Source organism: Pseudomonas sp. P4_C1, assembly GCF_056402155.1.
In genome coordinates this window covers 115343-169170 of the sequence record NZ_JBFUHY010000007.1, presented here as the reverse complement: position 1 = coordinate 169170, position 53828 = coordinate 115343, and the positions used below count along the sequence as shown (strand labels likewise).

Genomic DNA, 53828 nt, shown 5'->3' with positions numbered 1-53828 from the left:
CACTGTAGGAGCGAGCCTGCTCGCGATAGCGGTAGTTCAGACGATGGAGGACAAGGGCAGATTACTTACCCCCGCTGCGCCTCAGCCTCTTCATGGGCATGACGCAACCGCTCACGGCTGTTGGTCAGGTGCAAACGCATGGCGGCCCGCGCCGCATCGGAATCCTGACGGGCAATGGCGTCGTAGATTTCCTCGTGCTCACGGCTCAGGCGACTCATGTAGTGCTGCTGGTCGTCATGGGCCAGGCGCGCGGAGTTCAACCGTGTACGTGGAATGATGCTGGTGCCCAGGTGGGTCATGATGTCGGTGAAGTAGCGGTTGCCGGTGGACAGCGCGATTTCGAGGTGGAAGGCGAAGTCCGACGCCACGGCATCACTGGCATGAGCGGCGCTTTCGTTCAACGCATCGAGGGCGGCGCGCATGTTGGCCAGTTGTTCCGGATTGCGACGTTGCGCTGCCAGCCCGGCGGACTCCACTTCCAGGCTGATGCGCAGTTCCAGGATCGCCAGCACATCGCGCAAGGTCACCACGGTCGCCGGATCGATACGGAAACCGCTCGGGCTCGGCGTGTCGAGCACGAAGGTGCCGATACCGTGGCGGGTTTCCACCTGCCCTGCCGCCTGCAAACGGGAAATCGCTTCGCGCACCACGGTGCGGCTGACGCCATGGGCATCCATGATGGCCGACTCGGTAGGCAACTTGTCGCCACGCTTGAGATGACCGTCGCGGATCTGCTCGGACAGCACCGTCACCAGTTCCTGAGCGAGGCTGCGGCGCTTGCGTGGGAGGCGTGGTGCGTCGTTCAGGTTTTCCATGGTGAACATCTGTCTCGAAAAGTTCGGCTGCTGAAAGCACATCATAGCGCAACGCAGTTGTACGATCACCGTCAAGATGAGCACTGCCCCCTGTGGGAGCGAGCTTGCTCGCGATGACAATCTGTCAGGCAACATCGTCGTTGAATGTCAGTCAGCCATCGCGAGCAAGCTCGCTCCCACAGGGTAAGTGGTGTTTATGCGGTCACGGCCTGGTCCACCAAATGGCCATTCTCGATACGAACGTGCCGTGGGTGGAAGCGCTTCAAGCTGCTGCGATGGCCGACGCTGACAATGCTCAGCCCCGGCAACTCGTCGATCAGCGCCTGATACAGCGTGGCCTCGTCCTCTTCGTCCATCGCCGAGGTCGCTTCGTCCATGTACAGCCATTGCGGTGCATAAAGCAGCGCACGGGCAAAGGCCAGGCGCTGCTGCTCACCCGGCGACAACATGCGCTGCCAGTGGTTGGCTTCGTCGAGACGGGCAATCAGGTGCGGCAAGCGACAGGTTTCCAGGACCTGCACGTAGCGTTCGTTCGGATAGATATCGCCAGCCTGTGGATAACTGAGAACATCGCGCAGGGTGCCAATCGGCAAATACGGTTTTTGCGGCAGGAACAGGTAACGCGCCGCTGGCAGGCGAATACTGCCGTGGCCGGCCGGCCACAGATGGCCCATCGCCCGCAGCAGGGTCGACTTGCCGCTGCCGGAACGACCGCTGAGCATCACACGGTCGCCCTCCTCCACGGTCATGTCGGCGTTGGTCAGCAGGTGACGACCTTCAGCCAGGTCGAGGCCGAGGTTGTGCACCTTCAGCACCGAGCCCGAATTCTGTACGTCGATGGCCGGCGCACGCTCTTCGTTGTCACGCATGGCCTGGTGGAAGCTCAGCAGACGATCGCAGGTGGCGCGCCAGGAAGCGAGGCTCTGGTACGCACTGATGAACCAGCTGAAACTCTCCTGCACATTGCCGAATGCCGAGCTGATTTGCATCAGCTCGCCCAGTTCGATCTTTCCGGAGAGGTAACGCGGCGCGGCAACCATGAAGGGGAAGATGATGGCGGCCTGGCTGTAACCGGCGGTGAAGAACGTCAGGCGCTTGGACACCTTCATGATGTCCCAGAAGTTATGCCAGACCATCCCGAAGCGGCCGCTCAACCGACGATTTTCGTTCGGCTCGCCGTTGTACAACGCGATGCTTTCGGCATTCTCGCGAATCCGCACCATGGAGAAACGCAGATCGGCTTCGAAGCGTTGTTGTTGGTTGTTCAGGCCGATCAGGCGACGACCGATCAAATGCGTCAGCCAACTGCCCACCACGGCGTAAACCAGGACGCACCAGAACATGTAGCCGGGAATGGTGATGCCGAATACTTCAATGCTGCCCGACACGCCCCATAGAATGATCGAGAACGACACCAGGCTGACGATATTGCGCAGCAACCCGATCCCCAACTCAAGGGTGTTGGAGGTGAAGTTGTTGAGGTCTTCGGAAATCCGCTGGTCCGGGTTATCGGTGTAACCGCCCTGCTCCAGCTGGTAGTAATTCTTGTCGGCGAGCCAGCGCGCAAAGTGCTTTTCCGTAAGCCATGCCCGCCAGCGAATCGTCAGCATCTGGGTCAGGTAGAGCCGGTATACCGCGCCGACGATCGCCACCGCCGCAATCGCGCAGAAGTACAGGATCAGTTGCCAGAACGCCGCCTCGTCCTTCTTTTGCAGGGCGTTATAGAAATCCTTGTACCAGGTGTTGAACCACACCGAGATCCCCACGCTGATCAGCGACAACGCAATCACCGCGATCAGCAGTGTCCAGGCCTTGACCTTCTCTTCACTGCGCCAGTAAGGCGTGATCATCGCCCACACTTTGCGAAAAAACTGCCCGCGCACGGCGTCGTTGACCGCGGAATACTCAGCGTTCTGATTCATGGATAAGGCTCGCTAGAGAAAAGAACACAAACGAACCGATCATAGATGATCGGTTCGTTTTATCGTGAGATACGGCCTGCATTCGTTCAGCGCAGGTTCAGCGACGAACGGGACGCTTCTGCAGTTTGCGCTGCAGAGTGCGGCGGTGCATGCCCAAGGCACGGGCGGTGGCCGAGATGTTGCCTTCGTGCTCGGTCAGCACGCGCTGGATGTGCTCCCACTGCAGGCGGTCCACGGACATCGGGTTTTCCGGCACCAGGCTGTCGAGGTCGGCGTGTTCGGACAGCAGCGCCGCCAGCACGTCGTCGGCGTCCGCCGGTTTGCACAGGTAATTGCAGGCACCGCGCTTGATCGCCTCGACAGCGGTGGCAATGCTCGAATAACCAGTGAGAATCACCACGCGCATTTCCGGGTCCATTTCCAGCAACTTGGGCAGCAGCACCAGGCCGGAATCGCCGTCCATTTTCAAGTCCAGGGCGGCGTAATCCGGCAGATCGGCCTTGGCCAGTTCCAGGCCTTCTTCGGCGGAACTGGCAGTGCTGACGCGAAAACCGCGGCGGGCCATGGCGCGGGCCATGACACGGGTGAATGTGGCGTCGTCATCGACCAACAACAAATGCGGCAGTTCTTCGCCTTCGACTTGGATCTCTTCACTCATGTTCGTCTCCTCGGGCGACACGGGGCAGGCGCAGCTCGGTGAGCGTACCGCCTTCCTCATGACTGTAGAGTTTCACTGAGCCGCCGGCGCGTGTCACGCTGGCCTTGCTCAAAAACAGGCCCAGGCCGAAGCCTTTGCCCTTGGTGGTAAAAAACGGTTTGCCGATTTGCTCGGCGATGGCCAGCGGCACACCGGCGCCATGATCACGAATGCTGATGGTGAGATTTTCCCAATCCCAGTCCAGCGTCACTTGCAGCCCTTCGGGGCAGGCATCGGCGGCGTTGTTCAACAGATTCAGCAAGGCCTGGGTCAAGTCCGGCGGCGGCGCCATGCGCGGTACCGGGCCCTGGCCGAGGCGCTGGAAGCGATAACTGGCTTCCGGGCGCATCAGGTGCCAGCGATTGAGGGCTTCATCAAGCCAATCGGTGACGTCCTGGATCTCCACCGCCAACCGGCGATTGGCCTCCGCGGCGCGCACCAGATGCTGCAAGGTCTCTTTACACAACTTGACCTGATCCTGCAGCACGCTCAGGTCATCCTGCAACATCGGGTCATGGTGGTCCTGACGCATTTCCTTGAGTAGCACACTCATGGTCGCCAGCGGCGTGCCCAGTTCATGGGCCGCGCCGGCGGCCTGGGTGGCGACGGCCAGCAGTTGCTGATCGCGCAGGCCTTCTTCGCGACGAATGGCGCGCAGCTCTTCCTGACGGCGCAGCTCTTCGGCCATGCGCGCGGCGAAGAACGTGATCACCGCGGCGGCGAGGGCGAAGCTCAACCACATCCCGTACACCTGCAGGTTTTCCCGAGCGATCGGGAAGGTTTGCAGTGGGTAGAACTGTGCCAGCAACAGCGTGTACATCGTCAGCGCGATACCCGACAGGATCACCGAGTAACGCCATGGCAACGTCACCGCGGCAATGGTCAACGGCACCAGGTAATAGGAGACGAAGGGGTTGGTCGAGCCACCGGAGAAATACAGCAAGGCGCTGTGGATAAACAGGTCACAGGCCAGTTGCACGGCGTATTCGAGCTCGGTCACCGGCCACGAGGTACGCAGGCGAATCGCCGTGAACACGCACAACAGCATCGAACAACCGAGGGTCGCGGCCAATTGAAACCAGGGCAGTGGCAGCAATTCGAGCCAGTAGGCCAGGCCCACGGAACCGGCCTGTGCGGCCAGCACCAAGGTGCGGATGAACGTCAGCCGCCAGAGATTCTGGCGAGTGGCGGAAGTGATTTGAACGGGGGCGAGCATGAGCTCTCCTGATGAGCGCTCCAGGCGGATCGCAGGGAGTATAACCAAGCACGGGGGCTGACAGGCAAAAGTGCGGCAAACGGCCACAGGACCGGAAGATCCGCTGCGCCTGTAAGGCCGCCATCGTCGGAACGCCGCCCGGACCAAGCTCGCTCCCACATTTGGAATGCGCACTCCTGTGGGAGCGAGCTTGCTCGCGATTGGCCGCGAAGCGGCCCCTAACGACCCATCTGTATAGAAGTTGTAACTGTGCGAACCGGAGCATAAAAGCTAGAGTCTGATGGTTTCACGCAGGCCCGGACCATACCCCTGCGCACCTTCCAAGGAGCCTTCATGCACACATTCCGCCGCAGCGCCGCCCTCCTCGCCCTGAGTGTTGGCACCGTCGCCAGCCTCCCGGCCCTGGCCGCCGACGAGCTGCATTACAACCAGATTTCCCTGCGCGCCGAAGTCAGTCAGGAAGTGGCCCGCGACTTGATGATCGTGACCCTCTACACCGAAGAACAGAACAGCGACCCGGCCAAACTCGCCGCCGACGTCAGCACTGTAATGAACAAGGCGCTGGCCCAGGCCAAGAAAGTCAAGGACATCACCCTGCGTCAGGGCAGTCGCAACAGCTACCCGATCTACGATACCAAGGGCCAGAAAATCACCGGCTGGCGCGAGCGCGCCGAATTGCGCCTGGAAAGCTCGGACTTCGCCGCGCTGTCGAAGCTGACCGGCGAGCTGCTCACCGACCTCAAAATGGGCGGCATGGACTTCGCCATCGCCACCCCGACCCGCAAAGCCAGCGAAGACGCCCTGCTCAAGGACGCCGTGACCGCCTTCAAGGCCCGCGCCCAGCTTGCGACTGATGCTCTGGGCGGCAAGAGCTACAAAATCGTCAACCTGAACCTCAACAGCAACGGTTATCCACAGCCTTACCTGCGCGCGCCGATGATGATGAAAGCCGCCGCCATGGACGCCGCACCGGTGACGCCAGATGTTGAAGCCGGCACCAGCCAGGTCAGCATGACCGCCGATGGATCGATTGAAGTGCTGATGCCTTGAATCGATAGCCTTTTAAAAAAAAAACGGCGATCACTCACATGATCGCCGTTTTTTTATTTTTTTGGAGGGGACTGTTTTCAGGCATGAGCTATAACTGGAGAGTCCACCGGGAAAAGCCGGCAGTTGCACCGGGTGCAACTGAGATTGACTGGCCACTATCGGTGCAACAATAACCACTCTTATTCACGCCATACCCACCCCACAAAACGGGGTATGAATAAGTAACACCCCGCCCTGATCGGGAGCACCCTGCGCTCAGGACGCACCGTGAAAGTGCGTCGTTTGCACCGTAAAAATGCCGCGCAAACGGTTAAATGCGGCAGGATTTATACAAATGCGACATTAAGGTACGTTCGTACCACCGTTTCAGGCTTGTAGTCACTCTGGATCTTGCATTGGGTATGGCCCCTGCATAAGTATCCGCAGGCACGACTCACGAGGTCGTCCTCAAATTCCAAAAATGACAACAAATCATGAGGCCACCATGCTTAAACACGCGGTCATTCCGTTCTTAGTTGGCGCAAGCTTGCTAGCCAGCGCACCGTTCGCCCAAGCAGCGACTAACCTGGTGTTCTGCTCCGAAGGGAGCCCGGCCGGTTTCGATCCAGGTCAATACACCACCGGAACCGACTTCGACGCCTCTGCAGAAACCATGTTCAACCGCCTCACCCAGTTCGAGCGCGGCGGCACCGCCGTTACTCCTGGTCTGGCAACCAGTTGGGACGTCTCCGATGACGGCCTGACCTACACCTTCCACCTGCGTGAAGGCGTCAAGTTCCACACTACCCCGTATTTCAAGCCGACTCGTGAGTTCAACGCCGACGACGTGCTGTTCACCTTTAATCGCATGATTAACAAGGATGACCCGTTCCGCAAAGCGTACCCGACCGAATTCCCGTACTTCACCGACATGGGGATGGATACCAACATCACCAAGATCGATAAAGTCGATGACCACACGGTCAAGTTCACTCTGAAAGAAGTTGATGCCGCGTTCATCCAGAACATGGCCATGAGCTTCGCTTCCGTGCAGTCCGCCGAGTACGCCGCCCAGCTGCTCAAGGAAGGCAAGGCCGCCGACATCAACCAGAAGCCGGTCGGCACCGGCCCGTTCGTGTTCAAGAGCTACCAGAAAGACTCCAACATCCGCTACACCGGGAACAAGGACTACTGGAAGCCTGACGACGTGAAGATCGACAACCTGATCTTCGCCATCACTACCGACCCGTCGGTGCGTATTCAGAAGCTGAAGAAGAACGAGTGCCAGGTCACCCTGTTCCCTCGTCCGGCCGACCTGAAAGCGCTGAAGGAAGACAAGACCCTGAAGGTGCCTGACCAGGCTGGCTTCAACCTCGGTTACATCGCCTACAACGTGATGCCCAAGGTCAAGGGACAAACCGATGCGAACCCGCTGGCCGAGCTGAAGGTGCGCCAGGCGCTGGACATGGCGGTCAACAAGCAACAGATCATCGACTCCGTGTACCAGGGCGCCGGCCAACTGGCGGTCAACGCCATGCCGCCGACCCAATGGTCCTACGACACCACCATCAAGGATGCGCCGTACAACCCTGAGAAAGCCAAGGAGCTGCTCAAGGAAGCCGGCGTGAAAGATGGCACCGAAATCGTTCTCTGGGCGATGCCGGTACAGCGTCCGTACAACCCGAACGCCAAACTGATGGCAGAAATGCTGCAGTCCGACTGGTCCAAGATCGGCCTCAAGGTCAAGATCCAGAGCTACGAGTGGGGCGAGTACATCAAGCGCTCCAAAGGTGGCGAGAACCAGGCGATGCTGATTGGCTGGAGCGGTGACAATGGTGATCCGGACAACTGGCTGAACGTGCTGTTCGGCTGCGACTCGCTGGAAGGCAACAACTTCTCCAAATGGTGCGACAAGAAGTTCGACGGCATCGTCAAGGAAGCCAAGCGTACGACCGATCAGGCCAAACGCACCGAACTGTACAAGCAGGCGCAACACGTGCTCAAAGATGCTGTGCCTATGACACCTATCGCTCACTCGACGGTGTTCCAACCCATGCGCGACAACGTGCAGGATTTCAAGATCAGCCCATTTGGCTTGAACTCCTTCTACGGCGTCAGCGTCAGCAAGTAAGACATTGCAACGGCGACGTTTCTGACGTCGCCGTTGCTTTATCTACCGAGCAAGCAGGAATTTGCCTACATCCAAATCCGCAGCTGACTACAGCATCGGGGGAGGACGCGTCGCCATTTCCTACGAGCCTTTAGGACTTTACGCATTTACTGCCGGACCCGTGGCTCATACCGTCGGGATCCGACCAGCGCATGCGTGGGTCATCGGTTACTGCTGCGTGCATGGCTTGAAATCAATGATGCCTCTACGTCCGCAGACGGGACGGCGGCTCATTGACAACACTTTGAGAGAAAAGGAGCGTTATGCGCCATACCTTGGTTTTATCCGCATTGCTGGGCACCGGCCTGTTGGCCGCCACTTCCATCAGCCAGGCCGCCAACAACAGCCTGGTGTTCTGCTCCGAAGGCAGCCCCGCCGGTTTCGACACGGCGCAGTACACCACTGCGACCGACAACGACGCCGCCGAACCGCTGTACAACCGGTTGGCAGAGTTTGAAAAAGGCGCAACCAACGTCGTACCGGGCCTGGCCACGAGCTGGGATATTTCCGAGGACGGCCTCAAATATACCTTTCACCTGCGCGAAGGGGTGAAGTTTCATACCACCAAATACTTCACGCCGACCCGCGATCTCAATGCCGATGACGTGCTGTTCACGTTCAATCGCATGCTCGATCCGCAACAGCCTTTCCGTAAGGCATATCCGACAGAGTTTCCGTACTTCAACGGCATGAGCCTGAACAAGAACATCGCCAAGGTCGAAAAAAACGGGCCGCTGACCGTGGTCATGACGCTCAACAGCGTGGACGCCGCGTTCATCCAGAACATCGCCATGAGCTTCGCCGCGATCCTTTCGGCCGAATACGCCGACAAGCTGCTCGCCGAAGGCAAGCCGAGCGACATCAACCAGAAGCCGATCGGCACCGGACCGTTCGTGTTCAAGAGCTACCAGAAAGACTCGAACATCCGTTACACCGGCAACCAGTACTACTGGGACCCGAGCCGGGTCAAGCTCGACAACCTGATTTTCGCCATCAACACCGACGCCTCGGTGCGCGTGCAGAAACTCAAGGCCGGCGAGTGCCAGATCACCCTGCACCCGCGCCCTGCCGATGTGACCGCGCTGAAGAACGACCCGGCCCTGCAACTGATCGAGAAGCCTGGCTTCAACCTCGGCTACATCGCCTACAACGTGCGCCACAAACCGTTCGACCAGCTCGAAGTACGCCAGGCGCTGGACATGGCGGTGAACAAGCAAGGCATTCTCAATGCCGTTTATCAGGGTGCGGGGCAACTGGCGGTCAACGCCATGCCGCCGACCCAATGGTCCTACGACGACACGATCAAGGACGCCGCCTACAACCCGGAAAAAGCCAAGGAGCTGCTCAAGGCTGCCGGCGTCAAGGAGGGCACTGAAATCACCCTCTGGGCCATGCCGGTCCAGCGTCCGTACAACCCCAACGCCAAGTTGATGGCCGAAATGCTCCAGGCTGACTGGGCGAAGATCGGCCTCAAGGTCAAGATCGTCAGCTATGAGTGGGGCGAGTACATCAAGCGCACCAAGAACGGCGAACACGACATCAGCCTGATCGGCTGGACCGGTGACAATGGTGATCCGGACAACTGGCTGGGCACGCTCTACAGTTGCGACGCCATTGGCGGTAACAACTACTCGATGTGGTGTGATCCGGCCTACGACAAGCTGATCAAGCAGGCCAAGGTCGTCACCGATCGCGACCAGCGCACCCTGCTCTACAAACAGGCGCAGCAGTTGCTCAAGCAGCAAGTGCCGATCACGCCAGTCGCCCACTCAACGGTCAACCAGCCGCTGAGCGCCAAAATCGAAGGGTTCAAAGTGAGCCCGTTCGGTCGCAACGTTTTCTCGGGTGTCAGCATAGAAAAATAACCGATTAGCCAGAAATGCCGGGGGGCAGATTTTCCGCCCTCACGCAGACGCTTTGCCGTCTTTTGCCAATTTGGCCGACAGCAAACGTTTGCGATGCCGTGAATGAGTTCTAAACCAATAGCCGGATCACAAAAAAAGACCGGCATAAAAATAGAAAGTAAGGAGCTTTACCCATGAAACTGAGCAGCACCGCGTTATTGGCCTTGGCCATAAGCAGCGTAACCGCCACGGCTTACGCAGAAACCCAAAGCCAGGCCTTCACCCCGGTTACCGTGAACGAGAAAAGCGCCCAAAGTGAAGCCACCGGCTTTGTCGAAGGCCAGTCGATCACCGGCACCACGCGTAACTGGTACGCCAACGAACAACTGCAACGCGGCGCCAAGTTCGCCTACAAGAAGGACGGCGTTTCGACCCCGACCGATCGCCGGATCAACTGGGTCCAGGGCACCATCCTCAAGTACAACTCGGGCTTCACCGAAGGCACTGTCGGTTTCAGCACTGAAGTCGCCGCCTACAACGCCGTTGCCCTGGACCGGGACCGCAAAGACCTGGCGTCCAACAACGGTGGCGCACCGGGCTCTCGTCCAGGCGCGGGCAACAACCGTACCCTGACCAAGGAAGGCGGCGACGCTCAAGGCCAGTGGAGCAAACTGGGCCTGGCCAACGTCAAGGCCCGTGTCTCCAACAGCACCCTGACCGCCGGCCGCATGAACTTCAGCAGCCCGATGGTCGACGTGATCGGTAACCGTGCACTGCCTTCGAGCTTCCAGGGCGTGGCCATCCACAGCGAAGAACTGAACAACCTGGCCTTCGACCTGGCCACCTTCGACCGCAACTCTCCGCGTACCGAAGAAAGCCTGCGCAAATTCCGCACCGAATACGCCAACGGCATCGTCGAATCCGACCACATCTACACCGGCGGTATCACTTACAACCCGCTCGCCAGCCTGACCACCAGCCTCTGGGCGACCCAGGCTGAAGACATCTGGAACCAGTACTACTTCGGCGCCTCTCACGTACTGGGCGACAGCCAGGTACTGAGCCTGACCACCGGCCTGAACTACTACAAAACCAAGGAAACCGGTAAAGCCCTGATCGGCGATATCGACAACGACACCTACTCGCTGTCGTTCGGTCTGACCCACCAGGCCCACACCCTGACCTTCTCGTACCAGGAAGTGAACGGTAACGAGTACTTCGACTACCTGCACGAAACCAACGGCATCTACCTGGCCAACTCCCTGCTGTCGGACTTCAACGGCCCGAACGAAAAATCGTTCCAGGTTGCCTACGGTCTGAACATGGCCGAATACGGCGTGCCGGGCCTGAAGTTCAACATCTACCAGGCTCGCGGCTGGGGTATCGACGGTACTCACTACACCGGCAACGGCGGCGTGGCCGGCAAGGGTTACGACGGCATCCAGTCCCAGGATGGCGAACACCACTATGAATACGGCATCGGCGCAACCTACGCCGTGCAGAGCGGCCCGCTCAAGGCCACCACGATCCGCGGCACCTACACCGCTCACCGTGCCAGCGAAAACCAGGCTGACGGCAGCATCAACGAGTTCCGTCTCGTGACCACGGTTCCGTTCAACATCCTGTAATGCCGCTGCCGAACGGCTGATTCATTGACGAATTGGCCGTTCGGCTTTTGTCCTTTAACTGATTGCAGAGGGTTCTTGATGAAAATGCTTCCCCTACGTGCGGCCATCGCGGCTGCGTTGCTCAGTGTCGCTGTCGGTGTCTCGGCCAAACCGCTGGTGGTTTGTACCGAAAACAGCCCCGAAGGCTTCGACATGGTCCAGTACACGACTGCAGTCACAGCCGATGCGGTGGCCGAAACCATCTTCAATCGCCTGGCAGACTTCAAACCCGGTACCACCGAAGTGATTCCGGCGCTGGCCGATTCCTGGGATATCAGCGAAGACGGCCTGAGCTACACGTTCCACCTGCGCAAAGGCGTCAAGTTCCACACCACCGAATACTTCAAGCCGACCCGCGACATGAATGYCGACGATGTGGTCTGGAGCTTCCAGCGCCAGCTGGACCCGAATCATCCGTGGCACAAACTGTCGAGCGTGGGCTTCCCGTACTTTGAAAGCATGGGCTTCAAGGAGCTGCTCAAGAGCGTCGAGAAAGTCGACGACAACACGGTCAAGTTCACCCTGACCCGTCCTGAAGCACCGTTCCTGGCCGACATTGCCATGGCCTTCTCTTCGATCTACTCCGCCGAGTACGCCGACCAGTTGCTCAAGGCCAACAAGACCGGCGACCTGAACAACAAACCGGTCGGCACCGGCCCGTTCGTCTTCCAGCGTTACAACAAGGACGCCCAGGTTCGCTTCAAGGCCAACCCGGAGTACTTCCGTGGCAAGCCACCGGCCGATGCGTTGATCCTGGCCATCGCCACCGACAACAACGTGCGCCTGCAGAAGCTCAAGGCCAACGAGTGCCAGGTCGCGCTGTATCCAAAACCGGATGACATTCCGAGCATCAAGAAAGACGACAAGCTGAAGGTCGATGAGCTGAATGCGATGACTGTCGCGTACATCGCCATCAACACCACGCACAAGTACCTGAGCGATGTACGGGTGCGTAAAGCCATCGATATCGCCTTCGACAAGGAAGCTGCTGTCAACGCGCTGTTCGGCAAGGGCAATGCAACAGCCGCAGTCAACCCGTTCCCGGACACCCTGTTGGGCTACAACCACACACTGAAGAATCCGGCCCGTGATCTGGACAAGGCTCGCGCCCTGCTCAAGGAAGCCGGCGTACCGGAAGGCACCACCTTCACCCTGTTCACCCGCAACGGAGGCGGCGCAACCAACCCGAACCCGATGCTCGGCGCACAGATGATGCAGGCCGACCTGGCCAAGGTCGGGATCAAGATCGACATTCGCGTGATGGAATGGGGCGAAATGCTCAAGCGCGCGAAAAACGGCGAGCACGACATGGTTTCCGCCGGATGGGCGGGCGATAACGGCGACCCGGATAACTTCCTGACGCCTATGCTCAGTTGTGAAGCGGCCAAGAACGGCGAAAACTATGCACGCTGGTGCAATGACAAGTTCCAGGCCCTGATCGATCAGGCCCGGGAAAAAACCGACCCGGCCGAGCGTGCAGCCCTGTACGAGCAGGCCCAGGTCATTTTTAACCAGGACCAACCGTGGATCAGCCTGGCGCACACTCGAATGTTTACCGCAATGCGCAACAACGTAGAGGGCTATCACATTAGCCCCCTCACCACCAACAACTTCGCCACCACCCAGGTGAAGTAATAAGAAAACTCCCGGCATGCCTGACCCTGGCATGCCGGGCACGCCTAACCGGCTGATGAGGTACAACACACGATGTTTAGTTTTATTGCCCGCCGACTGGGGTTACTGATCCCCACGTTCTTCGGTATCACCTTGCTGACTTTCGCGTTGATTCGCATGATCCCGGGCGACCCCGTGGAAGTCATGATGGGAGAACGCAGGGTCGATCCCGAAATGCACGCTCAGGCAATGGAACGCCTAGGTCTGAACAAACCCCTGTATGCCCAATACCTGGATTACATCGGCAAACTGGCCCACGGCGATCTCGGTGAATCCCTGCGTACCCGTGAAAGCGTCTGGACCGAATTCACCTCGCTGTTCCCCGCGACCCTGGAACTGTCCTCGGCCGCGCTGTTGTTCGCCGGTGTCCTGGGCCTCTTGGCCGGAGTGATCGCGGCACTCAAGCGAGGATCCCTGTTCGACCATGGGGTGATGGGCATCTCCCTGGCGGGATATTCGATGCCGATCTTCTGGTGGGGCCTGATCCTGATCATGTTCTTCTCGGTGTCGCTGGGCTGGACCCCAGTGTCCGGGCGGATCGACCTGCTCTACGACATCGAGCCACGCACCGGCTTCATGCTGATCGATACACTGCTGGCCGATGACGTCAGCGCGTTCCTCGATGCCCTGCACCACCTGATCCTGCCGGCCATCGTGCTGGGTACCATCCCGCTGGCGGTGATCGCGCGGATGACCCGTTCGTCGATGCTCGAAGTGCTGCGTGAAGACTACATTCGCACCGCCAAGGCCAAGGGTCTGTCGCCGTCGCGCGTGGTGTTCGTGCACGGTCTGCGTAACGCGCTGATTCCGGTACTGACGGTGGTCGGCCTGCAAGTCGGCACCCTGCTGGCCGGCGCGGTTCTGACCGAGACCATCTTCTCGTGGCCGGGCATCGGCAAATGGCTGATCGAAGCCATTGGCGCCCGGGATTACCCCGTCGTGCAAAACGGCATCCTGTTAATCGCCTGCCTGGTGATTGTGGTCAACTTCGTAGTGGACATCCTCTACGGCTTTGCCAACCCACGCATCCGTCACCAGCGCTGAGATCATGACCATGACCACTCCAATTCCATCGGTAGCAGTCGATCAAAGCCTGCTGTACCCGTCTCCGTACAAAGAATTCTGGCAAGCGTTCTCCAAGAACAAAGGTGCCGTCGCCGGCCTGATGTTCATGTTGCTGGTGATTTTCTGCGCGATCTTCGCCCCGTGGGTTGCCCCCCACGACCCGAGCGAGCAGTACCGCGATTTCCTGCTGACCCCGCCGGCCTGGCTGGAAGGTGGGCAACTGCAATTCCTGCTCGGTACCGACGAACTGGGCCGCGACCTGCTGTCGCGCCTGATCACTGGCTCGCGCCTGTCACTGATGATCGGCTTGTCATCGGTGGTGATGTCGTTGATTCCGGGCATCCTGCTGGGCCTGTTCGCCGGGTTCTTCCCGCGCGTGGTCGGCCCGACCATCATGCGCCTGATGGACATCATGCTGGCCCTGCCGTCCCTGCTGCTGGCCGTGGCGATCGTTGCCATCCTCGGCCCTGGCCTGATCAATACCGTGATCGCCATCGCCGTGGTGTCCCTGCCGTCCTACGTTCGTCTGACCCGCGCTGCGGTGATGGGCGAACTGAACCGCGACTACGTGACCGCCGCGCGCCTGGCCGGTGCCGGCCTGCCACGCCTGATGTTCGTCACCGTGCTGCCTAACTGCATGGCGCCGCTGATCGTTCAGGCCACCCTGAGCTTCTCCTCGGCGATCCTCGATGCCGCCGCACTGGGCTTCCTCGGCCTTGGCGTACAACCGCCAACCCCTGAGTGGGGCACCATGCTGGCTTCGGCTCGCGACTACATCGAACGCGCCTGGTGGGTGGTGAGCCTGCCTGGTTTGACCATTTTGCTCAGCGTGCTGGCAATCAACCTGATGGGCGACGGCCTGCGCGATGCGCTGGACCCGAAACTCAAGAACGCCGCCTGAGGAGATTCCCATGTCACTGTTAGAAATCAAGAATCTCAACGTTCGCTTCGGCGACAAAAACGCCACGCCAGTGGTCGATGGCCTCGACCTGCAAGTGGACAAGGGCGAAGTGCTGGCCATCGTTGGCGAATCGGGTTCCGGCAAGTCCGTGACCATGATGGCGCTGATGGGCCTGATCGAGCATCCGGGGATCGTCACCGCCGACGCCCTGAATTTCGACGGCAAGAACATGCTCAAGCTCAACAATCGCCAGCGTCGACAGATCGTCGGTAAAGACCTGTCCATGGTCTTCCAGGATCCGATGACCGCGCTGAACCCGAGCTACACCGTGGGCTTCCAGATCGAAGAAGTGCTGCGCCTGCACCTGAAAATGTCCGGCAAGGCCGCGCGCAAGCGCGCTATCGAACTGCTGGAAAAAGTTGAAATCCCGGGTGCCGCCAGCCGAATGGACGCCTACCCGCATCAACTGTCCGGTGGTATGAGCCAACGCGTCGCGATTGCCATGGCGATTGCCGGCGAACCGAAACTGCTGATCGCCGACGAACCGACCACGGCGCTGGACGTGACCATTCAGGCGCAGATCATGGACCTGCTGCTGGCGTTGCAGAAAGAGCAGAACATGGGCCTGGTGCTGATCACCCACGACCTCGCCGTCGTGGCCGAAACCGCCCAGCGCGTGTGCGTGATGTACGCAGGGCAAGCGGTCGAAGTCGGTCAGGTACCGCAACTGTTCGACATTCCGGCACACCCGTACAGCGAAGCGCTGCTCAAGGCGATTCCGGAACACAGCCTCGGCGCCGCGCGTTTGTCGACGTTGCCAGGCATCGTGCCCGGTCGCTACGACCGCCCGCAGGGTTGCCTGCTGTCGCCGCGCTGCCCTTACGTGAAAGACAACTGCCGTCAACAACGTCCGGCACTAGACCAGAAAAGCAACAGCCTCGCTCGCTGCTTCTACCCGCTGAACCAGGAGGTGGCGTAATGGCCGTCGTTCTTACCGCCCGCGACCTGACCCGTCACTACGAGGTGTCCCGAGGCCTGTTCAAGGGTCACGCCACTGTGCGCGCCCTCAACGGCGTGTCGTTCGAACTGGAAGCCGGCAAGACCCTCGCCGTCGTCGGCGAGTCGGGTTGCGGCAAGTCCACCCTGGCCCGTGCCCTGACCCTGATCGAAGAGCCGTCCTCCGGCTCCTTGAAAATTGCCGGCCAGGAAGTCGCCGGTGCCGACAAGGCCCAGCGCAAACAACTGCGCAAAGACGTGCAGATGGTGTTCCAGAGCCCGTACGCCTCGTTGAACCCTCGGCAGAAAGTCGGCGATCAACTGGGTGAGCCGCTGCTGATCAACACCAACCTGAGCGCCGCGGAACGTCGCGAGAAAGTCCAGGCGATGATGAAGCAGGTGGGCTTGCGTCCCGAGCACTACCAGCGTTATCCGCACATGTTCTCCGGCGGTCAACGCCAGCGGATCGCCCTGGCCCGCGCCATGATGCTACAACCGAAAGTGCTGGTAGCGGACGAACCGACCTCGGCGCTGGACGTGTCGATTCAGGCGCAGGTGCTCAACCTGTTCATGGATTTGCAGCAGGAGTTCAACACCGCCTATGTGTTCATCTCGCACAACCTGGCGGTGGTACGCCACGTTGCCGACCACGTGATGGTGATGTACCTCGGTCGCCCGGTGGAAATGGGCCCGAAAGAGGATATTTACTCCCGTCCTCTGCACCCCTACACCCAGGCGCTGTTGTCGGCGACGCCAGCCATCCACCCGGATCCGAACAAGCCGAAAATCAAGATCGTCGGCGAATTGCCCAACCCGCTGAACCCGCCGTCCGGCTGCGCTTTCCACAAGCGCTGCCCGTACGCCACCGAGCGTTGCAGCACTGAAGAGCCGGCCCTGCGCCTGCTCGACACTCGCCAGGTGGCTTGCCACTACGCCGAGCAATTCCTCGACGGCGCGGCATAAAAAACTGTAGGAGCCAGCCTGCTGGCGATTGCGACATACCAGTCAACATTTCTGTTTACTGACAAACCGCAATCGCTAGTAGGCTAGCTCCTACAGGGATTGAGCTGCTCAAACTCTTGATGCGTTGACCAAACCCCTTCCGCCTCGATTGCGCATCAGTCAGGCAGAAGGGGTTTTCTTTTACTTGCCATTGAGCGACTACGTCTGGCTGTCACCTTCTTCTTCATCGGAGTCCGGCTCGTCGGTAGTCGAGTCATCGTCGTTGTCAGCGCCACCCTGCCCCTGATCTCCCGGTTCCGATTCGGACTTGGCAAGCATCAACCCCGCATAACCCGCCTGCCCGCTCGAAGCCTGCTCCCCATGATCGATACACTCGGCCCACGCCATCGAAGTTCCGAGCGAGAGCATCACCATCACCTTCAACAGCAGTAAAACGCGAAACAACCTGTTCATAGCCGATTCCTTCCTTTCGTAGAGTGCCTGTCTGGTGCTGAGTGAAATCTAGTTCCGATCAGCCGGGTTCTCCAGATTGGACGTTGTCGAACCCGCGGAAATGCCCTTGGATTGGAGACTGGTTTGGAATAGGGGCGATTCCAAATTCAACTAACACCGAAGAATCCTGTGGGAGCGAGCTTGCTCGCGATGACGGACCTGCCGCCAGCATTAATGTCGACTGACACACCGCTATCGCGAGCAAGCTCGCTCCCACAGGGATCCATCGTCAATCATGGAAATGCGGACAATAAAAAACCCCGAGGCTTTCGCAACGGGGCTTTTGAATTTTGCAGCTCAGTGCTTAATGATGCTCACGCGTCGCACGGAATTTAACATCCGGCCAGCGCTCTTCCATCAGTGCCAGGTTGACCCGCGTAGGCGCGAGGTAGGTCAAGTGACCGCCGCCGTCCAGTGCCAGGTTTTCCACAGCCTTGTTGGAGAATTCCTCAAGCTTCTTCTTGTCGCTGCATTCGATCCAGCGCGCGGAATAAACGGTGATTGGCTCGTAGGAGCATTCGACCTTGTATTCCTCTTTCAAACGGCTGGCGACCACATCGAACTGCAGCACACCGACGGCGCCGAGGATGATGTCGTTGCTGCGCTCCGGGAAGAACACCTGGGTCGCGCCTTCTTCGGCCAGCTGTTGCAGGCCCTGGCGCAATTGCTTGGATTTCAGCGGATCTTTCAAACGCACACGGCGGAACAGTTCCGGGGCGAAGTGCGGGATGCCGGTGAAACCCAGGGCTTCGCCTTCGCTGAAGGTGTCGCCGATCTGGATGGTGCCGTGGTTGTGCAGGCCGATGATGTCGCCGGCAAACGCTTCTTCCAGCTGCTCACGCTCGGAGGAGAAGAAGGTCAGCGCGTCGCCGATCCGCACGTCCTTGCCGGTGCGCACGTGGCGCATCTTCATGCCTTTTTCGTACTTGCCGGAGCAGATACGCATGAAGGCGATACGGTCGCGGTGTTTCGGGTCCATGTTCGCCTGGATCTTGAAGATGAAGCCCGAGAACTTCTCTTCCACCGGCTCCACGGTGCGCTCGTTGGCCACGCGTGCCAGCGGACGGGGTGCCCAATCAACGACGGCGTCGAGGACGTGGTCGACACCGAAGTTGCCCAGCGCCGTACCGAAGAACACCGGGGTCAGTTGACCGTCGAGGAACTCCTGCTGGTTGAACTCGTGGCAGGCGCCCTGCACCAGTTCCAACTGCTCGATGAAACGCTCGTATTCGTCACCCAGGTGCGCACGGGCTTCATCGGAATCGAGCTTCTCGATGATCTTGGTTTCGGTGCGCTCGTGGCCGTGACCGGCGGTGTACACGATGATGTAGTCATCGGCGAGGTGATACACGCCTTTGAAGTCACGGTAGCAACCAATCGGCCAGGTGATCGGCGCCGCCTTGATCTTGAGGACGGCCTCGATTTCGTCGAGCAGTTCGATCGGGTCGCGGATGTCACGGTCGAGTTTGTTGATGAAGCTGACGATCGGCGTGTCACGCAGACGGCAGACGTCCATCAGGGCGATGGTCCGTGGCTCTACACCTTTACCGCCGTCGAGCACCATCAACGCCGAGTCCACCGCCGTCAGGGTGCGGTAGGTATCTTCGGAGAAGTCTTCGTGGCCCGGGGTGTCGAGCAGGTTGATCATGTGCTCACGATACGGGAACTGCATGACCGACGTGGTAATGGAGATACCACGCTGCTTTTCCATTTCCATCCAGTCGGAGGTGGCATGGCGATCGGATTTACGCGATTTCACCGTACCGGCTACCGCAATCGCCTTGCCCATCAGCAAGAGCTTCTCGGTGATGGTGGTCTTACCGGCATCGGGGTGGGAAATAATGGCGAAAGTGCGGCGTTTCGCGACTTCGGCGGCCTGTTTGGTCATGGGAAATCGCCTGGCAGGTGATTCAAAAAAGGGCGCAGATTATAGCCCAAGTTGATCGAAGAACCGAACCGTTGAGCACATCAGGGGTGGCCAAATGCTGCTTCAGATGGGAACCTTTTAAAGCACGGAGACGTCCACTCCCCCGTTACGACCACTCGTCGGGGGCCTGAAACACCTGCAATTCGGCCTGACGAGGTTGTGCTCATGGCTCGATAAGCCGTACGCCTTCCACGGTAGGAGCGAGCTCGCTCGCGAAAAACGTCCAGACAACGCGTGCATTCAGGTACCCAGCGTTATCGTTGACGCCCATCGCGAGCAAGCTCGCTCCTACATTGGAATGCGCTCGGCATGAGCTGCTTATCGCGAGCATTTTTTCGGCAGCCAGGAATGGCGTTGCCACACGAAAAAGTGTTCGCCGACTGAAAAAAGGAGTCCGCCTGTGGCTATCCACTATGGCAAAGGGCTGATAGGAGGCGCGCTGGTAATCGCCCTTCTGGCCCTGCTGATCCACTGGATCGGCATCAATACGATCGAACTTTACCGCGACGATTTGTTGTTTTACCTGCAAGCTCATCTGGTTCTCGTCCTCGCGTCCATGCTGGCCGCCCTTGTCGTGGGCATTCCTGCCGGTATCTTCCTCAGCCGCCCGTCCATGGTCGGCCGTGCCGAACGCTTCATGCAGTTCTTCAACATCGGCAACACCGTTCCACCCCTGGCCGTCCTGGCCATCGCCTTGGGCATTCTCGGCATCGGTAGCGGCCCGGCCATCTTCGCTCTGTTCCTCGCCTCTTTGCTGCCCATCGTGCGCAACACCTACGAAGGCCTGAAAAACGTTCAGGGTTCGCTCAAGGAAGCCGCCGTCGGCATCGGCATGACCCCGCTCCAGGTGCTGTGGAAAGTCGAATTGCCCAACGCCGTGCCGATCATCATCGGTGGCGTGCGCGTGGCATTGGCGATCAATGTCGGGACGGCGCCGCTGGCGTTCCTGATCGGCGCCAACAGTCTCGGCAGCCTGATCTTCCCCGGCATCGCCCTGAACAATCAGCCGCAATTGCTGCTCGGCGCCGCGTGTACCGCGCTGCTGGCCTTGTTGCTCGATGGCCTGGTGACCCTCGCCAGCCGCCTCTGGCTCGAACGCGGCTTGCGCCCGTCTTAAGCCTCGGCAAAGGAATCGTCATGAAAACATCAAGCTTTTTACTAGGCTGCGTCCTGCTGTTCGCAGGATTTGCCCAAGCTGCGGAAAAACCCGTCATCCGCATCGGCGCCCGGGTGTTCACCGAACAGACCCTGCTGGCGGAAATCACCTCGCAGTACCTGCGCACCAAAGGTTACGAAGTGCAAGTGACCGGTGGCCTGGGCAGCAACCTGGCCCGCAGCGCCCACGAAAGTGGCCAGTTGGACATGCTCTGGGAATACACCGGCGTTTCGCTGGTGGCCTACAACCATGTCACTGAAAAACTCGACAGCGAACAGTCCTACGCACGAGTAAAAGAACTCGACGGAAAAAAAGGCCTGGTCTGGCTCACCCCGTCGAAATTCAGTAACACCTACGCCCTCGCCCTGCCGAAGAACGTCGCCGACCAATACCCGCACATCAACACCATCAGTGAGCTGAACACGGTGCTGCGCAAGGAAGCCGATACCAACAACCTGGTGGCGCTGGATACCGAGTTCGCCAACCGTTCGGACGGTCTGGATGGCATGGTCAAGCTCTACGACATGAACCTGACCCGCAAGAACATCCGGCAGATGGATGCCGGCCTGGTCTACACCGCACTGCGTAACGGGCAGGTGTTTGCCGGTCTGGTCTACACCACTGACGGTCGCCTCAACGCCTTCAAGCTGAAGCTGCTGGAGGACGACAAGCACTACTTCCCCGACTACACCGCCGCGCCGGTGGTGCGTCAGGCCTACCTCGATGCGCATCCGCAATTGGCCGCACAGCTCAAGCCGCTGGCGGAACTGTTCGACGACAACACCATGCGCGAGCTCAACGCGCGGGTCGATGTCAATCATCAAAGCCCTTCAGCCGTTGCCGCCGATTTCCTGCGCCAGCATCCATTGAACTGAGAAGGAGAAGTCATGGAATTCTTGAACGCCTTTTCCCATCTCGACTGGCAACAGGTGATGCACCTGACTGGGCAACACATCACGCTGGTCGGCATCGCCGTGACCCTGGCGATTCTGGTTGGCGTGCCGCTGGGCATTCTGATGACACGTTTTCCGAGCCTCGCCGGTCCGTTGCAAGCCAGCGCCACCGTGCTGCTGACCGTGCCGTCGATAGCCCTGTTCGGCCTGCTGCTGCCGTTCTACTCCAAGTTCGGCCAGGGCCTGGGGCCGATGCCGGCGATCACGGCCGTGTTCCTTTATTCGCTGCTGCCGATCATGCGCAACACCTACCTGGCCCTGACCAGCGTCGAGCCGGGCATCCGCGAAGCCGCCCGCGGCATCGGCATGACCTTCGGCCAACGCCTGCGCATGGTCGAACTGCCCATCGCCGTACCAGTCATCCTCGCCGGTGTGCGCACCGCCGTGGTGATGAACATCGGCGTCATGACCATCGCCGCCACCATCGGTGCCGGCGGCCTCGGCGTACTCATCCTCGCTTCCATCAGCCGCAGCGACATGTCGATGCTGATTGTCGGCGCCGTACTGGTCAGTGTGTTGGCGATCATCGCCGACCTGATCCTGCAAGTGCTGCAACGTTCGCTGACGAGTAGGGGGTGTTCGCCGCAAATGACGGGCGCGCCGTCGCCCCACAAAGCGCAAGACTAGGCGCGAGGAGAGAGATTTGGTTTCTTCAAATGAACGACGAGCAACGACGGATTGCGCTTTGTGGGGCACGGCCCTCCGGGTTGGAGCTGTGATCTCGCCGGGCTGCGTTGTGGGACTTGAAAAGGAAACGACATTTCCTGCGTCCCACGCCTTGCCCGGCGAGATCACAGCTCCAACGCGCTCCGCCATTTGCGGCGAACACCCCCTACTTGGACTGCTCAAATGATAGAACTTCAAAACCTCAGCAAGACCTTCCAAAGCAACGGCAAAGATGTGAAAGCCGTGGACTCGGTAAGCCTGACCGTCAATGAAGGCGAAATCTGTGTGTTCCTCGGGCCATCGGGTTGCGGCAAAAGCACCACGCTGAAAATGATCAACCGCCTGATCAAACCGACCTCGGGCAAGATCCTGATCAATGGCGAAGACACCACGGGCCTCGACGAAGTGACCCTGCGCCGCAACATTGGCTACGTCATCCAGCAGATCGGTCTGTTCCCGAACATGACCATCGAGGAGAACATCGTCGTGGTGCCGAAACTGCTCGGCTGGGACAAGCAAAAGTGCCACGACCGCGCCCGCGAGTTGATGAGCATGATCAAGCTCGAACCCAAGCAATACCTGCATCGCTATCCGCGGGAGTTGTCCGGTGGCCAACAACAGCGGATCGGCGTGATTCGCGCACTGGCCGCCGATGCGCCACTGTTGCTGATGGACGAACCCTTCGGCGCGGTCGACCCGATCAACCGCGAGATGATCCAGAACGAGTTCTTCGAAATGCAGCGGGCGCTGAACAAGACGGTGATCATGGTCAGCCACGACATCGACGAGGCGATCAAGCTCGGCGACAAGATCGCGATCTTCCGCGCCGGCAAGCTGCTGCAGATCGATCACCCGGACACTCTGCTCGCGCACCCGGCGGATGACTTTGTCAGCAACTTTGTCGGCCAGGACAGCACGCTCAAGCGCCTGCTGCTGGTGAAAGCCGAAGATGCGGCGGACAACGCGCCATCCGTCAGCCCGCATACACCGGTGGTCGAAGCGCTGGAGTTGATGGACGAGCATGACCGACGCTATGTGGTGGTCACTTGTGCCGGGAACAAAGCCCTGGGTTACGTACGACGTCGCGACCTGCACCGTCAGACCGGCACCTGCGCGCAGTACCAACGCGACTTCAATGCCACGGCGGCGTACGACGAACATTTGCGCATCCTGCTGTCGCGCATGTACGAGTTCAATCGGGCGTGGCTGCCAGTGATGGATGCCGAGCGGGTGTTTTTGGGTGAGGTGACGCAGGAGTCGATTGCTGCGTATCTGAGCTCGGGTCGTTCGCGCGGGATGAAGACCAATATCGTCTCGCCAGCTGAGGCGGTGATCGCCTGATCACTCATATCGCCCGGTAAAAAACGCAAAACCTGTAGGAGTGAGCCTGCTCGCGATGGCGCGATGTCAGTCAACGACGATGTTGGCAGTGAAAATGCCATCGCGAGCAGGCTCGCTCCTACAAGGTTTGTGCATTTTTTGAGTAATCGGTAAGCCGGAAAAAAATATCAACAGTAGTGACTGTAAAATCTGTCCGAAAACACGCTCCGAAATAGTCAAATCCTCTCTCAGCCTACCTTTTCGCAGCCAACGTCGCCGATGTTGACGCCATCGTAGTTACTAGCGAGTTAGCGCACAAAAGCGTCGAACGTGCAGGTATTTTTAACACTTCATAAATCTTCGGGAACATCCGACTGTCATCTGTGTCGGTTACAAAGAGTGATGCCCGTAACGCGCGTCAGAAGAGTGCAAAAACGCGACATTTTTTGTTGATCTCAAGCCCCTCACGCCCTAAAGTTCGCGCCGAACGTCCATGCTGGAAACGATCCATCCGGCTCAAGTACTGACGACGAGACAGCAAGGCCAAGGGAAAGCTGCACTTCCCATGGCCTTTTTGCTTTCGGCGACATGCCTTGGGAAGTAGGCGAACCAAAGTGGGGATACGGAGGACGTTCATTTGCACCCATTGATTAACTACGTTTGCCACTAGGAGCTCCCAAGTATGTCGATCCAGGTCGAAGACTATTTCGCGCGTGAAACCTTTCAGAAAATGAAGGCGTTCGCCGACAAACAGGAAACCCCGTTCGTGGTGATCGACACCGCGATGATCAGCCAGGCCTATGACGACCTGCGCGCCGGTTTCGAATTCGCCAAGGTCTACTACGCGGTCAAGGCCAACCCGGCCGTGGAAATCATCGACCTGCTCAAAGAGAAAGGCTCGAGCTTCGACATCGCCTCGATCTACGAACTGGACAAGGTGCTCGATCGCGGCGTCAGCGCCGACCACATCAGCTACGGCAACACCATCAAGAAATCCAAGGACATCCGCTACTTCTACGAGAAGGGCGTGCGTCTGTTCGCCACCGACTCCGAAGCCGACCTGCGCAACATCGCCAAGGCCGCACCGGGTGCAAAAGTTTATGTACGCATCCTGACCGAAGGCTCGACCACCGCCGACTGGCCACTGTCGCGCAAATTCGGCTGCCAGACCGATATGGCCATGGACCTGCTGATCCTCGCCCGCGACTTGGGCCTGGTGCCTTACGGCATCTCGTTCCACGTTGGCTCGCAACAGCGTGACATCAGCGTCTGGGACGCGGCGATCGCCAAGGTCAAAGTGATCTTCGAACGCCTGAAGGAAGAAGACGGCATCCACCTGAAGCTGATCAACATGGGTGGTGGCTTCCCGGCCAACTACATCACCCGCACCAACAGCCTGGAAACCTACGCTGAAGAAATCATCCGCTTCCTGAAGGAAGACTTCGGTGACGACCTGCCGGAAATCATCCTGGAGCCGGGCCGTTCGTTGATCGCCAACGCCGGTATCCTGGTCAGCGAAGTGGTGCTGGTCGCGCGTAAATCCCGCACCGCCGTCGAGCGTTGGGTGTACACGGATGTGGGCAAGTTCTCCGGCCTGATCGAAACCATGGACGAAGCCATCAAGTTCCCGATCTGGACCGAGAAAAAGGGCGAGATGGAAGAAGTGGTCATCGCCGGCCCTACCTGCGACAGCGCCGACATCATGTACGAGAACTACAAGTACGGCCTGCCACTGAACCTGGCCATCGGTGATCGCCTGTACTGGCTGTCGACCGGTGCGTACACCACCAGCTACAGCGCCGTCGAGTTCAATGGCTTCCCGCCGCTGAAGTCGTTCTACGTTTAACACTCACCACTGTAGGAGCGAGCTTGCTCGCGATGGACCTGAGGGCGACGCGGGCATCCAGAAAGCACGCGTTATCGTTAACGACCATCGCGAGCAAGCTCGCTCCTACAGAGTTTGCAGCTGTTCAGTACGTTGTTTGTAATCCACAGCCATCGCCTGAATCTGTGGATCATTGGCGGCTGACAATGCCTTACAGGCCACTCGCAAAAAATTCAGGTTGCCATCGGCCAATGCCTTGCGCAGCCAGACCAATGCATTTTCGATATCCCTTTCGTCAGTCAGTACGGCTGCAAAGCTGAACTGCCCGCGAAAATCCCCGCCCTCGGCCGAACGTCGATACCAGTTACGAGCCGCTGCCGGATCCGCCGGACAGACCCGCCCTTCTTCCAGATACCGCCCCAACAGATTCATCGATTTTGCATGGCCCAACTCAGCCGCACGGCGATAGAGACTCAGTGCTTGAAGCTGATCCTCAACCACCCCGCGACCGGTCGCCAGCAGATTGGCGTAGTTGTACATCGCCCAATCCAGCCCTGCAGTGGCGGCAAGTCGGTAATGCCTGGCTGCTAGCGATGCATCGGCAGCACAGCCCCAACCATGCTCATGACAACGGCCGAGCATGTTGCGCGCCATCACATGCCCCTGGCGCGCGGCGATGCCGAACCAGCTCAGCGCCAGCGGTTGGTCCTGGGCGATCCCTTGGCCATCGAGCAGAATCTGCCCGAGCAAGGCCTGAGCCTCGACCTCTCCTTCTCGTGCGGCAATCAGGATGGCCTGGGCCGCGCGGGCCGGGCTTTCGTCGAGCATCGCGCGCAGGCGCTCACCGTCGAGCATTTCCTCGCGGCGTAAACGAAAATCCGCCACTTACACCTCGACCCAGCGACGCAGAAGGTTGTGATACGTGCCAGTGAGGCGGATCAGCGATGGATGATCGGGCACATCGCGGGTCAGTTGCTGAATCGCCCCGTCCATCTCGAACAACAGGGCGCGCTGGCTGTCTTCGCGCACCAGGCTTTGCGTCCAGAAAAACGAGGCAAGTCGCGTTCCGCGCGTCACCGCATTGACCTTGTGCAGGCTGGTGCCGGGGTACAGCACCATGTCACCGGCAGGCAGCTTCACCCGTTGGGTGCCGAAGGTGTCCTGGATTTCCAGCTCGCCGCCGTCGTAATCCTCGGGCTCGCTGAAGAACAGCGTGGCGGACAAGTCTGTGCGTACCCGTTCGATACTGCCTTTGGGCTGACGCACCGCATTGTCGATGTGGAAGTCGAAACTGTCACCGGCGGTGTAACAGTTCAGCAACGGAGGAAAGACTTTGTGCGGTAGCGCAGCCGACATGAACAGCGGATTTTTCCACAGCCGTTCCAGCATCGCCGCGCCGATCTCCTTGGCCAGCGGATGGCCTTCCGGCAACTGCAAATTGTGCTTGGCCTTGGCCGACTGGTAGCCGGCGGTGATCTTGCCATCCGCCCAATCGGCTTGTTCCAGAGCCTCGCGAATGCGCTGCACCTCGTCTTTTTCGAACAGGGCGGGAATGTGCAGCAGCATGACAAAGGCGCCTGAAACCAAAGGGACGCCAATGGTATTGATTCTTATTGCCTGTGTAAAACACATCTGACGGGTGAGTCAGCAAAAACCGTAAGGGTAAATTGTAAAGAATGTAAATTAAGTGCGAATAGTAATATTTCGCAATTGTTACAAATACCTGTTTACCCTATATTCCGCCGCCTCAAATCCTTGGGGAGGGGAATTCAAATGTCACGTCAACAGCCACAAGTACCGGTCAGTTCACCACGTCTGCTCGCATCCGCCATCGGCATGGCGATTACTGCCGGCTCCGCGGGCCACATGGTTTTCGCGGCGGAAAAAACCGACGAAAAAGCACCGGACAAAGTGATTTCGCTGGGCGCCACCGCCATCACCGGTGAAGCCCAGGACGAGACGACCTACAACGTCGAGAAAGCCTCCTCCCCCAAGTACACCGCGCCGCTGATCGACACGCCGCGCTCGGTGACCGTTGTTCCGCAGCAGGTTCTGAAAGACACCGGTTCGCTCAACTTGCAGGACGCGCTACGCACCGTTCCAGGCATCACCTTCGGTGCCGGTGAAGGCGGCAACCCGCAGGGCGACCGTCCGTTCATCCGCGGCTTCGACGCCCAGGGCGACACTTACCTGGACGGCGTGCGCGATAYCGGTTCCCAGAGCCGCGAGATCTTCGCCGTTGAATCGATCGAAGTCAGCAAAGGCCCGAACTCCGCGATCGGCGGCCGTGGCGCAGCCGGCGGCAGCATCAACCTGGTCAGCAAGAAAGCGCACCTGGGCGATTCACTCGACGGTGGTTTCACCTGGGGCTCCGACCAGACCCAGCGCTACACCTTCGACGGCAACTACCAGTTCACCGACACCGCCGCTGGCCGTCTGAACCTGCTGAGCCACGAGAGCAACGTCGCCGGCCGTCAAAGCATCGACTATGACCGCTGGGGTGTGGCACCGTCCCTGGCCTTCGGCCTGGGCACGGACACTCGCGTCAACCTCGACTACTACCACCTCGAAAGCAACGACACGCCAGATTCGGGCATTCCTTACTCCATCCCGACGGCAGGCTCGGCTGCCCGTACCAAGGCCAACCCGGACAAGCCGAATGACGGTGGCAACAGCAGCAACTGGTATGGTCTGAACGACCGCGACTTCCGCAAGACCCGCACCGACACGGCGACCTTCGCCATCGAGCACGACCTGAGCGACTCGCTGACCATCAAGAACACCCTGCGTCACGGCACCAGCATGCAGGATTACATCCTGACTCAGCCGGACGACAGTAAAGGCAACGTCAACAACGGCAGCGTCTGGCGTCGCGCGAACACCCGCGTGAGCAACACCGAGACCACCACCAACCAGACCGACCTGTTTGGTGATGTCTATATCGCCGGGTTCAAGAACAGCTTCGCCACCGGTGTCGAATACACCCACGAGGAAAGCGAAAAGTCCTCGTACAACGTCAACACGGACACCACCCCGGGAACGGCAGCGGTGACCACCAACTGCTCGCCGGCCCTGATCGGCGCGCCAAGCGGCTTCAACTGCACCTCGCTGTCCAACCCGAACCAGAATGATCCGTGGAACGGCGCCATCTCGCGCAACTACGCCGGCACCAACACCAAGGCCGACACCTACGCGCTGTACGTGTTCGACACCCTGACGTTGTCCGAGCAGTGGCTGGTGAACATGGGCCTGCGGTATGACCATTTCAATACCCAGTACCGCACCTTTGACGGTTCCGGCGCCACCGTCGTGACCAAAGGCACCGCCGCCAAAGGCAAGGACACCAGCGAATTCGTCACTGGCCAGTTCGGCGTGGTCTACAAGCCAGCGGAAAACGGCAGCATCTATGCCTCCTACGCAACATCCGCCACCCCACCGGGCAACACTCTGGGTGAAGGCATGGACGGTAACCCGCTGGGCGGCACCACCGATCGCAACGGCAACCTGCTGAGCAGCGACATGGAGCCGGAAACCACCAAGAACTACGAAATCGGTACCAAGTGGGACCTGCTGAACGATCGCCTGTCGTTGACCGCCGATATCTTCCGCACCGAGAAAGACAACGCTCGTGTGCAGACCAACACCACCACCTTCGAAAACGTCGGTAAAACCCGCGTTCAGGGTGTCGAACTGTCGGCCAGCGGCAAGCTCACCGACAAATGGCAAGTCTTCGCCGGCTACGCCTACATGGACAGCGAGCAAGTCGATGGCGGTGACCTGCCGGCAAACAAAGCCAACGATGGCAACGAGTTGCCTAACACGCCGAAAAACAGCGCCAGCCTGTGGACGACCTATCAGGTCACGCCAAGGCTGACCATCGGTGGCGGTGCGTTCTATGTCGATGACGTGTTCGGCAGTGCAGCCAACACCACCATGGTTGATTCCTACGTTCGTTACGACGCGATGGCAGCCTACAAGCTGAGCAAAAACGTCGACCTGCAACTGAACGTGCAGAACCTGACCGACGAAACCTATTACGACAAGGCGTTCTCGACTCACTTCGCCAACCAGGCGGCCGGTCGTACCGCTTTGCTGAGCACCAACTTCCACTTCTGATTGCCACTCACACTGCAATCCCTGTGGGAGCGAGCTTGCTCGCGATGACGTCGCCACATTCAACATTTATGTTGACCGACACACCGCTATCGTCGGATCGCCGCCCGGAGCAAGCTCGCTCCCACAGGAGAGGGTGAAGGCTGAAATCAGGCAAGGCCCCGTTCACCCACATGAACGGGGCCTTTGTGCGTAAAAAAGAATGCTTCTCGACAACCCCACGGCATAATGCACACCGTGATGAATCAATTTGAACGAACAAGGCGAGCGACGTGTTGAAGAAAACCCTGTTCCAGTTGCACTGGTTTTTCGGCATCAGCGCCGGGCTGGTCCTGGCCCTGATGGGCATCACCGGGGCGACGGTGTCGTTTCAGGATGAAATCCTGAGTGTGCTCAACCCTTCCGTGTTGCAGGTCGAGAAACAGGTCGCCGGTGTGCTGCCGCCCGCCGAACTGGTGGAGCACATCGAAGCCGCATCGGGCAAAAAAGTCTCGATGCTCACGGTGGAAACCGACAGCGGCAATGCCGCCAAAGTGTGGTTCACCCCACCACCGGGTGAACGCCGTGGCGAGATGCGCTACTTCGATCCGTACACCGCCGAGTTCCTGGGCGACGCCACCGGCCAGGACTTCTTCGGCCTGATGCTGCAACTGCACCGCTTCCTCGCCATGGGCGACACGGGTCGGCAAATCACCGGTGCGTGCACGTTGATTCTGGTGTTCTTCTGCCTGTCCGGCCTGTACCTGCGCTGGCCTCGCCAGTGGAAAAGCTGGCGCGCCTGGCTGACCCTGGACTGGAAGAAAAAGGGCCGCAGCTTCAACTGGGACCTGCACTCGGTGGCCGGCACCTGGTGCCTGGTGTTTTACCTCCTGGCGGCGCTGACCGGGTTGTCCTGGTCCTACGAGTGGTACAACAAAGGCCTGACCCGGTTGCTCTCCGACTCACCGCAGAACGAGCGCGTTCGCGCCGGACGTGGCCCAGCGCCAAGCGGTCCGGCACCGACAGCCGATTACGCGGCGATGTGGAGCAGCATCTACAGCACGGCCGGTCCGCAACTCAGTTCTTATAACGTGCGCATGCCGCCCGTGGCCGGCCAACCAGCGACCGTTTTTTTCCTGCTGAAAACCTCGCCTCACAACCGCGCCTTGAACCAGATCACCCTCGACCCGGCCACCGGCGTGGTCAAACGGGTTGACCGCTACAGCGACAAGAGCCTCAAGGCGCAACTACTGACCAGCATTTATGCGCTGCACGTCGGCAGTTACTTCGGCATCGTCGGTCGGATCATCCTGACCCTCACCGCGCTGAGCATGCCGCTGTTCTTCGTCACCGGCTGGTTGCTGTACCTGGATCGTCGACGCAAAAAACGCCAGATCAAGGACGCTCGCCAAGGCCTTGTACAACCGGGTAACGATGCGCCGGCATGGCTGATCGGTTTCGCCAGCCAGAGCGGGTTTGCCGAGCAATTGGCCTGGCAGACCGCCGGACAATTGCAGGCCGCAGGGCTACCGGTGAAGGTGCAACCGTTGGCGGACGTCAGCGAGCAGGATTTGCGAGACTCGAGCAACGCACTGTTCGTCGTCAGCACCTTCGGTGACGGCGAAGCGCCGGACAGCGCCAGAGGTTTCGAACGCAAGGTGCTGGGCCGCACGCCAAGCCTGGAACGCCTGAACTACGCGATCCTCGGCCTCGGTGACCGGCAGTATCAACACTTCTGCGGTTTCGCCAAACGCCTGCACACCTGGCTCGGTGAACATGGCGGCAAGACCCTGTTCACGCCGGTGGAGGTCGACAGCGGTGACCCTTACGCCTTGCGTCACTGGCAACAGCAACTGGGCCTGTTGTCCGGCCACACGCCCGTCGACACCTGGCAAGCGCCCAGCTATGACAACTGGACCCTGGCCCGCCGTGAACTGCTCAACCCGGACAGCAGCGGATCCCCTGTGTACTTGCTGGGCCTCATTGCCCCGACCACCAGCAGCTGGCTGGCGGGCGACCTGGTGGAAGTATTGCCGCGCAATTGCCCATGGGCCATCGAGCATTTCCTCGACGGCCTGGGGATTCACGGTGAGACCAAGGTGCAGCTCAATGGCCTGGAGGAAAACCTCGAACAGGCCCTGGCCAGCCGCCAGTTACCGGAGAACCGCGCCCATCTGGTCGGCCTGCACGCGCAGGCGCTGGCAGAGGCACTCGTGCCGTTGGCCATGCGCGAGTACTCCATTGCGTCGATCCCGGCCGATGGCGTGCTGGAATTGATCGTGCGTCAGGAAGTGTATGCCGACGGCAACCTCGGCGTCGGTTCCGGCTGGTTGACCGAACACGCGCCTGTAGGCAGCTCCATCAGCCTGCGCGTACGGCGCAACAGCGGTTTCCATCTGCCGTCGCAGCCGGTGCCGATGATCCTGCTGGGCAATGGCACGGGGCTGGCCGGATTGCGCAGCCTGCTCAAGGCGCGGATTGCCGACGGTCAGCAACGTCACTGGCTGATGTTTGGCGAGCGCCATCGCGAGCACGACTACCTGTGCCGAAAGGAGCTGGAAGAGTGGCTGATCAATGGTGATCTGGCGCGCCTCGACCTGGCGTTTTCCCGCGATCAGGCCGAAAAGATTTACGTACAGGATCGCCTGCGTGAATCGGCAGCCGAGCTCAAGAAGTGGCTGGCGGACGGTGCGGTAATCTACATCTGTGGCAGCCTTCAAGGCATGGCTTCGGGCGTGGACCAGGTGCTCAACGAGGTGCTGGGCGCCGCCGAAGTGGAGCGCCTGATCGAACAGGGCCGCTACCGCCGAGACGTGTACTGATTCACTGAGTTCCCTGTGGGAGCGAGCTTGCTCCGGGCGGCGTTCCGACGATAGCGGAGTGTCAGGCGACATCACCGTTGAAAGTGATGACGCCATCGCGAGCAAGCTCGCTCCCACAGGGGGGGATGTGTCGGTCAAACCGGCTGCAACTTCTGCTCGAATACAGACACCCCGTCCAGATCCCGCAACACCACGCTCAACTCCCCCGTTTGCCCATCGATATTCACCTCGCCAAAAAACTGAAACCCGGCAAACGGCGAGACGTTCTGCGCGGGCGGCGCCTTCTCGAATACCGCTTCCGGGCCAAAGGTCTTATCTAGCGGATTAGGCCCGAAACTGCCGGCATTCAAGGGCCCGGCGACGAACTCCCAGAACGGTTCGAAGTCCTGAAACGCCGCCCGATCCGGGTGGTAATGATGGGCGGCGCAGTAGTGCACATCCGCGGTCAGGAACAGGAAATTGCGCACCTGCTGCGCCCGCAGGAAACCGAGCAGTTCGGCGATTTCCAGTTCACGCCCCTGGGCCGGGCCGGGGTCACCGTTGGCCACGGCTTCCCAGCGCGCGACACCGGGGCTGACCTCGCCGTCGGGCACGCCGAGGCCAATGGGCATGTCGGCGGCGATCACTTTCCATTGCGCGTTCGAGGCCTGCAGTTCGCGCTTGAGCCAGTCCAGTTGCTCACGACCGAGGAAGGGTTTTGCAGCGCCCAGATTGTCATCGTTGGCCCCGCGATAGCTGCGCATGTCCAGCACGAACACATCGAGCAGCGGACCGTAACCGAGCTTGCGATAGATCCGCCCGCCGCCATCGGCGCTCTGCAAACGCATCGGCGCGTATTCGAGCCAGGCCTGGCGTGCGCGGCCCACCAGGCTGTGGATATCTTTGCTCTGGTAACGCGCATCCAGCTGCTTGCCCGGCGACCAGTTGTTCACCACTTCGTGGTCGTCCCACTGCCAGATCTGCGGGACCTCGGCATTGAAACGACGGATGTTTTCGTCCATCAGGTTGTAGCGGTAATTGCCACGGTACTCATCGAGGGTCTCGGCGACTTTGCTCTTGGCCTCGGTAGTGATGTTGCGCCACACCCGTCCGCCTTCTGTGGTGAGCTGCGCCGGTATCGGGCTGTCGGCGTAAATGGTGTCGCCGCTGTGGATAAAAAAGTCCGGCAGACGCCGGCGCATCGCCTCGTAGATCCGCATACCGCCAATGTCCGGGTTGATGCCGAAACCCTGGCCGACGGTGTCGCCACTCCAGACAAAACGGAGGTCGCGCCGGGTCTGTGGCACGCTGCGCAAGTGACCGAACCAGGGCTCGCTGGCAACGCCGCTCTGGGCGTCTTCAAACTGCACACGGTAGAAAATCGCCTGGCCGGCAGGCAGCCCGGTGAGTTCGACCCGGGCGGTGAAATCGGTGCGCGCATCGGCCAGGGGCGAGACGAATCGCCGAGGGTTGGGAAACAGGCTGCGAGTGTCCCACTCCACCACCATCCGTGCGGGGCGGTCGCAGCGGCTCCAGATGATCGCCCGGTCGCCCAGCAGGTCGCCGGACTGCACACCGTCGGTGAGTTGCGGCCGATCCTTGACCGAAGCGATCACCGCCGGCGCCAGCCCTGGCAACAACAACCCGGCGCCGACCGCTTGCATCACACGACGACGCCCGAGGTTGAAATCGCTCATGGTGTTCTCCCTGAAAAAGGAAAAACTAAAGCATGGACCTATGACCCTGGCATGACACAAATCTTCCCAACACCACAGGGGCAGGTGTCAGGCTGTGACGGGCTCTACCGCCAACTCCACCACCTCCGGCCGCTTCACCAGCGCATACACCACCGCCGTCAACAGGCTCCCCGCCACAATCGCCAACAAGTAAAGCAGCGCATGGTTGATTGCATTCGGGATCGCCAGCACGAAAAACCCACCGTGGGGCGCCATCAGTTTGCAGCCGAAATACATCGACAGCGCACCGGTCAGCGCACCGCCGGCGATGCTCGCCGGAATCACCCGCAGCGGGTCTTTCGCCGCAAACGGAATCGCCCCTTCGGAGATGAAGCACAGCCCCAGCACCAGCGCCGCTTTACCGGCTTCGCGTTCGGTCTGGGCGAACTTGCGCCGCGCAATGAATGTGGCGATGCCCAGACCGATCGGCGGCACCATGCCGGCCGCCATGGTCGCCGCCATCGGCGCGTAGCTCTGCGACGCCAGCAAGCCCACCGAGAACGCATAGGCCGCCTTGTTGATCGGCCCGCCGAGGTCGACGCACATCATGCCACCCAGCAATACACCCAGCAGAATCGCGTTGGTGGTGCCCATGCTGTCGAGGAAATGCGTGAGCCCGGCAAGCATCCCGGCGACCGGTTTACCGACCACGTAGATCATCACCAGACCGGTGAACAGACTCGCCAGCAACGGAATGATCAGGATCGGCTTCAGCGCCTCAAGACTTTGCGGCAATCGCGCATAACGGTTGATCGCCTTGGCCGCATAACCGGCCAGAAAACCGGCAATGATCCCGCCGATGAAACCGGCGCCCAGGGTGCTCGCCAGCAGACCGCCGATCATCCCCGGCGCGAGGCCCGGACGGTCAGCGATGGAATAGGCGATATAGCCTGCCAGCAGCGGCACCATCAGCTTGAACGCGGTGTCGCCACCGATCTGCATCAACGCCGCCGCCAGCGTGCCCTGCTCCTTGAATGCGGTGATGCCAAATACGAACGACAAGGCGATCATCAAGCCGCCGGCCACCACCATCGGCAACATGAATGACACACCGGTCAGCAGGTGTTTATAGACACCGGTTTTCTCTGATTTGGCTGGGCCCTTGGCGCTGCTCGAAGCGCTTTCCTGCTGGCCTTCGGCCAAGGCCTTTTTCAAAGTCGCTTCAGCTTGCTTGAGAGCGATACCGGTGCCACAGCGATAGATTTTCTTGCCGGCGAAACGCTCGGTGGCGACTTCGATATCAGCCGCCAGCAGCACCACATCGGCCTCGGCGATCGCTTGCGCGCTCAATGGATTGCGCGCACCGACCGAACCCTGGGTTTCCACTTGCAGGTCATAGCCCAGGCGTTTGGCCGCTTGCTGCAAGGCCTCGGCAGCCATGAACGTGTGAGCGACACCCGTCGGGCACGCGGTGACGGCCACCAGTCGCGGCGCGTTTTTAGCCACCGTCACAGGTTCGACGACGGCTTCGTCAGCAACATAAACCTGAGCGTCCTGCGCTCCACGCCGCAACACGGCTTCCACGTCTTGCAGGGCCTGGGCCGGGGTGCTCTGGAACAGCCGCTTACCGACAAACCGCGACATGTCCACCGGCGCGCTGCTCACCAGCAGCACCCACTCGGCCGCATCGAGAGTGGCCGCCGACAGTTGTTTTTCGGGATGCGCGGCATCGGTGATTTCGACACTGGTGCTCCAGCCCTGACGCTGAGCCGCGGCATCGAGCAGCCGGGCACACAGCACACTGGTGACCATGCCGTTCGGGCAGGCCGTAACGATGGCTAATTTCATGACAAACCCTCTTATTGTTCTGTCAGGGGACGCACGCGCACACCCTGTTCGAGCTGCGCCAATTGCGCTGCATCGCCAATGCCGAAACCGATCTGGGTCACTGCCATCGCGGCAATCGCCGTGGCGGTGCGTAAGGTCTGCTCCGGCGTATCGGCACTGAGCAAACCGTGGAGCATCCCCGCCAGCAACGAATCACCCGCGCCCACCGTACTGGCGACGCTGACCTTGGGCGGAGTGGCATGCAGTGCCGAACCGACGCTGAACCAGTTCACACCCTCGGCACCATGAGAAATCACCACATGTTCGATGCCCTGGGCGTGCAAACGCTCCGCCGCTATGGACTGGGAACTGACCGACACAACCTCGCAGTCCAGCACCTCGGCCAGCTCTTCAGTGTTGGGTTTGATCAGCCAGGGTCCCGCTTTCAGCGCCGCACGCAACGCCTCGCCGCTGGTGTCGAGGGCAACGCGCAGCCCCAGGCTTTTCAAACGCAGGACCAACGCCTGCAACCACTGCGCGCTAACGCCCAGGGGCAAACTACCAGCAACCACCACCGCATCGTGACCCGGGGCAATCTGCTCCAGTCGATCAATCAAGGCCTGCTGCGCCGCCTCGCTGACCTGCGGCCCCGGCCCATTGATGTCGGTAATGCGACCGTCGCTTTCCGCCAGTTTGATGTTGCTGCGGGTTTCACCGGGAACGCGGATGAACGCATCGACAAAACCGCGTTTGGCGAACAACGCTTCGAACGCTTGCAGGTTGTCTTCGCCAAGAAAACCACTGACGGTCAACTGATGCCCAAGGTCGGCCAGCACTTGCGCCACGTTCACGCCTTTGCCGGCGGCGTGGGTGTGCATCACATCGCTGCGGTTGACCTGGCCGGCTTCAAGGCGCGGCAACTGTACGGTCAGGTCCAGCGCCGGGTTGAGGGTCAGGGTGAGAATCCGGGCCATTACAGGGCCTCCACTAATGCGCGCACTTCATTGGCGCTGCCCACGGCCAAGGCCTGTCGGGCAAGGGTTTGAGTCTGAGTGAAGCCCAGTTCGCGAATCCGCGCCTTGACTTCGGCAATGCTGCGAGCGCCGACGCTAAGTTCGTCCACGCCGAGGCCGACCAGCACCGGCACCGCCAGCGGGTCAGCCGCCAGCTCGCCGCACACACCGACCCATTTGCCGTGGGCATGGGCCGCGCGCACGGTGATGTCGATCAGTTGCAGCACCGCCGGATGCAAGCCATCGGCCTGGGCCGACAGCGTCGGATGGCCACGGTCGATGGCCAGGGTGTATTGGGTCAGGTCGTTGGTACCGACGCTGAAAAAGTCGACCTCTTTGGCCAGCACCGGCGCCAGCAACGCCGCCGACGGCACTTCGATCATAATCCCCAGTTGCAGGTCGGCAACCGGAATTTCCCGGCGCAAACGTTCGGTCATGTCACGGGCCTGACGCCACTCGTCGACGCTGCCCACCATCGGGAACATGATCCGCAGCGGCCGGTTGTCGGCCGCCCGCAGCAAGGCGCGCAATTGCGCTTCCATGACCTGCGGGCGCTGCAAGGTCAGGCGTATGCCGCGCACGCCGAGGAAGGGGTTTTCTTCCTTCGCAATCGGCCAGTACGGCAGCGGTTTGTCGCCACCGACATCGAGGGTACGCACCACCAGCGGTCGCCCGGCCAGACCGTCGAGAACGCGACGGTACTCGACTTCCTGGGTCGCTTCGTCGGGCGCTTGCGAGTGGGCCATGAAGATCAGTTCGGTGCGCAACAGGCCAATGCCTTCGGCGCCCTGCTCCACCGCGCCGGTCACGCCAGCGCTTTCACCAATGTTGGCGAACACTTCGACGGCGTGGCCATCGGTGGTCAGCGCGGGTTGATGGCGCCGTTCAGCAGCCGCCTTCAAGCGCTGCTCGCGGGTATCGCGTTCGGCGGTTGCGCGCTGCAAGGTCGCCGCGTCAGCGTCCACATGCAGACGACCACGCTGGCCATCGAGCAGCAATGGCGTGCCCGGTGCCAGCAGCAAAACGCCAGGGCCGGCGCCGACCAGTGCCGGAATACCCAGGGCCCGGGCGACAATCGCACTGTGCGCCGTAGCACCACCCCGGGCGGTGAGAATCCCGGCCACGCGAGCGGGGTCGAGACGCGCGACGTCGGACGGGCCGACTTCGTCCATCACCAGAATGTATGGTTGATCCGGTTCGCTTGGGGTTTCGATGCCACAGAGTTGCATCAGTACCCGACGCCCGATGTCGCGCAAGTCGGCTGCGCGCTCGGCGAGCAAGGCATCCTGCAACGCTTCCTGCTGCCGGGCCGCCGCTTCAATTACGGCCATCCACGCCGCCTCGGCGCTTTCGCCCTGCTTGAGGCGCGCATCGACCTCATCAGTCAGTTCCGGGTCGTCGAGCATCTCCTGGTGAGTGATGAAGATTTCGCGAATGGCCTTGCTTTTGCTGCGCTCGATCAAGCCCTGAATGTCACGGCGCACCTGCGCCAGTGCCTGCTGGAGGCGCTCACGCTCGATGCCGGCGGACTCGCCGCGCAACGGGTAATCGATGGTTTGCAGCACTTGAATATGCGCCGGGCCGATGGCGATCCCCGGCGCGGCGGCAATTGCCTGAACCACACTGCCTGACACCGGGGCGAGGACCACTTCGGCCATCTCGGCAACGACTTCGCGTGCCTGGCTTACTGGCGGCAGCGGTTCGACTTCCTCACCGAGGCCCTCTTCGATGGCCGCCAACAGGGCCGGCAACGCGTCAGCCGCGATGCCCGGTTCGGCAATGATTTCCAGAACCTGCCCCCGACGGGCGCCGAGGCTGAGCAACTTGCTCAAACTCTTTACCGACACCGCGCTGTCGTGACCATCGACAATGCGCACGCGGATGTCACCTTCAAAACTCTTTGCCAGTTGCGCGAGGATTTTCGCCGGCCGCGCATGCAAACCGTGGGCATTGGCCAACACAATACGCGCACTGGGCCAGTCGGCGGGCACTTCACCACCGAGCACTTCGAGGACTTTGCGGCTGCTGGTGGCGCGCCCCAATTCATGGCCACGCCCTTCGATCAACAACGCGCACAGGCGTTCGAGCAGCGCTTGATGGGCCTCACCGAGGCTGGCCAGGCAGAACAGTCCATTGAGTGGCTGGCCGAGATAGCGCAGCGGTTTGTCCGGGGTGACGAAGGCCAGTCCCGGGCGCTTCACCGTTTGCTCGCTGTGCAGCCACCACAGACCATCGCCCAGGGGCAGCGCTTCAACCTGCTGCAGCACGGCGGAGAAACCGTTGCTCACGCAGTCGGCCTGCCGCAGCAGACGAGCGCCGCGCCAGACCAGCTCTTCGAAATCTTCGGCCGCCACACCGAGGCCGATCATCTGCGCATCCAGCGCCAGCTCCTGTGGCGCGCCTTGCAGCAACTTCAGCAATGCTTCGGCGGAACCGGCGCGACGCAGGGCCTGGCCCAGATCAGTCTCGCCGAGGGCGCGGGTCAGCAATTGCAACAGGCGCAGATGTTCATCGGATTTGGCAGCGATTCCGATCGCCAGGTAAACGATATGACCATCGCCCCAGTCCACACCTTCAGGGAACTGCATCAGGCGCACACCGGTGGTGAACACCAGGTCGCGGGTTTCGGGCGTACCGTGGGGGATCGCAATACCTTGACCAAGAAAGGTCGAGCCCTGGGCTTCCCGCGCCTGCAATCCGGCGAGATAACCCTCGGTAACCAGGCCGTCGGCGACCAGATGCCGGGCCAGCAGTTGCAGCGCTGCGGATTTATCCACAGCCGACTGGCCCATGGATATCTGCTCTACAGTGAGCTCGAGCATGCTTTCTCCTTTTTGGCGCCTTGGGGCGCCAGGTATTGTTTTGAATGAGCCAGCTTAGGCGCTTGTTCGTCACTTTTGGCGGTTTCGCGGCAGAACCGGCCAAAGGCACCTATTAACGTAGAAAATACGCTTGCTGAATCGTTTAATCTAGAATGAATGGCACGTTACTCGATAATGTCCCATCCTTGAAGCCCAACTTGTCGGATGCGTTACGACAATGGTCGCCTGCCTGAATCGGTTAGGATTGACGAAAATGTCGAGGCAACCTCGAAAAAACAAGGAAACAGCGGGTTGAAACTCAGTGATATCGCCCAGTTGGCCGGTGTGTCCGTCACCACCGCCAGCTATGTCATCAATGGCAAGGCCGAACAACAACGCATCAGCAGCGCTACCGTCGAACGCGTGCGCGCGGTCGTCGAACTGCATGGCTTCACGCCTAACCCACAGGCCGCCGGTTTGCGCAGCCGACACACCCGCACATTGGGGTTCATTCTGCCGGATCTGGAAAACCCCAGTTACGCGCGAATCGCCAAATTGCTGGAGCAAGGCGCGCGGGCCCGGGGTTATCAGTTGCTGATCGCCAGCTCCGACGATGCACCGGACAGCGAACGGCAATTGCTGCAACTGTTCCGCGCCCGGCGCTGCGACGCACTGATCGTTGCCAGCTGCCTGCCGGCCGGCGACGACAGCTATCGCCAATTGCAGGCCAAGGGCATTCCGATCATCGCCATCGACCGGGTCATGGAACCCGAGCACTTCTGCTCGGTGATCAGCGACGATCGTGAGGCCAGCCTGCAACTGACCCGCAGCCTGCTGGAGCCGCTGCCCAGGCAGATCGCACTGATCGGCGCCCGCCCGGAGCTGAGCATCAGCCGGGAACGTGCCGCGGGCTTCAAAGAGGCCCTCACCGGATTCGACTGCGAGGTGCTGATCGAAGAAGGCGAGTCCTTCAGCCGCGAGTGCGGCAAACAATTGATGGAAGAGCTGCTGCAGCGCCTGGGCCATTTGCCCGAGGCCCTGGTGACCACATCCTACGTGCTGCTTCAGGGTGTGTTCGATGCGCTGCACGACTTCCCGCTGAAAAACCGTCCGCTGCGCCTCGGCACATTCGGTGACACCCAGTTGCTGGACTTCCTGCCGCTGCCGGTCAACGCCATGGCCCAGCAACACCAGTTGATCGCCGACAAGGCCCTTGCACTGGCCCTGGCGGCCATCGAACAGTCGGATTACCGGCCCGGCGTGCAAGCCATCGCGCGCACGTTCAAGCAGCGTATTCGCCAGGACTGAACCGTGGAGCTGATCGACACCCACACCCACCTGGATTTTCCGGACTTCGACGCCGACCGCCAGGCGCTGCTGGCCGAAAGCCGCGCCCTCGGGGTGCGGCGAATGGTGGTGCTGGGGGTTTATCAGGCCAATTGGCAGCGGGTCTGGGAGTTGGTGCAGAGTGATCCCGATCTGCACGCCGCGTTCGGATTGCACCCGGTGTACCTGGATGATCATCGACCGCAACACCTGAGCGAACTCGGTGACTGGCTGACTCGATTGGCCGGCCATCGGCAACTGTGTGCGGTAGGCGAGATCGGCCTGGACTACTTCATCGAAACCCTGGACCGCGACCGCCAGCAGGCGTTGTTCGAGGCGCAATTACAACTGGCGGTGGATTTCAATCTTCCGGCATTGATCCATGTGCGGCGCAGCCATGCGGCGGTGATTGCCACGCTCAAACGGTTTCGTTTGAAACGGGCCGGCATCATCCACGCCTTCGCCGGCAGCCAGGAAGAAGCGCGGGAATACATCAAGCTCGGTTTCAAGCTCGGCCTTGGTGGCGCCCCGACCTGGCCGCAGGCGCAGCGCATGCACCGAGTGCTCGGCGCACTGCCACTGGATTCGGTGGTGCTGGAAACCGACTCGCCGGACATGGCCCCTGCCATGTTCCCCGGCCAGCGCAACAGTCCGGCACACTTGCCGGCGATCTGCACGGCACTGGCGCAATGGATGGCAATCAGCCCGGAACGACTGGCGGCTGCCAGCACCGCCAACAGCTGCGAAGTGTTCGGCTGGTAATCAGTCGACGTGAGCCCTGGCGGCCTCCAGGATCAGCGTCAAGTGCTGGCGCCGGCGGAAATAACGGACCACCGCGAAGTACACGAATATGACGATCAGCGAAGCATTCAGCTGTTCGATGACGCTGAGCATCCCCAACCACTCCATCACCAACGCCACCAGCAAGGTGATGCAGACCATCATCCGCAGACTGGCGCGCAACAGCGAAAAAGAGTCGAGGGACTTGAAGCGCCTGATCTGCTCCGGACAACATAACTGAAGGTGTTTCTGGCAGTGGGCACAGGCAAACGCTTCATTGATCGCGATGGCGTTGAGCTGCCAGGGTTGAAGCAGCAATGTGCGCTGACAATGCGCACAGCGTCCCTGGACTCCTGATATTGCAACAGACATAACCAAGTTCCTCCATGAAGTAAGCCGCGTAACTCTTCCTTGATTGACATCCAAAATCCAGCGCACGGAAAGAATCAGGAGGACTCTCACCGGGAAAAGGAAAAAGTATTACGAAACCTTCCCACAGTACATCAAACCTGTGGGAGCGAGGAGACTTTCAAACCCTGAATGCACTGATCAACTGTTTCAACTCCATGACCTGGGCCGACAACGCCCGGCTGGCATCTTCGGTCTGATGTGCACCTTCAGCGGTACGCTCGCCGGCGCGATTGATCTCGACGATGTTCTGGTCGATGTCGTGAGCCACGGCGGTTTGCTGCTCCACGGCGGCGGCAATCTGCTGGTTCTGGTCGACGATCATGCCAACCGCGCCCAGGATGTTTTCCAGCGCCCGCTGGACCTTCTCCGACTGCCCCACCGTGCCGTTGGCCATTTCATGGCTGGTGCCCATGGCCTTGACCGCCGCGCCGACTCCGCCATGAAGCCTGGCAATCATCTGCTCGATTTCTTCGGTCGATTGCTGGGTTCGTTTGGCCAGGGTCCGGACTTCATCGGCTACCACGGCGAAACCACGGCCCTGCTCACCGGCCCGTGCGGCCTCGATGGCGGCATTGAGCGCCAGCAGATTGGTCTGCTCGGCGATGCTCTTGATCACTTCGAGCACGCGGCTGATGGACTGGCTGTCGCTGGCCAGTTGATTGATCACCAGCACCGACTGATCGATCTCGCTGGCCAGCGCGGCAATACTGCCTTGCTGCGACTCCACCAAGCCGCGACCACTGATGGTCTCATCGTTGACACTGTGGGCACTGCTCACCGCCGCCGCGGCACTGCGCGCCACCTCCTGGGAAGTGGCCGACATCTGGTTCATGGCCGTGGCCACTTGTTCGATTTGCGTGCGCTGCCCGGCGACGGCCTGGTTGCTTTGCGCGGAAACGTTTTCCACTTGCCCGGCCTGACGCTCGACTTCGCTGACGGTCTGCCCCACCCGCTCGATCAGGTCATGGATCTTCTTCACGGTGCCGTTGAACACCTCACCCAGCTCCCCCAGCTCATCGCGGCTGTGGGCGCTGAAGGTCACGGTCATGTCGCCGGCCGCCACCTTGTCCATCACCGCTCCGAGGCGCTTGAGCGTGGTACGGGTCGAGGCATAGAACGCGCCGTAGAGATAAAAGATCAGCACAAATACGACTGACAGCGCCACGGCCTGCAAAACCATGTGCGTGCGGTTCTGTTCCAGGCGTTGCTGCAACTGCGGGCCCAGATACTTCAGGGTTGCTTCGTTGAGTTGGTAGGTCTGGTCCATAAGGGCGCTGACCTGATCGTAAAAGCCCTGCCACGGCGCATCGAGGGTGTCGGCCATGACCACTTGTTCTTCGAACAGCTCGCTGGCTTTTTTCAGCGACGCCCGGCTGACCTCGGCCTGCGCAGCCAAAGTCTCGCGCGCAGCCTTGCTGGAACCCAGGGCATCCTGCAACTTCAGACCATATTCGCTCTGGAGTTTTTCAATCTGCGCCAGCAACTCATCGAAACGGGTACTCGAAGCCGAGTTGATAAAACCCTGCCCCAACGAATAGGACCCCATTGCCCGACCTTCCCCCAGGATCTGGGTGACACGTGGCGTTACGAGGGTGACGAGCTCGCTCAACTGGCGCATGTCGCTCTGGTTGTCGCGACTGAGGCCGGACTGGCTGGTGATGAGCTGGCTGAAAATCTGCGCGCTGCCGACCAGTTTGCCAATCAGGGCACTTTTGCTTTGCAGGGAGTTTTCCGTTTGCTGGGCCTTGAACGCGGCGATCATTTCATCGCGTTTGCCATCAAACACCGCGACCTGTTCCGGGTCGCTGGTCATCGCCGTCAGCCCTTGCAGGCGAGTCAGAATATTCTGCTCAAGGGTGCTGATTTTCGATTCGACATTGCCGGCCTTGCCGGACTGGCCGAGGCTGACATTGATCTGCACCAGGTTGTTCAGGGTTTCCAGATCGCGCCGCAGCGTCAGGCTACTGCCCAACAGGTCGAGACTTTGCAGTTCGATGCGCGTGCCCTGGAATTCTCGGTAGGAGTCACGTACCAGATAGAAGTTGGTCACCAGCATCGGCACCAGGAACAGTACGCTGATCAGGCTGAACTTCATGCCGAAGCTCAGGCGGTTCATCAGTGCGACAGCGGGATAGAGCAAGCTCTTCACTGGATGTCTCCCTTCAATTTCTTATTTTTTTTATTGGCGGGCGCAGACAGAAAGCAGATAGCCACTATTCGGCGCTATCTCTGTATAACTTAAATCGACAGGGGGTTTTGTAACTTAAGGTTAACGACAGGGCGAAGCACTTCGGACAAGTGATCGCCCTATGGCGAGGGGGTTTGCTCTGATTTCTGACGACAGCGCTAAGGCAAAACCGTCCACAACGCAAATCCGGCATACCAGAGCACCGCGGCACGCAGCAGCAGTTCCCAGATGCGGTCCAGGTTGTTGATACCTTCTGCGCCAGCCACCGGCGCCGGAATTTCACCGGCCACCAGCCCGACTTTCACGATCAATTGCGTGGCGCTGATGTTCCAGTTCAGTAGCTCATGCAGCATGACCCGGCTGACCGCGACAAAATTGCCGACCAATGCCAGGCTCGCCGCCAGCAGACGCACCGGCACCCAGTCGAAGGCGTGACGCAATTGCCCGGCGCGTTCGACCACCGCCGGGTTTTTCCCGTGTTCTTCGGCCAGCGCCAGCAACCGATAGCTCAGCGCCGCGACCGGCCCCAGCAGGAAGTACCAGAAAATCACCGCGAAAAAACTATGGTAGGCCTCCCACAGCAAATGCCCTTCGACCTGTTCCAGCAGTTGCTCGCCACTGTCGGCGCAAATGTCCAGATCGCGGTTGGCGACATGGGCCGCTGCTTGCAGGTCCTCCCGACGCCAGGCATCGCGGAACGGCCCGAGATCGCCCAGCAGATCACCGCGCCCCAGGCTGTAAATCACCACCAGCAAATGAATCGGCAACGCCAGCAACCCGTAGGCCACCGGCTCGATGACGACCAACAGCAAACCCAGCAACGCCACCGGCAACAAAACCAGTACCGACAACACCAGCCAGGGTCGGCCAGAAAGTCGCGGGCTGGCCTCAAGCTTGTTCAGCTCCTGTGTCCAGCCCCTGTCACGCTGAACCCGATGACGCAAGGCCGAGAACTTCTCGATCCACACCGCCAACAGCAACACCAGAAAACTCATCGTCCTTCCTCTTGTGCCAGGGCGGCACGATAGCGTGCCCAGTCGAACGCCGGCCCTGGATCGGTTTTGCGCCCCGGTGCAATGTCGCTGTGCCCGCAGATGCGCTCTGTGGTGATTGCCGTGAACGCCTGCTGCAACTGGCGGGTCAGGGCTGTCAACGCGCTGTATTGCGCGTCGGTGAACGGCAGATCATCCGTGCCTTCCAGTTCGATGCCCACGGAAAAATCGTTACAGGTTTCCCGTCCCTCGAAGCTCGAAACACCCGCATGCCACGCACGCTCAAGGCATGAAACGAACTGGGTGACGGTACCGTCACGCTCGATCAGAAAGTGCGCGGACACCCGCAAATCCGCGATCCCTTCAAAATAGGGATGTTCGGTGACATCCAGACGATTCTGGAAAAACTCCTGCACCTTGCCGGTGGCGAACTGCGCCGGTGGCAGGCTGATGTTGTGGATCACCAGCAGGGAAATTTCGCCTGTGGGGCGCGCATTGAAGTTGGGTGAGGGGCAGACATGCACACCCTGAATCCAACCGCTCGCGGGGTCCAACTGCATACCGATTCCTTCGACGTCGACTGTGTTGGCACAGTATGCCGCGATAATCCCCTGGGGCGCGATCACTTGCCGCGATTGAAGCGCTGGAGATTGCCGAACTCAAACAGGCGTTTGCTCGGCATCGACGGCCAACGCCGACTACGACAGGGATTCGACCAAATGCAGGCGCCAGCACCAATGTAACGCGCTGATGCCTTGGGTTGGTCGCTGCCATGGCCCTATAATCGAGCCACTTTGTTTGTGGAGTCCGTTATGCCGAATCTACGTCTCGCCGATCTGACCGCCGAAATCGAAGCCAACGTGCGCCGTGCGTTGCGTGAAGACATCGGCAGCGGCGACATCACCGCACAGTTGATCCCGGCCGAACGCCTGGCCAAAGCCACCATCATTACCCGCGACGCGGCCGTCATCAGCGGCACCGCCTGGGTGGATGCCGTGTTCCTGCAACTGGACCCACGGGTGGCGGTGCACTGGCAGGTTGCCGACGGTGAACGGGTGACGCCCAATCAGGTGCTGTTCCACCTCGAAGGCCCTGCGCGCTCACTGCTGACCGGCGAACGCAGCGCCCTGAACTTCCTGCAATTGCTCTCCGGCGTGGCGACCCGCGCGCAGTACCTGGCGGACTTCGTGGCCGAGACTCAGGTCAAGCTGCTCGACACCCGCAAAACACTGCCGGGGCTGCGCCTGGCGCAAAAGTACGCCGTGACCTGCGGCGGTTGCCATAACCACCGCATCGGCCTGTATGACGCCTTCCTGATCAAGGAAAACCACATCGCCGCCAGTGGCGGCATCGCGCAGGCCATCGCCGCCGCGCACAAGATCGCTCCGGGAAAACCGGTCGAGATTGAAGTGGAAAGCCTGGATGAACTGAAAGAAGCGCTGACGGCCGGTGCCGACATCATCATGCTCGACGAACTGAGCCTGGACGACATGCGCGAAGCCGTGCGCCTGAATGCCGGCAAGGCCAAACTGGAGGCCAGCGGCGGGATCAACGAAAGTACGTTGCTACCGATTGCACAGACCGGGGTGGATTACATTTCGATCGGTGCGATGACCAAGGATGTGAAGGCGGTCGATCTGTCGATGCGACTGAGTCTCTGATCCCACGTGTGAATTGCCAAAACTGTAGGAGCGAGCTTGCTCGCGATGCACCTGAGAGCGCCACGTTTAACCAGTAAACACGCGCTATCGTTAACGACCATCGCGAGCAAGCTCGCTCCTACATGATTGTCAGACCACCAGATTGTTCATCTCGCAGTACTCTTCCCACCCGACACCCAACACCTCGGCAGCTTCTTTATGCAGCTTCAGGCGTTCTGCTTCGTACTCTTCCGGCGTTGAGGTGTACTTGAGCGTCAGCTCCCACGGCTGCAGGCCCTGGGCTTCGGCTTCATCCTCGAACGCCCACTGAATCTGGTCCTTCTGATCATCGGCACTCAGGTCCTTGATCTCGTCCATTAGTTCGTGGTTATCAAGCACGTACTTCTTCAGCGCTTCTTCGTGTCTGGCTTCTTGGGTCAATTCTTTTATTGTCATGGCGTTCTCGTTGATCTGGGGAATGGAAGATGGATCTGGATCATCAAGGATCTCTCTGACGCAAAAAACCGTATGAAGCGCGGTTTGTCTGGCCTTCAGAACCATTCGGGATCATCTGAAAACAAGTCTTGCTGGTGCCCGAGACAGGAATCGAACCTGCGACCTTCGCGTTACGAGTGCGCTGCTCTACCGGCTGAGCTACACGGGCGGTGGGCTAAACCTAGCACTGACTTCAGGGGCAGGCAACTTCCGGAACGTCTCAATTTCCTGCAGACAAAAAAATGCCCCACCGTTTTCACGGCGGGGCATTTTTTATAACGTTGAAGCGGTCAGGCGTGGGGCGTGATTAAACGCCCGAAGCCTTGGCTGCTGCCACGTCTTTGATGGAAAGCTTGATACGGCCGCGGTTGTCCACGTCCAGTACCAGTACTTCCACTTCCTGGCCTTCTTTCAGGATGTCGGTCACTTTCTCGACGCGAGCATCGCTCAGCATGGAGATGTGAACCAGACCGTCCTTGCCTGGCAGAATATTGACGAATGCGCCGAAGTCGACGATGCGTTCAACCTTGCCAACGTAGATCTTGCCGATCTCGGCTTCAGCGGTGATGCCCAGAACGCGCTGACGTGCCGCTTCAGCCGCTTCCTTGGTTTCACCGAAGATCTTGATCGAACCGTCGTCTTCGATGTCGATCGAAGCCTTGGTTTCTTCACAGATCGCACGAATGGTCGCGCCGCCTTTACCGATGACATCACGGATTTTGTCGGTGTCGATTTTCATCGCGATCATGGTCGGAGCGTTGGCCGACAGTTCGGTACGCGACTGGCCGATGATCTGGTTCATCTGGCCGAGGATGTTCAGGCGCGCTTCCAGGGCTTGGCCCAGAGCGATCTCCATGATTTCTTCGGTGATGCCCTTGATCTTGATGTCCATCTGCAGCGCAGTGACGCCTTTGGCGGTACCGGCTACCTTGAAGTCCATGTCGCCCAGGTGGTCTTCGTCACCCAGGATGTCGGTCAGGACGGCGAATTTCTCGCCTTCTTTAACCAGACCCATGGCGATACCGGCGACCGGCGCCTTCATCGGCACACCGGCGTCCATCAGGGCCAGGGAAGCGCCGCAAACGGAAGCCATCGAGCTCGAACCGTTGGATTCGGTGATTTCCGAAACCACGCGGATGGTGTACGGGAACACGTCAGCGGCAGGCAGCATGGCCGAAACCGAACGACGGGCCAGACGGCCGTGACCGATTTCGCGACGACCAGCGCCACCCATGCGACCACACTCGCCTACCGAGAACGGAGGGAAGTTGTAGTGCAGCATGAACGGGTCTTTCTTCTCGCCTTCCAGGGTATCGAGCAGCTGTGCATCACGGGCAGTACCCAGCGTTGCGACTACCAGAGCCTGGGTTTCGCCACGGGTGAACAGAGCCGAACCGTGGGTTTTTGGCAGAACACCAACTTCGATGTTCAACGGACGTACAGTCTTGGTGTCGCGACCGTCGATACGTGGCTTGCCGTTGACGATGTTTTCGCGAACGGTACGGTATTCGATTTCGCCGAAAGCCGCTTTGACTTCGCTGGAAGAAGGCTGGCCTTCTTCACCGGACAGCTTGGCAACGACCTGGTCTTTCAACTCGCCCAGGCGAGCGTAACGGTCGGCCTTGACGGTGATGGTGTAGGCCTGGGAGATCGCTTCGCCGAACTCGGCACGGATAGCGGCCAGCAGTTCGGTGGCTTCTGGCGCAGGAGCCCAGGTCCAGGTTGGCTTGGCAGCTTCGGCGGCCAGTTCTTTAACGGCGTTGATCACAACCTGGAACTCGTCGTGAGCAAACAGTACCGCGCCCAGCATCTGGTCTTCGGTCAGCTCTTTGGCTTCCGATTCAACCATCAGTACGGCGTCCGAAGTACCGGCAACGACCATGTCCAGGCTGGAAGCTGCCTGTTGCTCGTAAGTCGGGTTCAGCAGGTAGCCGGTGCTTTCGTGGAAGGCAACGCGGGCAGCGCCGATCGGGCCATCAAAAGGAATGCCGGAGATAGCCAGGGCAGCCGAGGTACCGATCATCGCAGCGATGTCCGGATCGGTCTTCTTGCTGGTGGAAACGACGGTGCAGACGACCTGCACTTCGTTCATGAAGCCTTCCGGGAACAGCGGACGGATCGGACGGTCGATCAGTCGGGAAGTCAGGGTTTCTTTCTCGGAAGGACGGCCTTCGCGCTTGAAGAAACCGCCAGGGATCTTGCCGGCAGCGTAAGTCTTTTCCTGGTAGTGAACAGACAGAGGGAAGAAGCCCTTGCCTGGATCGGCTTGTTTTGCACCGACTACGGTCACCAATACGCTGACGTCGTCGTCAACGGTGACCAATACTGCGCCGGAGGCCTGACGGGCGATACGGCCAGTCTCGAGGGTAACGGTCGACTGACCGAACTGGAATTTTTTGATTACCGGGTTCACGGTGTCCTACCTTCTTTGTGGCTCTTGGGGGAACTGGTTTCTTGCGAAATTCTTGGGCAACGCCGGGAGTCGGCCCGACTGGATTGTCCAGGTGTTACTCGGGTAAAGCAGGTATCCAGATAAAACTTGAGGCTGGGAGCCTGCCATGCGCCGGCGGGAAACCCACTGACGTACGACAGACAACCAACCTCTAGCGCAATCGCTTATTAGCGACGCAGACCCAGGCGAGCGATCAGAGCGCTGTAACGGCTCACGTCCTTGCCTTTCAGGTAGTCCAGCAGCTTACGACGCTGGTTAACCATGCGGATCAGACCACGACGGGAGTGGTGGTCTTTACCGTTGGCCTTGAAGTGACCTTGCAGTTTGTTGATGTTGGCGGTCAGCAGTGCAACTTGCACTTCTGGCGAACCAGTGTCACCAACAGCTTGCTGGTAGTCAGCTACGATTTGAGCTTTTTCTTGAACGTCGAGAGCCATGAGGCAATCCTTTTATCAGGAAACCGTTTCAGAAAAACAGTTTCAACAGGCCAGGGACAAATCCCTGTATCTAAAAATGAGTAGTGACCGTGCCTGTTGACAGCCACCCTCGCCAGCCTGCTGTTACACAGACTGGTTTCGGTCACTCTGACCGAATCAAACGACGCGGCGCGATGCGCCCGTCTTCGCTCACTTCACCGATACCGATGAAGCGACCATTGTGATCCTGTACCCGCACCATGCCGAACTTCGGAGCATCCGGGGCACGTACCGGCTGGCCGTTGAGCCAGTAGAACGCGCTCGCTTCCGAGAACTGCAACAGTGGCCAATCCAGCAGGCCGCTGTCCGATGGCATCAGGAAGCGATCGACCGCTTCGTTGCCGCCTTCGGCATGTACTGCTTCCAGCTCTTCGAGGGTAACCGTCTGCGCCAGGGTGAATGGCCCGGCCTGGGTACGTCGCAGTTCTGCAACGTAAGCGCCACAACCGAGTTGCTCACCAATATCCTCCACCAGGGTGCGGATATAGGTGCCTTTAGTGCAATCCACCGCCAGCCGCGCAGTATCACCTTCGAAGGCCAGCAATTCCAAGCGCGTAATAGTAACAGAACGCGGTTCGCGCTCCACTACTTCGCCTGCACGAGCCAACTTGTACAGCGGCTGGCCATCACGCTTGAGCGCCGAGTACATCGGCGGTATCTGACTGATTTGCCCACGAAATTTCGGCAGTACAGCCTCGATATCGGTGCGACCAACGGTCACCGGGCGCTCCTGCAAAACCTCACCTTCGGCATCCGCCGTGGTGGTGGTCTTGCCCAGTTGCGCCAGGGTTTCATAACCCTTGTCGGAATCGAGCAGGTATTGCGAGAACTTGGTCGCCTCACCAAAACACAGCGGCAACACGCCGGTGGCCAGGGGATCGAGACTGCCGGTATGACCTGCCTTTTCGGCGTTCAGCAACCAGCGAACCTTCTGCAAGGCCGCGTTGGAGGTGAACCCCAGCGGCTTGTCGAGCAGGATGATGCCGCTGACGTTACGACGGATACGTTTGACCTGAGCCACCGATTACTCCTTGGTGTCTTCGGCTTCTGCCGCAACCGGATGCTGATTGTCTTCAGCCACTGCGCGCTCGATCAGGGCCGACAGATGCGCACCGCGTACGACGCTTTCGTCGTAGTGGAAGTGCAACTGAGGAACGCTACGCAGCTTCATCTCGCGAGCCAACTGCATGCGCAGGAAACCGGCGGCAGAGTTCAGCACCTTGATGCTTTGGGCAATTTCTTCAGCGCTGTCCTGGCCCATCACGGTGATGAAAATCTTGGCGTGACCGACGTCACGGCTGACTTCCACCGCGGTAATGGTGACCAGGCCGACGCGCGGGTCTTTGACTTCACGACGGATCAGTTGTGCCAGCTCGCGCTGCATCTGATCGCCGATACGTTGGGTACGGCTATATTCTTTTGCCATGTCTTGTTACCTGTAACTGCCCCACGGTGAAACCCGTGTGGTCTGAAAGCGGCAAACGCCCGGCCTGACAGAAGCCAGACCGGGCGTTGCGTTTAGAGTCCGGGTGACGAACTGCGCACTTGCATGCGGCGGCCCGTCACGGCTCTTGAAGTGCGCGAATTAGAGGCTGCGAGCAACCTGCACCTTCTCGAAGACTTCGATCTTGTCACCGACCTTGACGTCGTTGTAGCTCTTCACGCCGATACCGCATTCCATGCCGGCACGTACTTCGGAAGCGTCATCCTTGAAGCGGCGCAGGGATTCCAGCTCGCCTTCGAAGATAACGATGTCTTCACGCAGTACACGGATCGGACGGTTACGGTGCACAACACCTTCGATAACCATGCAACCGGCGATCGCGCCAAACTTCGGCGAACGGAACACGTCACGCACTTCGGCGATGCCCAGAATGTTCTCGCGAACATCGCTGCCGAGCATACCGGTCAGGGCTTTCTTGACGTCTTCGATGATGTCGTAGATCACGTTGTAGTAACGCATATCCAGACCTTCCTGCTCGACGATCTTGCGCGCGCCGGCATCGGCACGCACGTTGAAGCCGAACAGTACAGCGTTGGAGGCCAGTGCCAGGTTGGCATCGGATTCGGTGATACCACCGACGCCGCCACCGACCACACGCACTTGCACTTCGTCGTTACCCAGGCCGTTCAAGGCACCGTTCAACGCTTCGAGCGAACCACGGACGTCAGATTTGAGGACGATGTTGAGCGTCTTCTTCTCTTCCTGGCCCATGTTTTCGAAGATGTTTTCCAGCTTGCCGGCGTGAGCGCGAGCCAGTTTGACTTCGCGGAACTTGCCTTGACGGAACAGAGCCACTTCACGGGCTTTCTTCTCGTCGGCAACCACGCTCATCTCGTCGCCAGCGTCCGGGGTACCGTCCAGGCCGAGGATCTCGACAGGGATGGCCGGACCGGCTTCCTTGATTGGCTTGCCGTTCTCGTCGAGCATGGCACGTACACGGCCATAGTTCGAACCGACCAGGACCATGTCGCCCTGACGCAGGGTACCGTCTTGAACCAGAACGGTAGCCACCGGGCCACGGCCCTTGTCGAGACGGGATTCAACCACGACGCCACGGCCAGGAGCCGACGGAGTTGCAGTCAATTCCAGGACTTCGGCTTGCAGCAGTACCGCTTCGAGCAATTCGTCGACGCCAGTACCCATCTTCGCCGAGACCGGTACGAACGGCGTGTCACCACCCCACTCTTCCGACGTCACGCCGTGTACCGACAGCTCGCTACGGATGCGATCGAGATCGGCGCCCGGCTTGTCGATCTTGTTCACCGCCACGACCAGCGGAACACCCGCAGCCTTGGCATGCTGAACAGCTTCAATGGTCTGCGGCATCACGCCGTCGTCCGCTGCAACCACCAGGATCACGATGTCGGTCGCCTTGGCACCACGGGCACGCATTGCGGTAAACGCAGCGTGACCAGGGGTATCGAGGAACGTCACCATGCCACGGTCGGTTTCAACGTGGTAAGCACCGATGTGCTGGGTGATACCACCGGCTTCGCCAGCAGCAACCTTGGCACGACGGATGTAGTCGAGCAGGGAAGTCTTACCGTGGTCAACGTGGCCCATTACGGTCACGACTGGTGCACGGGAAACTGCCTCGCCTTCAAACTTCAGGGACTCGGCCAGGGAATCTTCCAGGGCGGTGTCGCTGACCAGGGTCACTTTGTGGCCCAGCTCTTCGGCAACCAGTTGGGCAGTTTCCTGATCCAGTACCTGGTTGATGGTCGCTGGAGTACCCAGTTTGAACATGAACTTGATGATTTCAGCAGCCTTCACCGACATCTGCTGGGCGAGATCGCCAACAGTGATGGTTTCGCCGATCTTCACTTCGCGCACGACAGGGCCGGTCGGGCTCTGGAAACCGTGGGCGTTGCGCTTCTTCAGCTTGGCCTTGCCGCGACCACCACGGCGGAAGCCATCGCTTTCTTCGTCGGTAGTACGTGGGGCAACGCGCGGAGCAGGCGCCTTTTCCTTGACCGAAGCACGATGCGGAGCGTTTTTGCGCTCGCCATCGCCGCTACCGCGACGATTGTTGTCGTCGGCACGTGGCTTGTCCGGA

Annotated in this window: 41 protein-coding genes and 1 tRNA gene (1 of these 42 cut by a window edge); 19 read left to right on the top strand and 23 right to left on the bottom strand. The window is 60.0% G+C overall.

All coding sequences use genetic code 11. From position 1 onward, the window contains the following. Positions 1 to 65 precede the first annotated feature (65 nt). From AC1DU9_RS07730 to AC1DU9_RS07715, 4 genes are all read right to left on the bottom strand, one after another. Positions 66 to 815, bottom strand: a complete 750-nt coding sequence (locus tag AC1DU9_RS07730) for a FadR/GntR family transcriptional regulator (RefSeq protein WP_223458665.1) — start codon at positions 813 to 815, stop codon at positions 66 to 68. A 194-nt stretch (positions 816 to 1009) separates the two neighbouring features. Further along, positions 1010 to 2737 (bottom strand): ABC transporter ATP-binding protein/permease, encoded by a 1728-nt coding sequence (locus tag AC1DU9_RS07725; RefSeq protein ID WP_223458663.1) that lies wholly within the window; start codon positions 2735 to 2737, stop codon positions 1010 to 1012. Between the two features lie 97 nt (positions 2738 to 2834). Continuing rightward, positions 2835 to 3395 carry a response regulator transcription factor gene (locus tag AC1DU9_RS07720; protein ID WP_007981466.1) on the bottom strand — a complete coding sequence of 187 codons (561 nt, stop codon included), beginning with the start codon at positions 3393 to 3395 and terminating at the stop codon, positions 2835 to 2837. After that, a complete protein-coding gene (locus AC1DU9_RS07715; protein WP_223458661.1) occupies positions 3388 to 4650 on the bottom strand; it encodes an ATP-binding protein in 1263 nt (420 codons plus the stop codon). Before AC1DU9_RS07715 ends, AC1DU9_RS07720 begins: the two co-directional genes overlap by 8 nt. Before the next feature lie 333 nt (positions 4651 to 4983). Between AC1DU9_RS07715 and AC1DU9_RS07710 the strand changes: the two genes are divergently transcribed. From AC1DU9_RS07710 to AC1DU9_RS07670, 9 genes are all read left to right on the top strand, one after another. Next, positions 4984 to 5700 carry an SIMPL domain-containing protein gene (locus AC1DU9_RS07710; protein WP_223458658.1) on the top strand — a complete coding sequence of 239 codons (717 nt, stop codon included), beginning with the start codon at positions 4984 to 4986 and terminating at the stop codon, positions 5698 to 5700. Positions 5701 to 6184: 484 nt separating this feature from the next. Next, the gene (locus tag AC1DU9_RS07705; RefSeq protein ID WP_223458655.1) at positions 6185 to 7810 is read left to right on the top strand and encodes an ABC transporter substrate-binding protein; all 1626 of its coding nucleotides are present in this window, start codon (positions 6185 to 6187) and stop codon (positions 7808 to 7810) included. A gap of 302 nt (positions 7811 to 8112) precedes the next feature. Continuing rightward, a complete protein-coding gene (locus AC1DU9_RS07700; RefSeq protein WP_477809979.1) occupies positions 8113 to 9714 on the top strand; it encodes an ABC transporter substrate-binding protein in 1602 nt (533 codons plus the stop codon). A gap of 173 nt (positions 9715 to 9887) precedes the next feature. Next, entirely contained in the window at positions 9888 to 11321 is a 1434-nt protein-coding gene (locus AC1DU9_RS07695; RefSeq protein ID WP_223458650.1) for an OprD family porin, read from the top strand. A gap of 78 nt (positions 11322 to 11399) precedes the next feature. After that, positions 11400 to 12995: an ABC transporter substrate-binding protein gene (locus AC1DU9_RS07690; protein WP_477809978.1), complete on the top strand. Its 1596-nt coding sequence runs from the start codon at positions 11400 to 11402 to the stop codon at positions 12993 to 12995. A gap of 72 nt (positions 12996 to 13067) precedes the next feature. Then, positions 13068 to 14078, top strand: a complete 1011-nt coding sequence (locus AC1DU9_RS07685; protein ID WP_223458645.1) for an ABC transporter permease subunit — start codon at positions 13068 to 13070, stop codon at positions 14076 to 14078. 10 nt (positions 14079 to 14088) lie between these two features. Beyond that, complete coding sequence (locus AC1DU9_RS07680; RefSeq protein ID WP_223458643.1) at positions 14089 to 15000, top strand: ABC transporter permease subunit; 912 nt, start codon at positions 14089 to 14091, stop codon at positions 14998 to 15000. Between the two features lie 10 nt (positions 15001 to 15010). Then, positions 15011 to 15979, top strand: a complete 969-nt coding sequence (locus tag AC1DU9_RS07675) for an ABC transporter ATP-binding protein (protein WP_008051721.1) — start codon at positions 15011 to 15013, stop codon at positions 15977 to 15979. Next, a complete protein-coding gene (locus AC1DU9_RS07670; protein WP_223458641.1) occupies positions 15979 to 16959 on the top strand; it encodes a peptide ABC transporter ATP-binding protein in 981 nt (326 codons plus the stop codon). The genes AC1DU9_RS07675 and AC1DU9_RS07670 overlap by 1 nt, the downstream gene beginning before the upstream one ends. Before the next feature lie 198 nt (positions 16960 to 17157). Here the strand turns inward: AC1DU9_RS07670 and AC1DU9_RS07665 are convergent, their stop codons facing one another. Then, positions 17158 to 17412 carry a hypothetical protein gene (locus AC1DU9_RS07665; RefSeq protein ID WP_223458639.1) on the bottom strand — a complete coding sequence of 85 codons (255 nt, stop codon included), beginning with the start codon at positions 17410 to 17412 and terminating at the stop codon, positions 17158 to 17160. Between the two features lie 343 nt (positions 17413 to 17755). Beyond that, positions 17756 to 19339, bottom strand: a complete 1584-nt coding sequence (locus tag AC1DU9_RS07660; protein WP_056728283.1) for a peptide chain release factor 3 — start codon at positions 19337 to 19339, stop codon at positions 17756 to 17758. 439 nt (positions 19340 to 19778) lie between these two features. On the opposite strand from AC1DU9_RS07660, the gene AC1DU9_RS07655 reads away from it, so the two are divergent. The 5 genes from AC1DU9_RS07655 (at position 19779) to AC1DU9_RS07635 (ending at position 25319) form a co-directional block, all read left to right on the top strand. Next, positions 19779 to 20495, top strand: coding sequence for an ABC transporter permease (locus AC1DU9_RS07655; protein ID WP_223458637.1), 717 nt, complete (start codon positions 19779 to 19781; stop codon positions 20493 to 20495). Positions 20496 to 20515: 20 nt separating this feature from the next. Then, a complete protein-coding gene (locus tag AC1DU9_RS07650; RefSeq protein WP_477809977.1) occupies positions 20516 to 21409 on the top strand; it encodes a glycine betaine ABC transporter substrate-binding protein in 894 nt (297 codons plus the stop codon). Between the two features lie 12 nt (positions 21410 to 21421). Beyond that, on the top strand, positions 21422 to 22114 hold the full coding sequence (locus AC1DU9_RS07645; RefSeq protein WP_477809976.1) for an ABC transporter permease: 693 nt from the start codon (positions 21422 to 21424) through the stop codon (positions 22112 to 22114). A gap of 222 nt (positions 22115 to 22336) precedes the next feature. Then, positions 22337 to 23494 carry an osmoprotectant ABC transporter ATP-binding protein OsmV gene (locus tag AC1DU9_RS07640; protein ID WP_223458632.1) on the top strand — a complete coding sequence of 386 codons (1158 nt, stop codon included), beginning with the start codon at positions 22337 to 22339 and terminating at the stop codon, positions 23492 to 23494. 661 nt (positions 23495 to 24155) lie between these two features. Next, complete coding sequence (locus tag AC1DU9_RS07635) at positions 24156 to 25319, top strand: type III PLP-dependent enzyme (protein ID WP_095942382.1); 1164 nt, start codon at positions 24156 to 24158, stop codon at positions 25317 to 25319. A 105-nt stretch (positions 25320 to 25424) separates the two neighbouring features. Here AC1DU9_RS07635 and AC1DU9_RS07630 read toward each other — a convergent pair whose 3' ends face one another. Together AC1DU9_RS07630 and AC1DU9_RS07625 are read right to left on the bottom strand one after the other, a co-directional pair. Further along, positions 25425 to 26153 (bottom strand): tetratricopeptide repeat protein, encoded by a 729-nt coding sequence (locus AC1DU9_RS07630; RefSeq protein WP_223458726.1) that lies wholly within the window; start codon positions 26151 to 26153, stop codon positions 25425 to 25427. 30 nt (positions 26154 to 26183) lie between these two features. Beyond that, a complete protein-coding gene (locus tag AC1DU9_RS07625; RefSeq protein WP_477809975.1) occupies positions 26184 to 26864 on the bottom strand; it encodes a Fe2+-dependent dioxygenase in 681 nt (226 codons plus the stop codon). 207 nt (positions 26865 to 27071) lie between these two features. On the opposite strand from AC1DU9_RS07625, the gene AC1DU9_RS07620 reads away from it, so the two are divergent. Next, positions 27072 to 29414, top strand: a complete 2343-nt coding sequence (locus AC1DU9_RS07620; protein WP_477809974.1) for a TonB-dependent receptor — start codon at positions 27072 to 27074, stop codon at positions 29412 to 29414. Positions 29415 to 29683: 269 nt separating this feature from the next. Then, positions 29684 to 32212: a PepSY domain-containing protein gene (locus AC1DU9_RS07615; RefSeq protein WP_477809973.1), complete on the top strand. Its 2529-nt coding sequence runs from the start codon at positions 29684 to 29686 to the stop codon at positions 32210 to 32212. A gap of 134 nt (positions 32213 to 32346) precedes the next feature. Here the strand turns inward: AC1DU9_RS07615 and AC1DU9_RS07610 are convergent, their stop codons facing one another. The 4 genes from AC1DU9_RS07610 to ptsP form a co-directional block, all read right to left on the bottom strand. Then, positions 32347 to 33888, bottom strand: a complete 1542-nt coding sequence (locus AC1DU9_RS07610; protein ID WP_223458624.1) for an alkaline phosphatase D family protein — start codon at positions 33886 to 33888, stop codon at positions 32347 to 32349. An 87-nt stretch (positions 33889 to 33975) separates the two neighbouring features. After that, positions 33976 to 35715 carry a PTS fructose-like transporter subunit IIB gene (locus AC1DU9_RS07605; RefSeq protein WP_223458621.1) on the bottom strand — a complete coding sequence of 580 codons (1740 nt, stop codon included), beginning with the start codon at positions 35713 to 35715 and terminating at the stop codon, positions 33976 to 33978. 11 nt (positions 35716 to 35726) lie between these two features. After that, positions 35727 to 36668 carry a 1-phosphofructokinase gene (gene pfkB / locus AC1DU9_RS07600; protein ID WP_223458619.1) on the bottom strand — a complete coding sequence of 314 codons (942 nt, stop codon included), beginning with the start codon at positions 36666 to 36668 and terminating at the stop codon, positions 35727 to 35729. Next, positions 36668 to 39529, bottom strand: coding sequence for a phosphoenolpyruvate--protein phosphotransferase (gene ptsP, locus AC1DU9_RS07595; protein ID WP_223458617.1), 2862 nt, complete (start codon positions 39527 to 39529; stop codon positions 36668 to 36670). The genes pfkB and ptsP overlap by 1 nt, the downstream gene beginning before the upstream one ends. A gap of 291 nt (positions 39530 to 39820) precedes the next feature. Between ptsP and cra the strand changes: the two genes are divergently transcribed. After that, positions 39821 to 40816, top strand: a complete 996-nt coding sequence (gene cra, locus AC1DU9_RS07590; protein WP_223458615.1) for a catabolite repressor/activator — start codon at positions 39821 to 39823, stop codon at positions 40814 to 40816. Positions 40817 to 40819: 3 nt separating this feature from the next. Beyond that, positions 40820 to 41596, top strand: coding sequence for a TatD family hydrolase (locus AC1DU9_RS07585; RefSeq protein WP_223458613.1), 777 nt, complete (start codon positions 40820 to 40822; stop codon positions 41594 to 41596). Here the strand turns inward: AC1DU9_RS07585 and AC1DU9_RS07580 are convergent, their stop codons facing one another. The 4 genes from AC1DU9_RS07580 to ampD all read right to left on the bottom strand — a co-directional run bounded on the left by AC1DU9_RS07580 (position 41597) and on the right by ampD (position 45765). Further along, positions 41597 to 41986: a hypothetical protein gene (locus AC1DU9_RS07580; protein WP_223458611.1), complete on the bottom strand. Its 390-nt coding sequence runs from the start codon at positions 41984 to 41986 to the stop codon at positions 41597 to 41599. It abuts the gene before it with no gap. 157 nt (positions 41987 to 42143) lie between these two features. Beyond that, entirely contained in the window at positions 42144 to 42848 is a 705-nt protein-coding gene (locus AC1DU9_RS07575; protein WP_411740699.1) for a methyl-accepting chemotaxis protein, read from the bottom strand. Positions 42849 to 44371: 1523 nt separating this feature from the next. Further along, positions 44372 to 45208 (bottom strand): regulatory signaling modulator protein AmpE, encoded by an 837-nt coding sequence (gene ampE, locus AC1DU9_RS07570; protein WP_223458607.1) that lies wholly within the window; start codon positions 45206 to 45208, stop codon positions 44372 to 44374. Further along, positions 45205 to 45765, bottom strand: a complete 561-nt coding sequence (gene ampD / locus AC1DU9_RS07565; RefSeq protein WP_218429220.1) for a 1,6-anhydro-N-acetylmuramyl-L-alanine amidase AmpD — start codon at positions 45763 to 45765, stop codon at positions 45205 to 45207. The genes ampE and ampD overlap by 4 nt, the downstream gene beginning before the upstream one ends. A gap of 252 nt (positions 45766 to 46017) precedes the next feature. Between ampD and nadC the strand changes: the two genes are divergently transcribed. Then, complete coding sequence (gene nadC, locus AC1DU9_RS07560; RefSeq protein ID WP_223458605.1) at positions 46018 to 46866, top strand: carboxylating nicotinate-nucleotide diphosphorylase; 849 nt, start codon at positions 46018 to 46020, stop codon at positions 46864 to 46866. Positions 46867 to 46995: 129 nt separating this feature from the next. Here the strand turns inward: nadC and AC1DU9_RS07555 are convergent, their stop codons facing one another. From AC1DU9_RS07555 to infB, 7 genes are all read right to left on the bottom strand, one after another. Continuing rightward, positions 46996 to 47301: a DUF6388 family protein gene (locus AC1DU9_RS07555; protein WP_223458602.1), complete on the bottom strand. Its 306-nt coding sequence runs from the start codon at positions 47299 to 47301 to the stop codon at positions 46996 to 46998. Positions 47302 to 47433: 132 nt separating this feature from the next. Further along, positions 47434 to 47509: transfer RNA gene (locus AC1DU9_RS07550), tRNA-Thr, on the bottom strand. Positions 47510 to 47647: 138 nt separating this feature from the next. Further along, the gene (gene pnp / locus AC1DU9_RS07545) at positions 47648 to 49753 is read right to left on the bottom strand and encodes a polyribonucleotide nucleotidyltransferase (protein WP_223458600.1); all 2106 of its coding nucleotides are present in this window, start codon (positions 49751 to 49753) and stop codon (positions 47648 to 47650) included. Positions 49754 to 49959: 206 nt separating this feature from the next. Then, positions 49960 to 50229: a 30S ribosomal protein S15 gene (gene rpsO / locus AC1DU9_RS07540; RefSeq protein ID WP_011332409.1), complete on the bottom strand. Its 270-nt coding sequence runs from the start codon at positions 50227 to 50229 to the stop codon at positions 49960 to 49962. A gap of 142 nt (positions 50230 to 50371) precedes the next feature. Next, positions 50372 to 51289: a tRNA pseudouridine(55) synthase TruB gene (gene truB / locus AC1DU9_RS07535; RefSeq protein WP_108218143.1), complete on the bottom strand. Its 918-nt coding sequence runs from the start codon at positions 51287 to 51289 to the stop codon at positions 50372 to 50374. 3 nt (positions 51290 to 51292) lie between these two features. Next, entirely contained in the window at positions 51293 to 51694 is a 402-nt protein-coding gene (gene rbfA, locus AC1DU9_RS07530; RefSeq protein WP_007973108.1) for a 30S ribosome-binding factor RbfA, read from the bottom strand. 159 nt (positions 51695 to 51853) lie between these two features. Continuing rightward, positions 51854 to 53828, bottom strand: the 3' portion of a protein-coding gene (infB, locus tag AC1DU9_RS07525) for a translation initiation factor IF-2 (RefSeq protein ID WP_223458598.1). 551 nt of this gene lie beyond the right edge of the window; 1975 of the gene's 2526 nt are visible here — the last part of the coding sequence; its start codon lies beyond the right edge, outside the window; its stop codon occupies positions 51854 to 51856.

What these genes read in the sequence shown, in the direction of transcription:
- AC1DU9_RS07730 (WP_223458665.1), bottom strand. Translation starts at nt 815, where the DNA reads ATGGAAAACCTGAACGACGCACCACGCCTCCCACGCAAGCGCCGCAGC.
- AC1DU9_RS07725 (WP_223458663.1), bottom strand. Translation starts at nt 2,737, where the DNA reads ATGAATCAGAACGCTGAGTATTCCGCGGTCAACGACGCCGTGCGCGGG.
- AC1DU9_RS07720 (WP_007981466.1), bottom strand. Translation starts at nt 3,395, where the DNA reads ATGAGTGAAGAGATCCAAGTCGAAGGCGAAGAACTGCCGCATTTGTTG.
- AC1DU9_RS07715 (WP_223458661.1), bottom strand. Translation starts at nt 4,650, where the DNA reads ATGCTCGCCCCCGTTCAAATCACTTCCGCCACTCGCCAGAATCTCTGG.
- AC1DU9_RS07710 (WP_223458658.1), top strand. Translation starts at nt 4,984, where the DNA reads ATGCACACATTCCGCCGCAGCGCCGCCCTCCTCGCCCTGAGTGTTGGC.
- AC1DU9_RS07705 (WP_223458655.1), top strand. Translation starts at nt 6,185, where the DNA reads ATGCTTAAACACGCGGTCATTCCGTTCTTAGTTGGCGCAAGCTTGCTA.
- AC1DU9_RS07700 (WP_477809979.1), top strand. Translation starts at nt 8,113, where the DNA reads ATGCGCCATACCTTGGTTTTATCCGCATTGCTGGGCACCGGCCTGTTG.
- AC1DU9_RS07695 (WP_223458650.1), top strand. Translation starts at nt 9,888, where the DNA reads ATGAAACTGAGCAGCACCGCGTTATTGGCCTTGGCCATAAGCAGCGTA.
- AC1DU9_RS07685 (WP_223458645.1), top strand. Translation starts at nt 13,068, where the DNA reads ATGTTTAGTTTTATTGCCCGCCGACTGGGGTTACTGATCCCCACGTTC.
- AC1DU9_RS07680 (WP_223458643.1), top strand. Translation starts at nt 14,089, where the DNA reads ATGACCACTCCAATTCCATCGGTAGCAGTCGATCAAAGCCTGCTGTAC.
- AC1DU9_RS07675 (WP_008051721.1), top strand. Translation starts at nt 15,011, where the DNA reads ATGTCACTGTTAGAAATCAAGAATCTCAACGTTCGCTTCGGCGACAAA.
- AC1DU9_RS07670 (WP_223458641.1), top strand. Translation starts at nt 15,979, where the DNA reads ATGGCCGTCGTTCTTACCGCCCGCGACCTGACCCGTCACTACGAGGTG.
- AC1DU9_RS07665 (WP_223458639.1), bottom strand. Translation starts at nt 17,412, where the DNA reads ATGAACAGGTTGTTTCGCGTTTTACTGCTGTTGAAGGTGATGGTGATG.
- AC1DU9_RS07660 (WP_056728283.1), bottom strand. Translation starts at nt 19,339, where the DNA reads ATGACCAAACAGGCCGCCGAAGTCGCGAAACGCCGCACTTTCGCCATT.
- AC1DU9_RS07650 (WP_477809977.1), top strand. Translation starts at nt 20,516, where the DNA reads ATGAAAACATCAAGCTTTTTACTAGGCTGCGTCCTGCTGTTCGCAGGA.
- AC1DU9_RS07645 (WP_477809976.1), top strand. Translation starts at nt 21,422, where the DNA reads ATGGAATTCTTGAACGCCTTTTCCCATCTCGACTGGCAACAGGTGATG.
- AC1DU9_RS07640 (WP_223458632.1), top strand. Translation starts at nt 22,337, where the DNA reads ATGATAGAACTTCAAAACCTCAGCAAGACCTTCCAAAGCAACGGCAAA.
- AC1DU9_RS07635 (WP_095942382.1), top strand. Translation starts at nt 24,156, where the DNA reads ATGTCGATCCAGGTCGAAGACTATTTCGCGCGTGAAACCTTTCAGAAA.
- AC1DU9_RS07630 (WP_223458726.1), bottom strand. Translation starts at nt 26,153, where the DNA reads ATGCTCGACGGTGAGCGCCTGCGCGCGATGCTCGACGAAAGCCCGGCC.
- AC1DU9_RS07625 (WP_477809975.1), bottom strand. Translation starts at nt 26,864, where the DNA reads ATGCTGCTGCACATTCCCGCCCTGTTCGAAAAAGACGAGGTGCAGCGC.
- AC1DU9_RS07610 (WP_223458624.1), bottom strand. Translation starts at nt 33,888, where the DNA reads ATGAGCGATTTCAACCTCGGGCGTCGTCGTGTGATGCAAGCGGTCGGC.
- AC1DU9_RS07605 (WP_223458621.1), bottom strand. Translation starts at nt 35,715, where the DNA reads ATGAAATTAGCCATCGTTACGGCCTGCCCGAACGGCATGGTCACCAGT.
- pfkB (WP_223458619.1), bottom strand. Translation starts at nt 36,668, where the DNA reads ATGGCCCGGATTCTCACCCTGACCCTCAACCCGGCGCTGGACCTGACC.
- ptsP (WP_223458617.1), bottom strand. Translation starts at nt 39,529, where the DNA reads ATGCTCGAGCTCACTGTAGAGCAGATATCCATGGGCCAGTCGGCTGTG.
- AC1DU9_RS07580 (WP_223458611.1), bottom strand. Translation starts at nt 41,986, where the DNA reads ATGTCTGTTGCAATATCAGGAGTCCAGGGACGCTGTGCGCATTGTCAG.
- AC1DU9_RS07575 (WP_411740699.1), bottom strand. Translation starts at nt 42,848, where the DNA reads ATGTCGGCCACTTCCCAGGAGGTGGCGCGCAGTGCCGCGGCGGCGGTG.
- ampE (WP_223458607.1), bottom strand. Translation starts at nt 45,208, where the DNA reads ATGAGTTTTCTGGTGTTGCTGTTGGCGGTGTGGATCGAGAAGTTCTCG.
- ampD (WP_218429220.1), bottom strand. Translation starts at nt 45,765, where the DNA reads ATGCAGTTGGACCCCGCGAGCGGTTGGATTCAGGGTGTGCATGTCTGC.
- nadC (WP_223458605.1), top strand. Translation starts at nt 46,018, where the DNA reads ATGCCGAATCTACGTCTCGCCGATCTGACCGCCGAAATCGAAGCCAAC.
- AC1DU9_RS07555 (WP_223458602.1), bottom strand. Translation starts at nt 47,301, where the DNA reads ATGACAATAAAAGAATTGACCCAAGAAGCCAGACACGAAGAAGCGCTG.
- rpsO (WP_011332409.1), bottom strand. Translation starts at nt 50,229, where the DNA reads ATGGCTCTCGACGTTCAAGAAAAAGCTCAAATCGTAGCTGACTACCAG.
- rbfA (WP_007973108.1), bottom strand. Translation starts at nt 51,694, where the DNA reads ATGGCAAAAGAATATAGCCGTACCCAACGTATCGGCGATCAGATGCAG.